Source organism: Zhongshania aliphaticivorans, from assembly GCF_902705875.1.
GTDB classification, from domain to species: Bacteria; Pseudomonadota; Gammaproteobacteria; order Pseudomonadales; family Spongiibacteraceae; genus Spongiibacter; species Spongiibacter aliphaticivorans_A.
Genome location: NZ_CACSIK010000001.1, coordinates 1,499,455 through 1,557,125, shown reverse-complemented (window position 1 = coordinate 1,557,125; position 57,671 = coordinate 1,499,455). Strand labels below are relative to the sequence as shown.

The window sequence follows — 57,671 nt, the reverse complement described above, 5'->3', positions numbered from 1 at the left end:
TAACGACCATCTATCGCAATTCGCTCATTGTATTTATTTAAATGGGGTGAGGTATATGCGCCAACTTGATAGCCTTCTGCGGCATATATAGCGGCCAATAAAGCCGTACAGGAGCCTTTACCATTGGTACCGGCAACGGTAACCACCGGCATACTTAGGTCTATATCTATGCGTCGAGCAACAGCCGAAATTCGTTCAAGCCCGAGTTCAATGTTGCGTGGATGCTGGCATTCCATCCAACGCAACCAATCATCGAGCTGTTCAAACCTCATAAACTAGGTTTAATGCTGATAGTGCATCAAACTGCCCAACACCCTTGAAAGCGTATCGCGCATATCGGCTCGCCTAACGATCATATCAATGGCGCCATGGGCCAATAAAAATTCGCTACGCTGAAAGCCAGGTGGTAATTTTTGACGTATGGTTTGCTCAATGATATTCGGACCTGCAAAGCCAGCGCGAGCACCAGGCTCTGCAACGTTGATATCACCGAGCAACGCCAAACTTGCTGATACACCACCGTAAATTGGATCGGTCATAACAGAAACATACGGCACACTATTTTGCTTTAAGCGTTCTAATACCGCGCTAGTTTTCGCCATTTGCATCAAAGAAATTAATGCTTCTTGCATGCGCGCACCACCGGAGGCGGAAAAACATATAAGCGGGCAGCGCTCTTTTAACGCAACATTAGCCGCCTGAGTAAATTTTTCACCCACCGCAGAGCCCATGGAACCGCCATGAAAATTAAATTCAAAGGCAACCACAACAACCGGTAGTTCTTTAACTGTGCCTTTATAAGCAATTAGCGCATCTTTCTCACCGGTGGATTTTTGCGCCGCGGTTAAACGATCGCGGTATTTTTTCTTATCCTTAAACTTCAGTCTATCAACTGGCTCGATATCGCTTAAAATTTCTTCGCGCCCCACTTCGTCCAAAAACAACGCCACACGACGACGGGCACCAATACGCATATGGTGGTCACATTTAGGACAAACGTCTTGATTACTCTCTAGCTCAGGGCGATAAAGCACCGCTTCACATTTAACACACTTCTTCCAAAGACCTTCGGGCACGACACCTTTTGCACCGCGACGTCCTTCAGAATCTACCCGTCGAACTCCCGAGGGAAGAATCTTATCTACCCAGCTCATAATCTATTCCTGTAGTCATTATTACTAAATTTATCGTATGCGCATCAATATAATAAGCGCACCACTTTACCTGATAATCTCACTAATGAGCAGTGGCGGTGTCAACATTGCAAGCGAATGCACCTTGGATATCAGGCGTCTAATGCCGACCTAATTTCACCGATTAAGTCAGCAGCTTCTGTTATCCGCTCAGCATTCGTCAATGAAGAACTCCCGCCAACGAGCCGTTCGATTAATGCACTACCCACTACGACCCCCTCGCAGAGCGGGGCCAATGCAGCGGCTGAAACGCCGTCTTTTATGCCAAAACCTACCGTTACAGGCAACTTAGTCTTAGCTTTAATACCCGCTAATTTTTCAGAAACGGCATCAATATCTAAATGACCCGCTCCGGTCACCCCATTAAGAGAAACACAGTACAAATAACCGCTAGCAACAGACACAATCTTCTTAATTCGTTCGTCACTACTTGTTGGTGCTAATAAGAAAATATTGTCGATGCCCGCAGCTCGCAATATCTCCGTGGGCCGCTCAGCCTCTTCCGGTGGCATATCGACTGTTAATAGACCATCAACACCTGCCGATGCCGCACGGTCTGCAAAAACTTGATAACCCATTCTTTCAATAGGATTGGCATAACCCATAAGCACGATCGGTGTAGACTGATCAGCCTCGCGAAACTCAGCAACCAATTCAAGCACCATAGACAAGGTCACTTTATTCGCTAATGCCCTCTCATGCGCCAGCTGAATCACCGGCCCCTCTGCCATTGGGTCTGAAAATGGGACACCAATTTCCAGAATATCAGCACCTTGACGCACCAACTCATGCATTAATGGTACCGTTATCGCCAGTTCTGGATCGCCACCAACAATGTACGGCACCAGAGCCTTGCGACCATCTTTCTCTAATTTTGCAAATACAGCAGCTAAACGACTCAAAGTACTTCCCCGTTATTCAATGCCAATACCGTCTATAGTAGCGACGGTATGAATGTCTTTATCACCACGGCCTGACAAGTTCACCACAATGCTCTGCTCAGGACTCATGGTTTTTGCCAGTTTCTCTGCGTATGCCACTGCATGCGCTGATTCCAGTGCCGGCATAATGCCCTCAACAAGGGTCAATTTGCGAAACGCCGTCAGCGCCTCATCGTCATTAATCGCAACATAATTGACACGACCAATGTCTTTCAACCATGAGTGCTCTGGGCCAACGCCAGGATAATCTAAACCTGCGGAGACAGAGTGAGTTTCAATAATCTGTCCACCTTCGTCCTGCATTAAATAAGTACGATTGCCATGTAGTATGCCAGGAATACCATCATTCAAGGGTGCAGCATGGCGGCCTGTTTCAACCCCATAGCCACCCGCTTCAACGCCATACATTGCCACCGACTCGTCTTCTAAAAAGGGATGGAATAGGCCTATCGCATTTGAGCCACCACCAACACAGGCTACAAGCGCATCAGGTAATCGCCCATTTTGGCTTAAGCATTGTTCACGCGCTTCACGTCCAATAACAGATTGAAAGTCGCGAACCAACATTGGGTAAGGATGCGGGCCCGCCGCCGTACCAATAATATAAAACGTATCATCTACGTGGGTTACCCAGTGTCGCATAGCCTCATTCATGGCGTCTTTAAGGGTTTTCGAGCCCGATTTAACCGAAACAACCTCTGCACCAAGTAACTTCATGCGGTAAACATTCAATGCTTGACGATGAATATCCTCTTCACCCATAAACACCTGACACGTCATACCCAGCCGCGCGGCAACTGTTGCAGATGCAACTCCGTGCTGACCAGCACCGGTTTCCGCAATCACGTGCTTTTTGCCCATGTACTTAGCGAGTAAGGCTTGGCCAACCGTGTTATTTACTTTGTGGGCACCGGTGTGATTAAGATCTTCACGTTTTAGGTAGATCTGTGCACCACCAACTTCATCAGACCATCGCTTTGCGTGATACAAAGGTGAGGGTCTCCCCACGTAATGAGCCAAATCGTGATCGAACTCGGCTTGGAATTCTGAGTCCGTTCTCAAGCGCTGATAGGCGGCTTCCAATTCATCAAGCGCAAAAATTAGCGTCTCGGAAACAAAACGGCCACCGTAGATATCAAAATGCCCTGAAGCATCTGGGAACTGGCTATAATCTACCTTTCCAACCTTACTACTCACTCACTCCTCCCGTCGATCAGCGTCACTGATCGCTGTAATAAATTCTGTCACTTTCTGAGGGCATTTAATGCCCGGAGCCATCTCAACACCACCACTCACATCTAGCGCATAGGGATGGCAGCTAGAAATAGCCGCTGCTACATTGTCAACACGTAAACCACCTGCCAAGACAATAGGTATATCTAAATCATTGGGAATACGGTGCCAATCAAAAGACTCTCCCGTCCCCCCCGGTACACCGGGCTTGTAACTATCTAATAACAAAGCTCTGGCCGTAGAGTATTCCTCTGCAGCCACATGTAAATCCATACCCTCACGCATCCGCAATGCTTTCATATACGGCATTGTAAAGGAGTGACAAAACTCTGGAGACTCGTCGCCATGAAACTGCAGTATATCGAGGGAACACAAACCAAGAAGCTTACGAATAAACGCAGCGTCTTCATTGACAAATAAACCCACTTTACTCACAAAGGGTGGCAGTGCTGCAATAATCGACTGAGCCTGCTCAACACTCACTGCACGCGGGCTTTTTGAATAGAAAACGAAGCCGAGCGCATCCGCTCCCGCATCGATAGCTGCAATTGCATCTTCAATTCGAGTGATACCACAAATTTTTACGCGAGTTCGAAGCACTTGGATGTACAGCCAGAAAATTAACTGAAACGAATACTAACAAATAAGTACATAATCTGTCTGTATAAGCCGCCGTTAAGGCAGAACAAAATCAGGGCCAATACGAGAAGCCGGTAATTGATAATGCTCAGGGTAAGTAACATCAACCAAATATAAGCCATGGGGTTTTGCAGTAACACCGCCTTGGCTTCTATCACGGCTTGCTAGGACACTTTCCGTCCAGCCCTGTGGCATTTGCCCACTACCCACAGCAATAAGAACGCCGGCAATATTTCTCACCATATGATGCAAGAAAGCATTACCGCCAATATCCAGTACCACATAACGCCCATGACGACTTACGTTTGCAAAGTGGATATTTCGCATTGCGGTTTTCGATTGGCAGGAAGCAGCACGAAACGCACTAAAATCTTGCTCGCCAAGAAGGACTTGCGCCTCGCGATGCATAAGTTCCGCATCGAGCGGCTGATCGACCAAGGTCAAGCCCGTGGCCAAGTGCGCTGAACGTCGAGCCTGATTCAATATAATGTAACGATAGCGGCGGGCCGTTGCAGAAAAGCGAGCATGAAAGTCATTGGGGACAAGTTTTGCCCATTGCACGGCTATATCTTTGGGGAGCTTTGCATTTACACCGGCAACCCAAGCCTTGAGCGAACGCGCAACGGGTGCATCAAAATGCACTAATTGATGGGTGGCATGGACACCTGCATCGGTGCGTCCAGCACAAATAACCGTTACAGCTGTAGCCGCAATTGATGAGATTGCTGCTTCAAGTTCATCTTGGACTGTTGCTACGCGGGGTTTATCTTGGCTTTGCCAACCGCGATAAGCACTGCCTTGATACTCTAAAGCAAGCGCAACCCTAGCGCCCGCCTGCAAGGGCTCATCGACAAACCGATCAAAATTGATTACATCATTGATCACTTATACTCTGCCAACAACCATCAAATATTATTTAGCAAGGTTTGCGCATCATCTTTTTGTTGCAGGTCGCCCTCTTCAAGGACCTCTTCAAGCATTTCACGAGCACCTTCACCATCCCCCATATCGATATAGGCACGGGCAAGATCAAGTTTTGTCGCTACAGATTCAGAATCCACCAGTAATTCAATGCCGTCAGCGTCGTCTTCATCGGCATCAAACTCATCAAATACTAAATCTTCCACCGATATTGCGTCACCGTCGACATCAATAGCTTCAACATCCAAGGCTGACTTGTCGATACTCGGCGCACTCACCACATCACTGGTAACAGCATCAAGGGGGACTTCCGCCTCTAGCGCTGGCACGTCTTCAAAGTCTTCAGCGAGTTCTTCAAGAGAGTCATCTAATTCAATATCTAAATCTAGCACATCGTCAGCTAAGGCCGCGTCTTCGTCGTCCATGCTAGCCATATCAAATTCAGACAAATCAAGATCGAGGTCGTCAGAGTCAGCAGCAACATCAGGTGCAGCAGTGCTTGTTGTAGAGGGCTCAGCAATGTCCATATCAAAATCAGACAAATCGAGTTCCACATCATCTTCACCCTCTTCTATCTCAAGGGGAGCTGATGGAGCAAGGTCGGATGTAGTAGCCTCAAGGCCCTCATCGGGAGTCGTGTTAAACGCCTCACTTTCACCAAGCTCTGATACAGATAAATCTACTTCATCAGCACTGTGCTCATCGAACACAAACTCATCTAAATCAAGCTTACTTTCGTCGACTCCACTTGCATCAATGTCAATTGTATTAATGTCACTTGTATCGACATCAGTGGATTCATCATTAAGCTCGGTTTCAGCAAAGCTCGAATCAGGGAGATCTAAGGCATCTTCGCCATTAAAATTATCTAAGCTTACGCTCTCATCAGAGTCTGAACTAAGTGCCAAGTCTACGTCTAGCTCAGCATCTGAATCACTAACAGAGTCAAGGCCATCAACAGAATCAATATCAGAAAGCGTGAGCTCACTACCTTCATCTACTAATTCGACAAGCTCAATATCTTCATCCTCATCTTCAAAAGTGGGGAGTTCACTGGCCGTCTCGTCAGAAATAAATGAATCAACAGTTGCTTCTTCAGTATTTGGTGTTAATTCCGAATCGCCAAGGCCACCAAAATCAATATCTAACTCATCGTTGGCAACACTATTAAGTTCAAGTCCGGCTTTAGTGTCATCTTGTTCAGCAGCAGGCTCGCCAGCCTCACTTCCAACATCAGTAGTTTGAGAGGTTAAATCTTCGTCCGTGCTACCAAAATCACCCTCAAAATCAAAGTCGAGATCAGCAAGGTCAACATCTAACGCAGCCAAAGTGTCAGATGCTAGGCTGGCATCGTCACTATCTTCATCAGTAAGAGCAATCGTCTCTTCCGAATCATTTATTACATTTTTCTCTGCTTCTACTTCACTAGCGGGTTCATCATCAAGCTCAAAGTCAATATCATCAAGGGTTAGCGCTTCAACATCATCTTCTTCATCAAAATCCAGCTCAATAACATCAGTGTCAACGTCCACTTCATCTTTGTTAAACGGTGTAAGGTTGACTGTATTATCAGCAGCTGGGAGGCTTGCCCCCTCACCTAACCAATGACTAACACCCTCGATAGCCGACATTGATTCTTTAACACGGGCTATTGCTGATTCATCACCTAATGATTGCAAATCCTGATAGGCCGACTCAAAATTCGCTTGATCCCTAGTATCAAGATAGATATCAATCAGTTTAAGACGGAGCTCTGTATCATCAGGAGATTGGGTAATTGCCGTTTTTAACAAGCTAGCGGCTTGATCATACCGGCCATACGCAACGTATATTTCAGCTTCGGCAACCACGTCGCCGGTCTGGGGTAGTACGTCGTCAACTACAGGCTCTTCGTCAGCTACCCCATCATCTAGCCCATCAAAGACAGGATCAACACCCAATACAACATCATCCTGAATCGATGTCTCATCAGGTGTTGTTTCGTCCGTCAAGCTATCAAAATCAAAGTCTTCCGCGCTAAATACGGCTTCGGCATCGCCTTCCTCAGGTATTGAACCACTAAGATGCTCTTCCTCAGAAAGATCCGAGTCACCACCACTCGCGAACATCACAGGGGATTCAAGCGAATCACCAGACATCAAATCTTCATCAAAACCGGCTAAATCGGCATCAGCATTCTCGCTGCGTCGACGAACAAACAACACCAGCAACGCTAATAATGCCAACACAAGACCAACAAGTAGCAAAAAGTTGCTAGCGATCCAGCTTTGTAATGCTTCCAATGGTGTTTTGTCGGCAACTGTATTTTGAGCAACCGCTTTTTTCTCTGGCGTGGCGGTTTTTATCAGATCAGCTGCACCTTCTTTTAGCTGCTCTTTATCAATAGCAGCTGGCGCAGGGTCGGAAGATGGATTTTCAACAAGCGACGTTGACGCTAATGCTTCAGCATCTGAGGCAGCAATCTCATCAGCGCTAAGAAGCTGGGAATCAGATACTGACTGTCCATTTTGAAGCGCAGCCAATTGACTGTTTTTCAGCGAAATCAAACTTTGCAATGTTTGAATTTGCTTTTCCATTTCTACAACGCGCTGCTGCATCGCGCTGTTTTCCAATTTTGCCTTTTCTAAATTTTCTTGCTCAGCACTGACTTGGTCACGCAAGGAGCCGGGTTCATTGTCGGAATCAGTACTACCCGCACTGCCAAGAGAAAATTTCACTGCTTGATCTGGATTGCTGGGCGCGGTATCTGTCTTTGTGGCGGTGGCATCTAACTGCGGTGCCATCGCACCACTAGTAGTATTCGCTGCAGTGCCACCAGTTTGACTTTTAGTTGGCCTGGCGACTTTCTCGCCTCGCCACTCCTTTGCCTGTAGTCTTATTTCCTCCACCGCAGCACTGTGATCTATGGCCCGAACCTCGGCATCTGAAGGTAGACGCAAAATATAACCAGACTTAATCTGGTTTACATTGCCATTCACAAAGGCTTTTGGATTTTTGTTCACCAATGCCAGCATCGTTTGCTGCGTGGTTACATAAGAGCTAGGTTTTAACTTACTTGCAATCCGCCACATTGTGTCATGATGCTGAATCCGGTACTCACTCGGCTTATTTGACGTTGGCAATGATTGCTGATGCTCAATATCTCGTGGGCTTGGCGCAACCCGATCCACAGCACCAATGGCACCGCCTGGTTCACGAAAAGAAGATGGACTAGGTGATGTAACAGAAGGCTTAGCTTGATTTACCGCCGGAATTGATCGACGTGAAGTCGACTGACTAAGTGTTACTTGCGGTGAAGATGTAGTATTGGCGTAATCAGGGAGATCTAATAATACGGTGTATTCACGAATCATTTTACCATTGGGCCAACGAGCCTCAACAATAAAATCAAGGTAGGGCTCAACCACTGAATCCGCGGTTGTGACAATAATCCGTCCACTACCCCCACCAAGTAATTCCACTTCGAACTGTAAGGTCGACAAAAACTGGCTTCGATCAACCCCCGCGTTTTCAAACGCGCCAGCATCCGCCAGTTTTACCCTTATCTGCTCGACACCCAGCTCACCCAAATCTCTAAGCGGTATTTCTGCACGAAAAGGCTGATTCAGTGATGAGTCAAGCGTAAGCTCACCAAGACCGAGCGCACTGACTAAACCGCTGTGCAGGGCACCAACTGTCAGTACCGCTATTGCCAGCCTATTCCGAATCATAATCTCACCGTTTTTGTAATACCGCACGCAGCCAACACCAAAAATTGACTGCGTTACAATAAAGAATCTTCACTGGGCAGAGGCTGCCCATGACAACATCGCGTCATTTCTCTAAACAACATCCATAGATATAAGCTAGATATTGATTTTTATCAAGATTTTAAGCATTGCAATCACGTTTATTACCACACCCTTGCGAAGATTATCACCGACAACCGTGCAGCGGAAGACTGTTTCGTCCTGCCTATCCACACTTAAGCTCGAAATGTCGATTGTTTCATGGTCTTGGAGACTAACCGGTGATGCCTCTTTAATCTCACCTTGCGGGAAAAGACGAAACGCATCATTCTCGATGATACGTTGCTGGAGTAGAGACAAATCCGCACGTTTATGACAGTGGACCTGCATCATGGCCGTGTGACCGTAAAAAACAGGTACAATCATTTCATTCGCAGTGACGGTCACCGCGTTGCTTGGTGAACTCAACGCAGCGGCTAGGCCATGCTCAATTGCAACCACGCTATTTACCGGCCTAGATAGCACATTAAAAGCCACTTGTTGACCAAAACCGGATGCCTCAAGGGACTGCCCATTTAACAAGCGAGCAGTCTCGGCTGCTAAGACCTCAACACCTTGCCGTCCTAAAACTGACACTGGCTGAGCAATGGCGAGATTAACCTTAGAGACTTCGCCCTGCGGTAACAAACGAAGAAATGCAGCCACATGGCTGCTCACCGCATCCGAAATCGCAAATAATCGTGAGTTTGTATCATTAACGAGTTCGCCATGACAAAACATTGCCACGTCACCACGCTGCGCTAGGGTGTCAGTGCAATCGAGAACAACAACACCGGCATCCTCCGCAGCATCAATCACGGCAAAATCATCAAAGCCTTCAGTCAAAAAAACTGCCACATCAATTGCGCTAAAATCTGCCGAGCTGGGCTCACTTACCGCTACAGGCCGCCCACGAAACATCACTGTTTCGCCGTCAGCTCCATTGGCAAACGCCTTAACACGCTCTACACCGAGCTCTGCCTCAGCCAGCGCCGTTAACAGCAGCTCGCCTTCAAGACCACTTGCACCAAAAACCGCAACACATGTGTATGCCATTATTTAATATCGCCTAGTAAAATTCGCAACATACGTCTAAGTGGCTCTGCGGCACCCCAAAGCAATTGATCACCAACGGTAAAGGCAGACAGATATTGACTGCCCATATTCAGTTTGCGCAAGCGCCCAACGGGTACTTGGAGCTTACCGGTGACAGCGGTGGGCGTTAGATTAGCTAGGGTGGCCTCTCGATCATTGGGCACAAGCTGAACCCAATCGTTGGCAGATGCTAGAATATTTTCAATCTCACCAAGATCTACATCTTTGGTAAGTTTGATTGTCAGCGCTTGGCTATGGCATCGCATCGCACCAATACGCACGCAATTTCCATCGATGGCAATTGGTGTTTCGGCTCGACCTAAAATCTTATTTGTCTCAGCCTGCCCTTTCCACTCTTCCCGGCTTTGACCATTTTCGAGCTGAGTGTCTATCCAAGGCAATAAACTCCCCGCCAAAGCATGACCAAAATTATCGGTTGGGAAAGTATCGCTGCGCATGGTCTCTGCCACTTTACGATCTATATCCAAAATATTAGACCGTGGATCCGCCAATTCACTGGCGACGCCATCACGAATGCTGCCCATTTGATTTATCAGCTCACGCATATTCTGCGCGCCAGCACCACTCGCCGCTTGGTAGGTTTGAGCACTAACCCATTCGACTAAACCTTCACGGAATAAACCACCAATGGCCATTAACATCAGGCTGACGGTGCAATTCCCACCGATAAAGTTTTTAACACCACGGCTCAAGCCGTCTTTGATAACATCAAGGTTTACTGGATCTAAAGTGATAATGGCATCATCATCCATACGCAGCGAAGATGCTGCATCTATCCAATATCCATCCCAACCACTGCTACGCAAATCGGGGAATACCGACTTTGTGTAATCTCCGCCCTGACAAGAAATAATAATATCCATTGCTGATAGCTCAGCAATATTATTGGCATCTTTTAGCAATTCGATTTCACGACCAATGGCCGGCCCCTGACCGCCAACATTGGAGGTTGTAAAGAAAATAGGCTCTATGCCATTAAAATCATTTTCTTCAAGCATGCGGCCCATTAATACTGAGCCAACCATTCCGCGCCAACCAACAAAACCTACTTTTTTCATATTCTCTCCCCGTTTCTGGTGAACTGAATTTACGCTGCGGCCAAGGCCGCAATCACGGCATCACCCATTTCTAGAGTTCCAACCAGTGTACTACCCTCAGAATAAATATCTGCAGTTCGGAAACCTTGGTCTAGAACGGTACTGACTGCATCTTCAATACTTTGTGCTGCAGCCGCTTCATCTAGGGAATAACGCAACATCATCGCCACTGACAAAATAGTCGCCAAAGGATTCGCTTTATTTTGACCGGCAATATCCGGAGCCGAACCATGACAAGGCTCGTACATTCCGCGACCATTAACATCCAAAGAGGCGGACGGCAGCATGCCGATGGACCCCGTCAACATTGCCGCCGCATCCGACAAGATATCGCCAAACATATTTCCGGTAACCACAACATCAAATTGCTTAGGTGCGCGAACCAACTGCATGGCCGCATTATCAACATACATATGACTCAATTCTACATCGGGATAATCTTTGGCCATTTCCTCAACCACTTCACGCCACAACATAGTCACTTCAAGCACGTTCGCTTTATCTACCGAACAAAGACGGCCGCCACGTTTCTGAGCTAGCTCAAAGGCCACCTTTGCGATCCGGCGAATTTGCGACTCATTGTAGACGTAGGTGTTGTAACCTTCGCGCTCGCCATTTTCTAACTCACGAATACCGCGAGGCTGTCCAAAGTAAATGCCGCCAGTCAACTCACGAACAATGAGAATATCCAAGCCCGCTACGATATCCGCCTTCAGCGAAGACGCATCGGCCAATTGCGGATATAAAATCGCTGGCCGCAAATTACCGAATAGATCTAAACGCTTACGAATTTCTAATAAGCCAGCTTTTTCAGGGCGTTCGGCCACGGGGAGCTTATCCCACTTAGGACCACCCACCGCACCAAGTAAGATCGCGTCAGCCTTTTCGCAAATAGCAAAAGTTTCATCTGGCAGCGCTGTACCGAACGCGTCGATAGCCGAACCACCAACTAAGGCATGCTGGAGTACTAGACCCAAGTTTTTAGATTGATTCACCCACTCTAGAACTTTGGCGGCTTCTGCCATAATTTCTAGCCCGATACCGTCTCCGGCTAGCACTGCAATATTTCGTTGTTGAGACTCTGTCACACTCATATCCTTTAAAATAACTATTCTTATTTACCACACCGCTATCACTAGACGTGCTCGCGAAATAACCAAGGCGTTTTTTTCTGCCACTGCCCTTCAAATGCACGAATATCATCGGCGTCTTGGAGGGTTAAACCAATGTCATCTAAGCCATTGAGCAAGCAATATTTACGAAAACTATCTACTTCAAAGCTTATTGACTCACCCTCTGGCGTAACGACCGTTTGCGCAGCCAAATCAACTTTCAGAGTATAACCTTCACAGGCATACATCGCCGTGAATATCTCGTCGACTTTGTCCGCGGCTAACACAATTGGCAATACACCATTCTTAAAGCAGTTATTAAAGAAGATATCGGCAAAACTCGGTGCAATCACACAGCAAAAACCATAATCCTCTAACGCCCAAGGCGCATGTTCACGGCTAGATCCACAGCCAAAATTTTCACGCGCAATAAGTACCGAGGCCCCACTGTAACGAGGAAAATTCAAGGGAAAATCGGGATTAACTGGACGACCAGCGCAATCTTGTCCTGGCTGACCTTCGTCAAGGTAGCGCAATTCGTCAAACAAATTTGGACCAAAGCCACTACGCTTTATCGATTTCAAAAACTGCTTAGGAATAATCATGTCGGTATCAACATTGGCGCGATCCATTGGCGCAACAATACCTTCTAATACTGTAAATGCTTTCATCATAAACTCCTTATATCCATTCTCGTACGTCGACGAAATGACCTGCTATCGCAGCTGCAGCTGCCATTGCTGGGCTGACGAGATGAGTACGGCCACCGAAGCCCTGACGGCCTTCAAAATTGCGATTAGATGTAGATGCGCAGTGCTCGCCAGAACCTAATTTATCGGCATTCATAGCTAGACACATTGAACAACCTGGCTCTCTCCACAATAGCCCTGCTTCTAAAAATATTTTATCCAATCCCTCAGCCTCAGCCTGCTTTTTGACTAATCCGGAACCGGGAACAACCAATGCTTCTTTAACATTGCTCGCCACCTTTTTACCGCGAACTACTGCGGCAGCATCACGTAAATCTTCTATTCTTGAGTTAGTACATGAGCCAATAAACACACGATCAAGTTTAATATCCGTTATCGCTTGCCCTGCTGTCAGCCCCATATACTGAAGCGCTCGCTCACAGCCACTACGTTTTGCTGCATCACTGTAATCATCTGGGCTTGGCACTCGGCTACTTACCGGCAACACCATCTCAGGACTTGTACCCCAAGTAACCTGAGGAATAATATCAGCACCATTTAAGACCACGGTTTTATCAAACACCGCGTCATCATCACTGTGCAAGGTATCCCAATACGCCAAGGCCAGCGGCCACTCGCTCTCATTCGGCGCAAATGGACGACCTTTCACATACTCAATAGTCAGCTCATCGACGGCCACCATACCTACCCGCGCACCGCCTTCGATCGCCATATTACAAACGGTCATACGGCCTTCCATGGACAATTTACGGATCGCATCACCACCAAATTCAATAGCGTATCCCGTACCACCGGCCGTACCAATTTTGCCAATGATCGCTAATACGACGTCTTTAGCAGTTACCCCAGCTCCCAGCTCACCATCTACTCGAACCAGCATGTTCTTACTTTTCTTTTGGATAAGGCACTGAGTGGCTAAAACATGCTCTACCTCAGAAGTACCAATACCATGCGCCAAAGCACCTAAAGCACCGTGAGTTGCGGTATGCGAATCACCACACACTACCGTCATACCCGGTAGCGTAGCGCCCTGTTCCGGCCCAACAACATGCACAATACCCTGACGCACATCATTTATTGGGAACTCTGTAATCCCAAACTCATCACAGTTATCATCCAAGGTTCGCACCTGTATCCGTGACACCTCATCGGCAATAGCTTCAACACCGCCACTACGTTCAAGCAATTCGGTAGGAACATTATGGTCAGGCGTGGCAATATTTGCCGTAATCCGCCAAGGTTCACGCCCAGCCAAACGCAAGCCCTCAAACGCCTGTGGCGACGTGACTTCGTGTACTAAATGACGGTCTATATACAGCAAAGCAGTTCCGTCATCGCGCTCCTTTACAAGGTGCGCATTCCAGAGTTTGTCGTAAAGCGTTTGTCCAGCCATAATCCTGCCCCGTTTTGTCCTACCCAAAGGTATTTAACGTATTACCCTATCAAGAATATCCGTTGACCTAGCAACAGATAGAATTCAGAGCCGCAATATTACTAAGCGGCAACAAATAAAACAAATTCATAATTTTCATTATTTGCATAACCACAAGGAATAGAAATACACTAGCAACATGGACACCGAATCTTTAAAAGCCTTTCTTGCCGTCGCCGAACTGCACTCTTTTTCGCTTGCGGCCGAGCAGTTATTTATCACCCAACCGGCGGTGAGCAAGCGTATCGCCACACTTGAAAGCCAGCTTAACTGTAAATTATTTGATCGCATTGGCCGCAACGTTCACTTAACTGAAGCAGGCCATGCCTTGCTGCCTCAAAGCCGGCGCATTCTCCAAGATATAAAAGAAGCGGTTCGCAGCATCCATGATTTACGTGGCCACGTCAGCGGTCGCTTATCAATGGGAATTAGCCATCATATTGGCCTACATCGCCTCCCTCCAATTTTACGCAAGTACAGCCAGCTATACCCAGATGTAAAATTAGATATCGATTTTATGGATTCCGAGCAGGCTCACCAACTTATCCTACACGGCGAAATGGACTTAGCCGTTATCACCCTCGCCCCAACCAGTGAACAGCAGCTACAGTCAATACCAATCTGGGAAGACCCACTGAAAGTTGCCGTCGCTCACAACCACGCCCTGGCACACAATCAATCAGTGACTACAGAAATGCTCAGCCAATACACCGCATTACCGCCAGGTTTAAACACCTATACGGGACAGATCATCAAGGACTTGTTTGACCAACGCGGCTTAAAAATGACCATTGGCATGTCTACCAATTACCTAGAAACCATCAAAGTAATGGTAAGCATTGGACTGGGCTGGAGCATATTACCGCTTACATTACTTGATGACAGTGTCACCGCATTGGAATGGGAAGAACAAACACTAAGTAGAACATTGGGCTGCGTGCATCACCGGAATCGCAGCCTGTCGAACGCCGCTGAAGCATTTATTGAATTACTCAAAGACGCTCGGGAAGATAAATTCCGTTAGTTTAAAACGGGGCGCAACTTCTGTAATAGCGATTGCATCTGCTCAGGAGTATCTGCGTCTAGAATTATACCTTCATCATCAAGGCCGACAATATCTAGGCCCGCCTCGTCAGCAGCAGCAATGATACTGCGAGCGCCTTCATCTTGTGACAACTGACTCAAATCACACCAAAAATGCCTGCCAAACGCAACAGGGTGCCCCCGCTGCTCGCCATAACGAGGAATGATAATTTTATCCGCCACCGCCCTAGCAGCAACACGCCGTAAAGAGGAAATACGAATAAGAGGAAGATCAGCCGGCATCAATAATAACGATGGCGCGGCAGATTGCGCCATAACCATAGCAACCGCATCCGCAATACTTGCCCCCATACCACGCTTAGCATTTGCCGCATAAAGGCAGGGAGCATCAATAAGCGCAGATACATCATCTTCTGGGTCTATCACCACATAGGCATCCAGCCCTGCTTTTCTCACTCGACGAATCAAGGCATTAATAAGTACGCCGCCATGGGGAAGTTTCGTAAACCGCTTATCCGCACTGCCAAACCGCCGACTTTTCCCAGCGGCAAGAATAAGCACAGGGAGGGCATCCCCGTTAAACACGAACACCACCTTTGCCGCTCTGAATAGATGCCCGTAACTGGGTCAACTGCGCCATGACTGCGACTGCAATTTCCATTGCGGACTTACTGCCAATAGCCAAACCCACCGGTGCATATAAACGGCCAATTTGTTTATCACTAAGATCAAGCTGCTTAAGGCGTTGACGCCTTTTTTGCGAGGTTCGCTCTGATCCCAGAGCGCCAACATAAAAGAGGGGTTCGGTAAGCGCCTGCATTAACGCCATATCGTCAATCCTAGGGTCGTGGGTTAAAGTAATCACCGCCGTAAAAGGGTCAGAAAACTGACTCACCGCCTCATCCGGCATTAATCCACATAATTCAGCACCACTTACGGACCAGTGCTCACGTCGGTCTTCACGAGGGTCGCAAACAACAACACGATAATCCATAGCTAGGGCAATTTCAGAAATACAACGCGCCAACTCATTAGCACCAACTAACAACAGACAATATCTTGGTCCAAAATCTTGAGTCAACGTATCATGAGTAAGCGCTAGAGGCTGACAACTTTCAACATGCTCTAATTGCCATTGACCACTTTGTAAATCTACCTGACGGCGCATGGCTCGACGATCAGCTAAAGCATCACACAAGGCCTGCAAGTTGTCACAACGGTCTGACGTAGCAAAGATTGGCTCAATTAAAATCTGCATTCGTCCACCGCAGGGCAAACCAAAGCGTTCATTTTCTTCCGCACTGACCCCGTATTCTAGTATCTCTGGTAATTGGCTTGCCAATGCGCCCTTATGCAGCTTGGCTAATAACTCATCTTCTATACAGCCACCAGACAAGGAGCCAACGACAGCACCTTCAGCATTCATCGCCATCATTGAGCCCAGCGGCCGAGGTGATGCGCCAAAGGTTTGAACAACCGTGCACAGCCAACCCGCCTCTCCTCTCTTCAAGAAATCTAGCGCCGCACCCAGAACGAACTGCTCAATACTTTTCACTGTTTATTCAACTACCCTACAAAACTCACAGACAAAAAAAACGCCGCAAACGCGGCGTTAACAAACTACCCCAAGGGCAATACTAGTACCAGCGGTATGTAGCCTGAAGCGCGTAAGTACGAGGCGCCTCGATAAAACCGTAGTGGCCCGTGCTACCAAAAATACTGCTAGATAACGGCGTATCATTAGAATAAGAAATAATCGTCTCATCCGTCAGATTTTTAACTAAAAATGCCGCTTCCCAGCCCTTAGCTACATCACTTAAAGACAGGCGAACATTGGTTTTAACGTAAGCGTCTTGCTCTTGTGAAGGATCAAGGTTCTGCGATGAGTTATAAGCACCCGTAAAGACAAAGTCAGCGCCACCACGGAATTCAAGATCCTTACTTACCATTGTAGTGTAAACAAACGTTATGTTGCCTGAGTAATCAGCAACGTACTGATTGGTTTTGCCTTTGTAATCACAGTACTCCGTACCACTCAAGCTAACCGCATCTGGCGTCTGCCCTTGATAACACTGACCATTTTCAAAGTCAGTAAACTCAAAGTCCAAGAACGCAAGCGCACCGGTCATCATTAATTTTTCTGTTAATGCCATCCGTCCGTCAAGCTCTAAGCCCATTGTGGTAGCTGCACCAGCGTTACCTACATTAAAACCCAATGTGCCATCAAAGATACTGACTTGCAGATCGTCGTATTTGGTATAGAACGCCGCAACATTAAGCTCAGCCGCACCGTCTAACAAGGTCGTTTTGGCACCCACCTCAAAACTAGTTGCCTTTTCTTCCTCATACTCAAAACTACCCACAATAACCGGAGCGCCACCTGGGTTTAGCGTATTTTGTATGGCACGAACTTCATTTTCTTCTGGCGAGGCGTTTGAGCGGGCATCATAACCACCTGATTTATAACCTATACTCGCCGTAGAATAGAGCATTACGTCATCGCTCCAGTCGTATTGAAGATTAACCGATGGCGCAAAATTACCCTCAGAACGAGAACCCTTTAAATCATGGCGTTCTGCGGAAAAATTCTTTGCAACAACGGTATCAACTTCGCCCTCTGGACGAATTTCTCCGGTTGATAAGTCACTTAATTCTAACTGGCGAGACCCATCTTTTTCTTCATAAGAATAACGACCACCAAAGGTAGCGCGGAACAAATCGGTAATATTCCATGTGGTTTGCAAAAAAACCGAAAACAATTCAGCGTCTGAACTAAAAGTACGTGGAGTACCCAAGTTTTCTACCTCAGTCCCCGCATCACCGACACCACCCAAGCCAAGCCCTAACAAACCGCCAGTCACATCAAACGGAGGTGCTTCACCACTCGCGCCCAGTGTTTGTAAATCTTGAGCATTTAACAACTGAGGTAAGATGTCACTTGTGACCTGAATACTATCGAAGAAATCGAGCTCACTTTTCTGGTAAAAACCGCCACCAATGAACTCAAAGGTTTCACCTACTGGTGATACCCAACGAATCTCTTGGCTAAATTGGCTGTATTCCTCTTCAGCTGCAACAGCAAAAACCTCTGCACCTGTGAAGTCACAATCACAGAGCTCTTCTGTGTCATAGCCTAAAATACCCGTAATAAAGGTAAACTGGTGCTCACCCCAAGCATAATCTACGTTTAACGTAACATTATAAGTATCGTTGTAGCTGTAATCACCATTTGAGGAGCGCTTAAAATCTTGGTAATTATTTAGAACGGAAGAATCAGCATCTACCGTAGCCAAAGGAATTCCAGCAATAGCAATTTCGGTATCATCAAGAATTTGACCGTAGGTTTTGCCTGTAAACTGCGTTGTAGATGATGTAGAGGGTTGGTCATTAATAATTTCAACCTGACGCCCATTAACATCAAACTGGCCCATTTCCATTTTTAATGACGCCGTTAAATCTGGATTCACATCCCAGTCCACAATCAAACGGATTGTCTGCTCATCACGCTGTGGCTCATCACGATTCAGCGTTAGGTTTTCCATATAACCATCTGTCTCACGCTTGCGAATGGCTAATCGCGCACCCAAATCGTCAGTCAATGGGCCAGAAACCATAAGATCTAAGACCTTCTCGTTGGTTTCTACCTCGTAAGTACCAGAAACCAATCCCTCAAACTCTTGACCGGGACGAGCAGAAATCAAACTCAACGCGCCGGCTATACTGTTTTTACCAAACAATATATTTTGCGGCCCACGCAATACCTCAACCCGTTGAAGATCCAAAAACGGTGCCCGAGTCAGCTGAGCTCGGCCGTAACTCACACCATCAAAATACATACCAACCGATTGCTCAAAACCGGGGTTAATACCTGAACCAATACCACGAATATAAATATTAGTACCAATGCCAGTTTCAGACATGGTTAAGTTGGGAACATAGGCTTGCAGGTCTTCAATCTTGCTAATACCCGCTTCCATCATTTTATCACCTGACACCGCATTCACGGAAACAGGCACATCTTGCAAACTCTCCGCCCGTATTGTGGCGGTGACGATAACTTCTTCTAAAACAGTGGCTGCCATAGAGTATGACGAGCACAACACAATAGCGGATGCTAAAGCGGAACGGCGAAAACAAAAAACAGGACTTTTCAAGGTCATGAGACCTCCAAGGGTGAAAGTTTTATATTTATAGTGCCGCAGTTGTAATGCCAGCGGCCTAATTTAAAAGCAACATTTATCACAAACATTAGTCGCCAATGTATTCGTTGAAAACATAGGCATTATACGGAATAGCCTATCAATTTTGTACTTTTTTTAATTACCCCTCCTTATTTAGCACAAAAAAAAGAGTGTGACACAGATCACACTCTTTATAAATCACACTAAGCAATTAGCTACCAACGATATGCGACTTGCACAGCAACACTACGTGGCCGCTCAACAAAGGCATAATGGCCTATACTCTGAAAGGTACTATTTGCCAGAGGCGTATCATTTGAATAAGAAATGACGTCTTCATCTGTCAAGTTTTTACCGATGAGCGCCACTTCCCAACCAGCATTAAGATCACTCACCGCCACTCGCATATTGACCTCTACGTAACCATCTTGCTCTTGGCTAGGGTCTAAGTTTTGCGACGAGTTGTAATCACCGGTAAATGTGAAGTCGGTGCCTGCACGAAATTCCATTGCATCACCAAATGCCTTGGTATAAACCAAACCAACATTACCGGAATAATCCGCCACATATTGATTCGACATCCCCTTGTAATCACAGTAATTAACGCCATTCACCGTAGAGTCTGGAGTTTGCCCTTGGTAACACTGGCCATTTTCAAAATCTGTGAATTCAAAATCGAGGAAGGCCAAGGCACCCGTCATTAACAAATTATCCGTTAACGCAAAACGGCCATCGAGCTCAATACCTTTAGTTTCTGCAGCACCCGCATTACCCACGTTGAAGCCAAGCGTGCCGTCAAAAATACTAACTTGCAGATCATCGTATTTGGTAAAGAAAACCGCGACGTTTAACTCACCACGTCCATCCATGAAGCTGGTTTTTGCGCCGGCCTCAAAGCTTGTCGCCTGTTCTTCGTCATACTCAAAGGAACCAACAATTGATGAACCTGCTGCATTTAAGTCTGCACTCGGAGAGGCATTTGAGCGTGCATCAAACCCGCCCGACTTATAACCCCGACTTACGGTTGCGTAAGCCATCACATCGTCATTCACATCAAACTGGACATTGATAGATGGAGCAAAATTACCGCCATCTTGACTGCCCTCAAGTTCATGTCTTTCAACCTTAAATACACCGGCCAAAACGCCATCGACTGTCCCAAGGGGGCGCTCATTGCCATCAAGATCAGCAACCGTCAGGGTTCTAGTACCATCTTTTTCTTCGTAGGAGTATCTAACCCCTAGAGTAGCCCGTAAACGATCAGATACATTCCATGTGGTTTGCCAAAAGGCCGACCACAGTTCAGCATCGCTCGTAAAATAACGAGGCGTGGTAGTATTTGAAATTGCCGCCATCGCACCACCGGCTGCTGCTGAGGAATTAGGCTCATTGGCTGCACCACCTGCCTGAGCATATACTCTTGAGTAAACGGCTTGGGGAATAATATCGCTATCGATTACTAGAGCGTCAAAAAAGTCCAATTCACTTTTCTGATAGTACATGCCACCGATATGCTCGAAAGTTCCGCCAGCTGCCGATACCCAGCGAACCTCTTGGCTATATTGCTCGTAATCTTCTTCCATTGGTAGACTGAAGACTGGCGCGCCCGTGAAGTCACAGTCACACAACTCTTCAAACTCATATTCCAACAACCCGGTGATAAATGTCAGCGTACCCTCACCGATGGCGTAGTCCACGTTCAACGTAATATTTTTGGTTCGGTTATTACTGTAATCACCATTCGAGGAACGTTTGTAATCTTGTGTTGTGTTTAACACTGAAGGATCAGCGCCAAAATTACCCACCAGAGCTTGTGCATAAGTTGCTCCACCCAGTAAGGCAGAAGGCTGATCATTGACTATTTCAACCTGTCGACCTAGGACATCAAACTTACCTAGTTCGAATTTCAACATTGCCGTAAGGTCTTCTGTTGCATCCCAGTCTAAAATAGCGCGAATCGTTGATTCATCTCGCTGTGGCTCATCGCGGTTCAGGGTTAAGTTTTCCATGTAGCCGCCAAACTCACGCTTGCGAACAGCAACCCGTGCACCTAGGTTATCGGTAATCGGGCCAGAGAGCATAAAATCAACAATTTTTTCGTCGTGATCAGGCTCATACAAGCCTGAAATCATACCTTCTTGCTCTTGCCCCGGACGTGCGGACACAAGACTAAGGGCACCGGCAATACTGTTTTTACCATAGAGAATATTTTGGGGGCCGCGTAGAACTTCGACTCGTGCTAAATCTAAAAATGGAGCTCGTGTTAACTGACTACGACCATAGGAAACACCGTCAAAATACATACCGACTGATTGCTCAAAGCCGGGGTTAATACCCGAACCAATACCGCGAATGTAAATATTGGTGCCAATGCCTGTTTCAGACATGGACAAGTTAGGTACATAGGCCTGAAGATCTTCTATTTTATCAATTCCGGCCTCCTGCATTTTTTCACCGGCCATTGCATTTACAGATACAGGCACATCTTGCAGGCTTTCAGTTCTAAGGGTTGCTGTAACCAACACTTCTTCTAAAGCCGGCGCAGCGTATAGAGCCGGATTTGCACACAAGCCAACAGCCAACACCATTGGCGCGACAGGATTTACTATGCGCTTTTTCGTCATTTAAGACACTCCAAATAAATTTATTTTAATTATCCACCCTCTTGATTAGCGATTTAACTCGCATCAACCATAGGGGTTATTAGAGAGTTTAGACGGTATTTCACAGAAGTAAAATGTGGAATACCACTATGCTCCAGCCTGAATGGCGCAACATATTTTACGAATAGTAGATGGGATTAGATCAAGATAGAAAACAAAAATGATAAGCTGACTTTTTAGGTATATGTGGCGCTAAAAAACCCCCATTTCTAGCCCCGTAGAAAACGCGGTAGATAGATCCCTCGCCTGCTGAAATACAACCTCATCAGGACGACCGGTCACTACGATAGGCTCACTTACAGAGCGCCACAAATAGCCCTTTGCGATACGATTAAATTGGCTTAAGGCGTTGCCACCATCATTTCCAGCACAAATAAAAACGGCGTAAGGTCTAATCAAATTACGCTCAAGCACTGGATAAAAGGTACGGTCTAAAAAGTCTTTCATACCGCCGGCGATAGCCCCAAAATTCTCAGGAAAAAACAGCAGCAAGCCATCACTCCACACCACATCCCGCGTCCCGGTTTCAGCAGCTCGACGCAAACGTACATCAACATTAGGTTCAGCAGCGATCGCCGCAGAATAAGCAGCGTAAGCTAATCGCTCGTTTCTGCCAGATTGACTGTGATATACAATAAGTAAATGCTTTTGTTCAAGCTCAGACACAAACCCTCCTCTAAAACTCTAGTAAACTAACAAGCACTCGGCCGGCAAATTATACTGCCACCGATAAATCATCAATATCATACACAAGGTAGGCCAATGAAATATCTTCACACCATGATTCGAGTTAAAGACTTAGAGGCATCTATGCACTTTTATTGCGATTTACTTGGTCTAATAGAGGTCAAACGCTATGACAGTGAGAAAGGCCGCTTTAGTCTTATATATCTTGCCGCCCCTGATGATCACGAAACAGCAAAAACCAGTCAATCGCCAACCATAGAACTTACGTATAACTGGGACACCGAAGACTATAGTGGTGGACGCAATTTCGGCCACCTAGCCTTTGCTGTCGACAATATCTACGCAAGCTGTCAAAAACTGATGGCGGCAGGCGTGACAATTAGCCGACCACCCCGCGATGGTCATATGGCATTTGTGCGCTCACCCGATTTGATCTCGATAGAGCTTTTGCAACGTGGCGACGCACTCGCGCCGGCGGAACCTTGGTTATCAATGACAAATACAGGTGAGTGGTAGTTAAAATATTCCGAAGAACCAGCCACCACTTTTTAAGTCTTTTTCACAGCGACTAAGCTGACCACCGTAAGTTGCTGCTCGTGCTGACACATTGCCGGCAACCCGCTTTAGCCAGGGTTTGCTGGCAAAACTGCGCTTTTTAAAACCACCATGGCCCTCATGGTAAGCCATATACAAGCTATAAGCATCGGTACTGCTAATACCGTTTATCTTGCCACTGGTATTGTTATACCAGCCGATAAAATCAATGGCGTCAGCAAAATTATCGCGATCAGCGCCCCAGTTACCCGACTTATCGATATACCAATCCCAGGTTCCATCTTTAGCCTGAGGGTAACCATAAGCATCAGACATACGCCCTGCCGGAATAAAACCTAACCAGTATTTTTTGGGTGGCTTGGCATTGGCAACAAAGCGCGACTCCTGATGCATTATTGCCATCATGATTGGAATGGGCGAATTCCACTTTTTTGAAGCATCTTTGGCATCGCCATACCAGCCTCCTTTTTCTCGAAAAATAGCACAGACATCACCTGGGTTTCGTGGTGGTGAGGTCGTACATGCAGACACTGACAATAATATTAATAGCAGACAAACTACTCTCATGCTGTACCGCCATCGCTAGCAAACAATTGGAGCAAACCTTGCTCATCAATCACTTTCACTCCTAAAGCCTCCGCTTTTGCTAACTTTGACCCCGCACTGGCACCCGCCGCAACACAGCTCGTTTTGGCAGACACACTACCCGCCACCTTTGCCCCAAGAGCCTGTAATTTTTCCTTGGCCTCGCCCCGTGTCATGCTATCTAAATTGCCTGTAAGCACCCAGGTTTGACCAGCCAAGGGCTGTTCGCCGCCCGTTTTTTTCTCACTAGGCCAATGCACGCCCCGCTCACATAATTGCTGAACAACCTCGCGATTTAGCTCTGCGGAAAAAAACGCATGAATATGACTAGCCACGATAGGACCAACATCATCCACTTGAATTAACTCATCTTCTGAGGCAGCCATTAATTCAGCTAAACCACCAAAATGGCGCGCCAAATTTAATGCTGTCGCCTCACCCACTTCACGAATACCTAGGGAATATAAAAAACGCGGCAAGGTCGTCGTCCGAGCTCGCTCGAGTGCGGCAATAATATTCTCTGCAGACTTTAAACCCATGCGCTCTAGGGCAGCCAACTGATCTACGGTTAGCAGGAATAAATCTGCCACAGTGTCTACTAAACCGGCATCAACAATCTGTTCTACTAGTTTATCGCCTAGCCCATCAATATCCATGGCCTTGCGGCTGGCAAAGTGTTTTATTCCTTCCTTGCGCTGTGCACCGCAAACCAATCCGCCACTACAGCGTAACGCCGCCTCACCTGGTGCCCGCTCTACCGGACTATCACAGACAGGGCATGTTGTTGGCGGGATTATTTCAACACTCTCTTCTGAACGACGCTCTAATACAACCTGAACAATTTGCGGGATGACGTCACCAGCACGGCGCACCACAACATGGTCTCCCACCATGACACCTAGGCGGGCTATCTCATCAAAATTATGAAGCGATGCATTACTCACGGTCACACCACCGACAAACACTGGCTCCAGTTTGGCCACAGGGGTAATCGCACCGGTACGTCCAACCTGAAACTCCACGTCTCTAAGTAGCGTCATTTCTTCCTGTGCGGGAAACTTGTGAGCAATGGCCCATCGCGGAGCGCGTGATACAAAACCCAGCTGATCCTGCAATACTAATGAATCAACCTTAAAAACAATTCCATCTATGTCATAAGGCAGGCTATCTCGTCGCGCTAAGAGATCTTGATAGTAATTTAGGCAGCCTTCAACAGAGTCAACCACCCTAAGCTCCGAACTTACTAGAAAGCCCCACTCACGAAGTTGTTGCAAACCCTGACTATGGGTTGAGGAAATTGCCTCGCCTTCTTGCTGCGCTATACCGTAGCAACTCATTTCTAAGGGACGCGTAGCGGTTATACGGCTATCCAATTGCCGCAAGCTACCCGCCGCGGCATTGCGTGGATTAACAAACACCTTGCCATCGGATTCTCTTGCCGCAGCATTAATACGCTCAAAGCCTTGTCGGGGCATATAAATTTCACCCCGCACTTCTAATTCTTCAGGCCAGGAATCCCCGCGCAATCGCAGGGGAATTGAGGGAATTGTTTTTACATTGAGCGTGATATCTTCGCCCACTCTTCCATCGCCACGGGTCGCGCCTCGAACAAGCACACCATCAACATAGAGCAGGCTCACCGCGATACCATCCAGCTTAGGCTCGCAGGCATAAGCAAACGTGGACGCGTCAACTAAGCGGCTTTTAACACGTCGGTCAAAGTCTATTAATTCTTGCTCTGAAAACACATTATCCAGCGATAGCATGGGTGTTTCATGGCGGACTTGCTTAAATGACGAGAGAGGAGCCGCACCCACTCGTTGCGTGGGGGAGTCCAAACTTGCCCACTCGGGATGGCTGGTTTCAATATCACGTAATTCTTTAAATAGACGATCGTACTCAGCGTCGGGAACTTGCGGCGCGTCGAGGACATAATATTGATAATTATGATGATGGAGCTGGTTGCGCAAGGCCTCAAGGCGCTCACGCAGGGAACGTTCAGACATTCAAGACGCCATTGTTATAATTCAGTTAATTACATTAGTGTTAGCTGACGGCGCTCAAAATCTCGAATGCGCTGTTTATAGTGCTCTAATGTTTGTTTTGTTGCCACGCTATGGGTTTGATCCCGTAATTCACCCTCGAGGTTATTCACCAAGCAGCGCGCGGTTTCAACCATTGCCTCGTAGGCCTTAATACTATCTTTGGGGCCAGGAAGATGCATAAAGAAAACCACACCGGGACTGGTAAACTCATCAATTTCATCAAGGTTGAAATTACCAGGCTCTACCAAGTTTGCGACACTAAACTGAATTTCACCAGTACCGTCAGCATTTTCATAGCGATGAAAAATACTCATTTTTCCATAACGAACATCGCAAGCCATTAAAATCTGTAGCAGATCATTGCCTTTAAAAGGCTTACCTTCCGGCGCCATCGCATTGATCACCAGTAACTCTTGGTGAGACGCCTCAGAATCACCGCCATTACTTGCTGTGGAGGGCTCGGGGGTGTCTGCATCAAGATGCTCAGAAATATCGCCGTGATCTACATGTGAAGACGCTTCACGGCCAGTATCAGCCGTATTGATCGACGACCAACCAGCCACAATTTCATCTTCATCATCGTCTTCTACATCAGCCGGCATTTTGGCGCGGTATTCGTCGGCAGGATCCGTGAACAAAATATCATCGCCAGACGGAGCCTCAGCATCAAACTCACTGTCGGTCTCTTGTTGCTTAACTTCACCACCTTCGGGCTCAGCCTTCCACTCGGGTTCTCGTCGAGTTGAAGCCGCTGTTTGGCCCCGCTTGACATGCAAGCTGGGCGTTTCTCTGACAGCAACAACTCGTGCCGTTCCTGAAGGGAGCTCAGGGTTTGTTAAGTCGTCGTCATCATGCCGCTGTTTAGCACTTAATCGAATAGTATCGCGACGATCTTTACGCATCCGTCGGAACCCATCAAGCAACACTGCTGTCGCCAGCAATGCACCTATTACAATTAACCAATCTCTTACATTGAGATCCATTACCTAGCCCTTAATTCGTCGTAGCCGCCGCATTCTCAAAATTTGTTATGGCCTTGGATAAAATCTTCTCACTATTGTTCCACGCGATCTAGGAAATATCCAGATTCTAGCCTTATTCGGTACTTACATTGCTGCCATTTCTGCTGCTTTCTCTAGGTCCACCGAAACCAAACGAGATACCCCTGGCTCATGCATGGTCACACCCATAAGTTGATGCGCCATTTCCATCGCAATTTTATTGTGACTGATATAAATAAACTGTACTTCTGAAGACATTTCTTTAACCAAACGCGCATAGCGCCCCACATTGGCATCATCAAGGGGGGCATCCACCTCGTCGAGCATACAAAATGGAGCGGGATTAAGGCGGAAGATCGAAAACACCAAGGCGATAGCGGTAAGCGCTTTTTCACCACCAGATAACAGGTGGATAGTACTGTTACGTTTACCCGGCGGACGGGCCATGATTGAAATCCCAGTATTGAGTAAATCATCTCCGGTCATTTCAAGTGAGGCACTACCTCCCCCAAACACTTTGGGGAATAAATCCTGTAAACCGCCGTTAACCTTATCAAAGGTTTCTTTAAATCGATTTCGGGTCTCTTTATCAATACGACGAATTGCGCCTTCAAGGGTCTCTAGGGCCTCAACCAAATCATCATTTTGCGCATCTAAATAGTTTTTGCGCTCAGATTGCTGCTTATATTCTTCAATAGCCGCTAAGTTAATAGGCCCGAGTCGCGTAATACGCCGCCCAGTTTGCTCTAGAGATTCGACCCATTCAGATTCGTTTGCGCTGTCGGGAAGCGTCTCAAGCACTGACTGTAAATCAAACTGAGCTTCCTGCAATTGATCTTGAAGACCTTTTCTTCGTACCTGCAAACCCTGATTCTCTACCCTAGCCTGTTCTAGACTATTGCGAACAGTTTGCAAGCGCTGCTCTATACCATGACGCTTCTGCTCGTTTTCACGCACTTGATTATCGACCACTTCCAGTGTCCGCCGCGACTCGGCCAGCTCTTCTTCTACCGCTAAACGCTGTTCAAGACGAGCCTCCAGCTCCATTTTTAAGTCTTCAACTGGCGCATCATTTTCATCCAAATTTGCGGCAAGTTGCTCACGGCGCTCTTGTAATTGCGCCAATTGCTCCTCAGTACGTGAAATATTTTGTAATACCGAGTCACGCTGCGTACTCAAAGACTGATGCCGCATGGCCAGTTGGTGGGCGTGATCTTTACTTTGACGGGCTGTTTGTCTTGCTGCATCGAGTACTGAACGATTATTGTCACGCTCGCTCAACAGGGCCTCACGCTTATCAGAATCTTGCTCCATCGACTCTATCGCTTCCTGCAACGTCATTCTTGCCTCTGCAATTGACTCTTGCTCTAATTGGAATTGATTACGTAATTCTTTGCCATCACCATCTAGTTGTTGGCTTCGTGCCAAAACCTGTTCAACCCGGGCTTGCTGAGCACTTAACTTTGCCTTTAACTCACTGTGCTGACGGTTATATTGCTGAACTTCACGATTTAAATTCTCTCGCTCTTGCTCTTGGCTTTTGAGTAATTGCCTATCACTTTCTAAGGCATCAACAATGGCTTGAATGCGAATTTCTGCAGCGTCAATATCCTCTCGCAATTGCTGTAAATCTTGCTGACGCTGGATCACCCCACCTTGCTCAGTATCTCCGCGACTCACCCTCAGCCAGTTACGCCCCAGCCACAACCCCTCAGGCGTAACTATCGACTCATGGGGTGCTAGACGTGAACGCATTGATAACGCAGAGAGTAGATCGTCTGCGACTCGAACACTCTCGAGCAAGCCTTGCAGCGCAGAATTCCCGGTCACTTTATCCGCCAGTGACGAGCCTTCGGGAGCATTGCTAGTCGCGCCTTCTACAAAACACACCCTACCTTCTTCCAAACCATCGAGAATACCGGCAACACCATCGAGGGAATCTATGCATAGTGCCTGCAACTGATCACCCAACACCGTTTCTACTGCTTGCTGCCAGCCCTCCGCCACCTGCAACTGCTCCGCTAGTCGGGGGGTATTGTGCAACCCTTTTTCTTCTAACCAAGTTGCAGTAGTTTTGTCACCCTGACCCAAGGCTGCCTGCTGAAGTGCTTCCAGCGATGCCATACGGCCGCGCTTACGCTGCAAATCACTGCGGCAGGTATCCAGCTCATCACTGGCTTGTTTAATACGTTCCCGGCAGTCACTAATCGCCGGAATTAATTGATCATGCTGCTCTTGAACGGAAGAGGCCTCTAGCTCAACTTCTGCCGTTTCTTGTTGAAGCATTTCTATATCGCCGTCGGTATCGTCTATATGCAAACCCCGACGCTCTTGGTCCAGCTTTTCGATACGTTCCTGCAAGCGCTGCAGGCTTAATTCCAAATGTTGAATACGAGACTGCTCAACTTCTGCACGCTGACGCGGCCCAGCCGCTAATTGATTAAATTCATCCCAGCGCTGCTGCCAAGATTGCATGGAATCTTCAGCATTCGCCAAGGTCTCCGCTGCGCTTTCTTCAGAGGCTTCGGTAATTTCAAGTTCCGGTTCAATTTCCTTTATTTCCGCTTCCCACAAGGCAATTTTTTCACGATCGTTGTCGAGGTGACGGCTTGTTTCTTGGACATTCACACTTAGCTGCTGCAAATCAGTATCTAATTGCTGACGTCGTTGCTGCTGATGCTGAATACTCTGTTCTGTCCGCGCTATTTCAGCGCCAATGCTATAGAACCGGCCCTGCACTTCATTAAAGGCATCATTGAGCTGGCTATGCTGATCTCTAGCCTGCTCTATACCGGTATTCAAACCGACTTGCTCGGTAACAATCGCTTCGCGCTCTAGCTCCAAGCGATTGATATCTTGTTCTTTTAAACCCGCTTGATCATCTAGGGCCTTCCACTGTAAAACGTGAAGCTGAGCCTTCAATAATCGCTCTTCTTTTTTATACTCTGTGTACTTCTCGGCCGCTGCAGCCTGACGTTGTAAGTGCTGCAATTGACGTTCTAGTTCATCGCGAAGGTCGGTCAAACGCTCTAAATTTTCTTGGGTGCGACGCATTCGGTTTTCAGTTTCCCGACGGCGCTCTTTATACTTTGAAATCCCTGCGGCTTCTTCAATAAAGACCCGTAACTCTTCTGGCTTAGACTCAATTAGCCTGGATATCATACCCTGCTCAATGATGGCATAACTTCTCGGACCTAAACCCGTGCCGAGAAAAATATCAGTGATATCGCGACGCCGGCACTTTGTTCCATTGAGGTAGTATTCCGACACCCCTTCTCGAGTCACTTTTCGACGAATAGCGATTTCATTATAAGCGGCGTATTCTCCGCCGAGTTTTTTATCCGTATTGTCGAATACCAACTCAATACTTGCCTGACCAACGGGCTTTCGGTTGACCGAGCCGTTAAAAATAACATCGGTCATCGACTCACCGCGTAGATTTTTAGCCGAACTCTCCCCCATCACCCAACGCACCGCGTCAATGATATTTGATTTTCCACAGCCGTTCGGGCCAACCACCGCCGAAAGATTTGTCGGAAAATGGGCGGTTGTTGGGTCTACAAACGATTTAAAACCCGCTAATTTAATACTTTTAAGACGCATAAACCAATAACCAACACTTTTATGGTGCTACCACACGGAATGTTATTATGTTCTGAGGCAACAACAGGATAAATTTGCGCAATGCGCGATTATAGCGATAGCTGCAGGGACTAACAGTAGAAATTGTTAAATTTATACGCACAAGGAAATTATTTCACTAATCACCTTGCACAGAGGTAATCGCGATATTCAGCGGCCCTGCCACCTCATTTAACTCCACAAGGAGAGGTTGTCCTACCCAATCACCATCGCGCCGAATAGCGGTCCCCGCTCGGCTAATATGAGCAGACAGTACAAACTCTGAGAAGTCTTCTAAACGCATTCCCTGCCGAATCACGTCTGCATCCGTCAACTGAAGAGTTATTGGCCACGCCTGATCGGTCAACAAGGGACTCCGCAGCGCAGCAATAGGCATCGGATTACCATCGTTACTTTTGGCGACGACAAACAACACTCCCTCCGGCGTCTCACCCAAATCAGGCGCTAAGGATACACTGACATCCACAGCCTGTAACTCACCCGCGGCAGCCATTCTCCGCTTCGTTTCAGCAATACCACCACTGATAACCCCTACTTCAACAGATCCCGGAGGCAATTGCAGAAGTAACTTTTGCCAATACATCAAAGCATCATTGTAATTCCCCTGGGCAAAAGCATCGATGCCTAACACGCCTAAGGCGGTTGCCTGTGTTGGGTCAATTGCAACAACTCGGTTTAACAAACTTCGAGTCTGCTCATCTACTATTCGGCCAGCCACCAGGTAACGAGCTTGAGCCAATTGCGCCAACACATCGGCATCTTGCGGGTACAATTGTTCAAGCCGTTGGTAATAAGGCAAGGCGCCCGCAAAATCCCCTTGCTGACGATACAGGGTCGCCATCATAACCAAATGTTCACCGCTATGCGGTCGCTTTGCCAAAATGCGTTCGACAATATCCTGATAACGCTGCCACCGAGCATCGTTAATGCCATCGCTTACTATTTCCTTTTGCAAGGTTTGCAAAGCGATATCGTGTCGATAGCCTAAATGGTCATATAGGGCAAAACAAAGCACTGGAATAACGATCAGCATGATAAGTATATAGCTGCGCTTTGACGCAGAAATAGCAGTTTGTTCTACCTCTGCCGACTCAGTAACAAGCTGCCGATCTAAGTCCTGTGAAAGCTCATTGAGTTGAGATTCATCAATCAAGCCAGATTCAAAATCACTTCGTAACTCCGATTGCCGTTGACGATAAAAATCTCGTTGAGAACGGCGATGAAGTTCAAGATTACTCTGGTTGGACTGCCCACTGCGTAAAGACAATAAAATTAGAATAGCAGCAAGCAGAATTAAAACACCTAAGCCAATATACAAACTGATCATTCGCGACCTCTCGAATCGGCGACATCATCAGCAATCAGCAGCTCTTGCAAACGTGCTTGCTCCGCCTCTGTCAGGCTATCATGTTGCGAAGATAATGAATTTTTACGGCTCGCAGCCATTCGCCACCACACCAACAAACCCAATGCCAGCAATACTAACGGCGCAAACCACAACACAGCGGTTTGGCCATTAAAGCGAGGTCGATACAGAATAAAATCGCCATAGCGGGCAACCATATACTGGGTTATTTCGATATCTGCTTTGCCATCCATAATCATCCGATGAATTTGTCGGCGCAAATCCTTGGATATCTCAGAGTCAGAACCTGATAAATTTTGATTCTGACATTTAGGACAACGCAACTCTTCAATGAATGCATGGTAACGCTGCTGCTGCAGTGGCGTATCAAACTGATAGGTTTCAATCACCGCACCGGCATTTAGGCAGCATAGCAATAAAGCACAGGTCAATAAAAACGACTTCATTGTGATTTACCCTGCCCATTTATCTCTGCCAACAGCGGCACAAACTCGGTATTCCAAACCCGCTCATCCAGTGCGCCTTGATAGCGAAATCTAACAATACCCTCAGCATCAATTAGATACGTTTCAGGTGCGCCGGTTACGCCCAGGTCCAAACCAAAAGATCCGTCTTGATCAAACAACGTCACGGTATAAGGGTTACCTTTTTCATTTAACCAACGTTTAGCCGCAGTGATTTCATCCTTGTAATCAACACTGACAATGCGCATACCCTCCTCTGCGAGCTTCACTAAAAACGGATGCTCGTAATGGCAACTAGGGCACCATGTAGCCCAAACGTTGAGCAAAAATACCTCACCAACAATATCCGCTTTAGTTACAATACGGCCATCACTCAAAGCAGGCTTAGAAAACGCGGGCAGAGGTTTGTTAATTAACGCCGACGGCAAATCTGTTGGCGCATAATCACCAGTAAGCACCCGACGCTCAACGCCAAAGAAAATCACCGCTAGCAGTGTAAAAATAAGGACTGGCAAAAATAACTTAAGTCGCTGCACTGCGTGCTCCTTTTGATTCAGCAACGCTAGGCTTCCGAGGACGATAACGCTTATCACACACCGCCAGCAAACCACCTACTGCCATTAATATAGCCCCTAACCAAATCCAACGAATAAATGGTTTTACGTGGATTCGCACTGCCCACGCGTCTTTACTAATAGGCTCGCCAAGCGCCACAAAAACATCTCGCATTAAGCCAGCATCAATAGCAGCTTCAGTCATCACCTGACCGCTGCGGGCATGATAACGACGCTTTTCAGGGTGCATTTCTGCAATTACGTTGCCATTTTGCCACAGCGAGAAAGTGCCGCGCTGGCCTTGATAATTAGGCCCTTGAATATTGTCAATGGCATCAAAACTAACTTCGTAAGAAAATGCCGTGCTCACACGCTCACCAACCTCCATACGAATGTCTTGCTCATTATTAAAGCTCGTCACCATGGCAACCCCAAGAATACTGGCAGCAAAACCAAGATGCGCAACCAGCATGCCATAGTACGATGGTGTCAGCCTCCGCAAACCTTGATAAAACGTCGCTGCATTACGGGTTTTGTTTCGCAAATTAACCGCGCTACTCAGAACTATCCATGCCGTAAGCAAGACGCCTATCATGGCGCCAATATGCCAACCATCAGTGAATAACTGCGGTAGTAACACCGCCAATATTACACTGCTAACAAACGCAACCAGCATCGGTTTTAGCCATGAGGCGGGGTTACTCCGCTTCCACTGCGATGAGGGGCCAAGGCCAAGAACCAAGGCCAGCAAGCACATCAGCGGTACAAATATGGCATTAAAATAAGGCGGCCCCACCGAGTATTTACCCAAACCGGCAAAATCCATTATCAAGGGAAATAATGTTCCCAAAAGCACCGTCATCGCCGCGACCAACAACAGAATATTATTGACCAGCAACAAGGCTTCTCTGGATAGCAGTTTGTAAGATGGTGCAGACGCATTAGCCGGCGCTCTGAACGCGTATAACGTTAATGAACCACCCACGACAATTACCAAGAACCCGAGAATATACATACCTCGCGTAGGGTCTGCCGCAAAGGCGTGAACCGAGGTTAAAACCCCAGACCTAACTAAAAAAGTTCCCAGCAAACTTAACGAAAATGCAAAAATGGCTAACAACAAAGTCCAACTTTTAAAGACACCACGTTTTTCAGTTACCGCCAATGAATGAATTAAGGCAGTGCCAACCAACCAGGGCATAAATGACGCATTCTCTACTGGATCCCAAAACCACCAGCCGCCCCAGCCCAATTCGTAATACGCCCACCAACTGCCAAGCGCAATGCCAACGGTTAAAAACAGCCATGCAATATTGGTCCACGGCCGAGACCAGCGCGCCCAACTTGCATCCATTCGGCCACTCATCAATGCGGCTATCGCAAATGCAAATGCGACTGAAAAACCCACATACCCGATATAAAGCATAGGTGGGTGAATAACCATCCCAGGGTCTTGTAATAAGGGGTTTAAATCTTGACCATCCAAAGGGGTGTTAAGTAAATGACGTGTAAAGGGGTTTGATGTGAACAAAGAAAAACCGAAAAAACCAAGCGATATCATCCCCATTACTGAGAGCACTCTGGCCAGAATATCCAAAGGAAGCTGACGTGAGAAAAGCGCCACGGCCACAGTCCACAGCGTTAACACCTCTAACCAAAGTAATAATGAACCTTCGTGGCCGCCCCATAAGGCACTGAATTTATAGGCAGAGGGCAATAATGAATTCGATTGAGCGGCAACAATATCAACAGAAAAGTCATCGTTTAAGAAGGCATAAAACAAGCTGCCAATGGCAATTGAGGTAAATAAGCATTGCGCAAAGCTTAGGTAGCGCCCTGAGCGCATTGCCAAATCATCACCGCGAAACACGCCCCACAAAGGGAGGATCGCCAAAGCGAGAGCAAAGCAAAAGCCCAGTATTAAAGCCACATGCCCAAATTCTACAATCACAACGTACCCTTCTCTTCGGTCTCGGCGCGGCTGGCCGCAGATTTCTCTAAGGCTTCGCTAACCTCTGGCGGCATATACGTTTCATCGTGCTTGGCCAAGACTTCGGTGGCATAAAAAACTCCATCTTCAGCCAATTTTCCCGAAACCACGACACCCTCACCCTCTGCAAATAAATCCGGCAATATACCTTCATACTCAACGGTGACATTGGCACTAAAGTCGGTTACTACAAATTGTGTCTTTAAGCTGTCACTGGCCCTGGTCACGCTACCCTCTTTTACCATCCCGCCAGCGCGCATGGCTTTCCCAACTGGTGCATTACCAGCAGCAATCTCTGCTGGTGGGTAAAATAAGTTGATATTTTCTTTAAGAGCGTAACCCAAGAGTCCAGCGGCAAGCCCGGCAACGGCCAATATAAATAGAACAATTAATAAACGCTGTTTGCGTTGAGGGTGCATTGCCATAAGTATCTCTTAACTATTTACTTAGCTGCTAAACTAGCAGCGCCACTTATTTGCTATCGAATGACGACGTTTTTTTACGTCGAACTATTGATCGAATTTGACGTTCTGCCTGCTTTCGACGCTGCCCAGCCACTATCACCAGAATACCAAGTATCGTCACAGTTGCCCCGTAGCTAAACCAAACATAGCCACCATGACCATCCATAGCGATTAATGCTGCGAAATTGTCAAAATACATTTAGCGTTACTCCCCACAAACTATATTTTGCACCCAGCGCGTATTTCTTTCTCTATCTAGAATTTCTGCCCGAGTAAACAACAGCAACATCCAGCCAAAGAACAAATACATCCCAGCTAAAGTCGCCATCAAAGGTCGTAACATACTAGAGTGAATGGTTGACTGACCGGTAAAGCTGATACTGGCGGGCTGATGCAAGCTATACCACCAATCTACAGACCAGTAGATGATAGGAATGTTCACTGCACCCACAATAGCAAGGACCGCGCAAGCTTTGGCAGCCGCGTCACGATTCTCAAATGCTTGATGTAAGGCAATAACGCCGAGATACAAAAAAAACAATATCAATACTGACGTAATACGGGCATCCCAAACCCACCATGTTCCCCATGTTGGTTTTCCCCACACAGCACCGGTTAATAATGCTAAAAAAGTGAGGGCCGCACCGATTGGGGCGATCGACTTCATTACCACCGCAGCCAATTTCATTCGCCAAATCAAATGAATCGCGCCAGCAATCGCCATTGTCATATAAGCGCCCATCGCTACTGCAGAGGCTGGAACATGAATATAAATGATACGAAAGCTATTACCTTGCTTGTAGTCAGGTGGCACAAATGCCAAGCCCCAAATGGCACCACCAACAAGGAGCAACATGGAGAGAAACGCTAACCATGGCAACAAGCGACCGCTAAACTGATAAAACCAGCGCGGTGATCCCCATTTATGGAAAGTTGAGCTAATAGACAAAACTGTAATCTCTGTGAAATAGCTAGCTTGGTATCATCGCCAGCACAAAAGCTGGATATTATACCTTAGCCCAGCACGAATTAAGCCTGATAACCACAAGATCAACACCAAAGAAGGTTCAAATACCACACTATTGATCTAGGCTGATGCGCAAAGCCCCGCTAATTGCCAATGGCGCTAGGGCCGTTGCCACCAAAAAAAACACGCCTAACATGGCCAGCTGCGGTAAATAGACGCCACCTTCAATCGCTGTTTTCACTGCACTACTACCAAAAATAAGCACCGGCACATACAAGGGCAACACGATAAGCGACAACAGCAAACCACCTTTACGTAGCCCAACCGTTAATGCAGCACCAATAGCACCAACAAAGCTCAAAGCACAGGTACCCAAAATCAAACTTGCCATTAACGGCAGCATTCCTTCTACGGGCAAATGTAAAAGCCCACCTAATAACGGTGACAATAAACTCAGCGGCAAACCCGTCATTAACCAATGCGCCAAGGTTTTTGCTAATACTTGAGGGTAAAGCGGCTGGGGAGACAGCAGCATTTGCTCTAAGGAGGCGTCATCAAAATCTCCTCGGAATACGCTATCACTTGCCAATAAAGACGCCAGTAAAGCAACAACCCATAATATACCTGGTGCCAACTCTGCCAAACGATCTGCTTGTGGGCCAATACCTAGCGGAAATAAAGAACACACCATGACGAAAAAAACCAGCGGATTAGACCACTCATTACCCCGTCGCAAAGACGCAACGACGTCGCGCCGCAATACCGCATACACCAAGCTAATCAATCCAGGATCAGCCATAATGCATTGCTCCAAGATCAACCACCGAGAAATCTTGTGAAAAACTAAGTCGGTGATGTGTCGTCAACAATACCGCGCCACCCTCACTGACAAAATCACTCAACCATTGCTCAATCTCGGCAACACCAGCTAGATCAATCGCAGTAAAAGGCTCATCAAGAATCCATAATTTAGAGGGGATACAAAACAGACGCGCTAAATTTACTCTGCGCTGCTGACCGGCAGATAAAGAAAAACACGGTTGCTCTTCAAACCCTAGCAATCCCACTTTCTCTAATGCCGAGAAAATATTTGCGTCATTTTTCCTTATACCTCTCACCGCACACGACCAACGCAAATTTTCAAGCGGACTCAACACCGCTTTAATACCGGCTCCGTGGCCAATATAAAGTAATTGCTGCAAATAATCATGGCGCTGACGACGAAGAGACTTACCCTGCCATAGTACTTCGCCTTGATAGTAACTCGATAGCCCAGCCAAGATACGTAGCAAGGTCGTTTTGCCACTGCCGTTAGGGCCGGCAACTTGTATAAGCTCACCCGCATTAAGCTGAAAGCTCAATTCTGAAAACAGTACGCGATCATCTCGATCACTGAATAACTGCTTAATTTCCAAACCCGTAGTCGCCAAAACTGCTCCCGCTCAAACACCCGCACAGAGATTCACAGTGCGCGCAAAATCGCCGCCAAGTATATACGAAATATAAGAAATTGAGAGCAGAAAAAGGTAGTTCAGGATACCAACAAGGATGGTAAGGAGGGATTTATCAGTCTAAGTGGATGATTGCTACGTCTAAGAACCTTGTTCATCACGCCAATTCTCGAAATCTTGTGTTACCAAGTCTAGATACGTTAAGGCTTTATCGAGTTCAGTAGATTGGCCCTTTGAATGAAACTTCATCAATCGCTGTTTTACCCAGCTAAGTTCACTCACTAGATGCCCCACATTATTCAACCTTGTCTCCGAGCCCAGCTGCTCAGAACTTAAGGTTCGCGACTCGTCTCCACGTGACGATGAAACATTCACATTCGTCGACTCTACTATACTTACGCCCTCCCGCAGCCGCGCTGTATGACTAGCGTTCAGGCTAGATTCCACGCTGCCTGCACCTGCAGACGACTCAGTGACAAACGGCTCATAACTGGCACTTTCATATTGCAAGACAGAAGGTACCATACTCGCAATGGTATCTTCTCTGGGCCGTAAACGACCATCAAAAAACAACCCCATCGACTCAGCAGGTATCTCCACCATATTATTAGCCGAAAATGGATTATGGTTGCGATCCGCGGCACGTAGTAATCGAGATTTCAATTCGCCATCAATAAAACTCGGTGATTGATGGTTAATTCTGCGCGCCAGCATGAGTTCTAAAGCGCCAATCACGGCAACAAGCAATGACACCAAACTTGGCGTCATTGATACTCGGCGGCTACGAACACGCTCCATGGCTCGTTCTGCTAGCCGGGAACACTCTGCCAACTCAGCCATTTCTAAAACCGTTGCACCACCATACAGAGTATGAAATCCCCGATGAATATCATCGAGAATCCGCTGGCCATCATAGCCATATCGAAGCTCTGCAAGCTGCTCTGACAAACGCTGAACAATCTCCTCTGCCTCTGCAAGGAAAATCGCTAAAATGCCTTCATGCTCCTGTTCGTTCACGACTTACCCGCTGCTAACCAACTAGACCTTTGATGGTACTGATAACGATGCACCTATTGTCAAAGAGAAATGACCCAATATTATCTACTATCACCACCCCTGCAACTGTAGGTTTGATCACACTATTGCAAACTAATTGAGCAATGGCAGCTTCAACGCCCATCGTTTAAATGACCAACAATAGATAGCATTTTATTTTCTAGGATTGCCGCCGTAAAAGGTCTTACTACATAAGCGCTAACTCCCGCCTGCGCAGCCTCTATTATTTGCTCACGTTTCGCATCAGCCGTAATCATTAGCACAGGAATATGAGCTAGTTTATTATCTGCCCGTATGGCGCGAAGCAGTTCCAAGCCAGACATTCTTGGCATTTGTAAATCGGTGATCACCAGATCAAAACGTTGGTTGTGGAGCATGGGTAGAGCAGATAAACCGTCTTCTGCCTCACTAATATAACGATAACCCAACTCTACAAGTAAATTACCAATAATACGCCGCATAGTTGAGAAACTCTCAACAACAAGAATATGCATATCAGCTGGGGTACAGGCCCTAGAAACAACTGGATCAACTTGATCGTTATTGTCACTAAAGGGATTCGGCGATAACTCTGGCTGCTTCTTATCAGTCATTGGCTCGCTCTACCGCTTCGTCGCCCATAACTTGCGCTGCCAACAATTGCTCAACAAAAAACACCAAGTGGCCCTGTGCCTTAGCCGGTAAAGGCCACTGATTCACTTGCTGTGCTAATTCACTCAGCGCTCGCGCAGATGGGCTGCTTGGCGCCGCCAATAACACCGGCACCTGTTGTTTCACCGACTCTCTCAACTTCACGTCAAAAGGTATCGTGCCGGCATAAATCAAAGCGACATTTAAAAACTGGCCACACACTTGATTTAAGGTATCAAACAATTGTCGACCCTCCGCTTCATCCGCGACCATATTTGCAACAATCCTAAATCGGCGCCGAGCAAAATCTCGGTTCAATATTTTAATCAAGGCATAAACATCTGTAATCGAACTTGGTTCATTACACACCACCATTAACACCTCATTGGCAGCCGTAAGAAAATTGATGACCGAATCAGATATTCCCGCAGCCGTATCAATAACAAGAACATCTAATTGGTTTGCAATATCACTAAAATCACGAATTAAACCCGCATGCTCTAAAGCGCTGAGCATGCTCAAATGCCGAGTACCAGAAGACGCAGGAAGAATTTTTACTCCCGCTGGCCCTGGCAGCAAAATATCCTGAAGCGAGCAACTGCCGTCCAGTACATGTTCAATTGTTTTATCGGTTTTTAACCCCAAAAGCACATCGACATTGGCGAGACCAAAATCAGCATCTAGCAAGACTACCCGCTTGCCACTATCAGCCAGCGCCACACCAAGATTAATGGCAATATTGCTTTTACCTACACCACCCTTACCTCCGCTAACAGCAACGACTTGAATGGGACGAGTCATATCGCTGCCGCCTCCGCATCAGGTTGATGAAAGATATTTTCTCGCCACGGAAACCCCCACATTCGGCGAGTATGCTCACCAATTTGCTCAGCGTTACACATCGCCATAATTTTCTTTAACAATCGCTGATCAACCGCTTGAACATCTACCAGCAATACATACAAATTATTTTCTGCATAGCCGCGGTAATCATCCATAGCTGGGTTACCCTGCATTAAGCCTCTTAACCCCCCAAGCCAAGCACCAAAAAATAACAGCGTAAGCGGTAGTGAATACATAATAATAGTCCACGCCACGCCTGATTCGATATTAAATAGTGGCTGAACAATTATCGTCAGCATTACGCCCAAGCAAACACCCCAAAAGCCGCCACGCCAAGCCCCTCCTAGCAGGTTTGTTAGAAGCAAGGATGATGCTAGAGGTAACCCAAGACGCTGAACAGACGCCGCCGCATGAGTAAATACACGCCAGCGCCAACCTTGTAAATGCGGCTGCTTTAACATCTCAACAATCTCGCAAAGCCCCGTGATATCACGGCTTAAAAAAACCAGCCTTCGCTTCATAACATCCCCTATCGGCGCAGCGCCATTACACTTATCCGGCGCGCTACCACCCGTATTTTATGCACCCAATCAAGACAGTGATTGTAAACGATCCGCCTGACTTACCACCTCAGTCAACCGTATCCCAAGCTTATCCTCAATCACAACAACCTCTCCACGCGCAATCAACGTCCCGTTAACCAACACATCCAAGGGTTCTCCCGCTTGCCGATCTAGCTCAACAATGGCGCCTTGATGAAGTTGCAGCAAATCCCGAATTGGCATATCGCTGCCGCCAACCTCCAAGGTTAGACGGACCGGAATATCCATCACCATGGATAGATCCGGACCACTTGGCAAACGTTCACTAAGCCGATTCTCAGCACCGCCAACCGGAGACCGCGCACTAAAAGCCGCGCTACCGGATCGCTCTAAATCTTTGTGATCACCCGCCTCCATTTCTTCCTTTAAGGCCTGTCGCTGGCGACGAAGCTCATCTTGTTTATCCATGATTTACACCTAATGTCGTTAAATTACTCGCAATACTTTCTTAGGAAATCTTCAGTAGTGGGCCTCACTCAAGGATTTCGAGTGTTAAATATCCGTTTCTAATACCCAGCTGCGCCCTCGCCATAGCCATCCCTGAAGCCGTTAATATCGAAGGTTCACTAGCACGCAATGGAATAACATCCCCTGCTTTCAAAGAGGCAACTTGGGATAAACTCATTACCGGCTCTGCGATCGTACATGCGGTACTCACCTTGGTATCCAGTAAAGACTGACCCAATTCTCTGCGCCACTGAGTCGTATTCCCCGACTGCTCTACCGACTCATTTTTGCTAAGTACATCAATAACCGGTTCTAACATCGTTAAGGGCAGCGTTATATGAAACTCACCACCGCCACCGCTATCAAGCTCTATTTGAAAGCGGCACACCACAACGTTATCGGCCTGGCCGGTAATTGACGCCAACGCGGGATTTACCTCCATTACCATAGGCTCACACACAACCGTCTCGACTAAACGCCAAGCCTTTTCATAATCTGTATGTGCTCGCTCAGTGACACGACGAATAACACGGCGCTCCACCTTGCTGAAATCCCGCCCATCAGCATGCCCTTGGGTGCCATTGCCACCAAAGAACATATCTACTAATCGATAAACCAAGCGGGCATCAAAAACAACCATACCAACACCACTTAACGGCTGCAGTCGCATTAAATTTAATGACGTAGGTACATACAGGGAATGCAGGTATTGACCATAAGGCTGGAGTTGCACATCAATAGCAGCAACCTCAACATTTTGGCCAAGCACATCGGAAATACTTTCACGAAAATATTCTGCAAATCGCTTATTGATGTGTTCCAAGCCGGGAAGACGTCGTTTCTTTAACCGGCGCCGGCTTGCTAAATCAAATGAGCGTGCAGTAACAGGATGGGAATTATTGGGATCTGATTGCAATGCTGGCGACTGCACATTCGCCAGTAGGGCATCAATTTCTGCTTGAGAAAGTAGCTCCTTCACCATTAAGTCCGCACCAGTAAGCCAAAAACAACAATTAAGGTACTAAGAGCAAAACTCGAGCCACATTATTTATAATAAAATCAACAGCTTAAAATAAATTCTTGCTGTCAAAAAAATGACAACCTTATAAAGGCTGCGCCAACCACCCCCTTATTTGCCTCATCGCCTCCGCAAAGCAACGCTTTGCATTACTGAAGTCTTGCTCAATTTCCTGAAAGCTTGCATCCCGGCCACGCAATTCCAGACCTCGAAAATGTTGCGAAAGGTTTTCTGCTCCCAAAGCCGCAGCGCCGCCCTTCATGGTATGAGCGATTGTTCTAAGCGTTTCAGCGTCTTTATTTTCAATCGCTTTTTCAAGGCAATCTAAACGGGCTTGTGTATCAAGCTCGAATTCATCAACTAAAATAAAGACGTCCTCTTCCATAAACTCCCTAAGCTCTTGTAGCAAAGCCAAATTCAATGCAGACATCAATAAATCATCCTTGGGTAAACCGGTATAAATGGTACTTTGATTATATAAACTAAATGTAGTTAGCATGAGCGACAATGATCCCCCAAGCGAGAGATTTTATCTATATGCCAACCAACCGATCGCTAAAACACATCAATTTTACGCGCGTCCAAGATAATTTCCCCGACTGCCGCCATTTGTTTTGCTATTCTCACAATTTCAGATTGCGCTGCATGCACTTCGGCCTGAGTGAAACGCTTAGATAACGCAACTACAGCCTGCTTCTTCTGCTGTCCTAACGCCTCAATAAACTTGCGACGCAGCTGTGCCGTTGTTTCAGATAAAGCAGGCGCCAGTACTTCTGCTGCTAATTGCCGCACTAAAACCTCAATATCGTGCTCAGCCATATGACTAAATTGAGCAAAACCAAACATCAACTCTTCCACTCGTGCGGCTTGCTCTGGCTGATTCTCCCTCAACGCATTAAGCAAACTACTTTCAGCCCCAACATCCATTTCGTTGAGCAATGCCGCAGCCACTGAATCCCCAGTCATTGTTCGACCTAATGGCCGGCCAATATTAGAAAAATATTGTTCAAGCAACCAATCTAACTCTTCAAGCGCTATTGGGGTGATATGTTTTAACGCAGATAAGCGGCTTAACAAATCCAGCCGTCGCTCTTCTTCAAAAGCCAGCAAAACGTCACTACCCTGCGCAGCATCTAGACACGCTATAACCACTGCTTGGATCTGCGGGTGTTCACGGCGAATAATATCGACAATGGTTTGTGGTTCTAGCCACTTCAATTTAGCAATATGTTTTGACTGGCCATGCAGAGCCAAGCGGTCACTAAGTAGTTTGGCATGCTCTTCACCTAAGGCCTCTTGTAATAGATTAAGGACCCTATCACCAGCGCTTGCCTTAACACCCGAGTAACTTTTTACATCACGATGAAAGCGCCCAAGAACTTGAGTAAATTCACTTCGGCTTGGCGCATCCATACTACTCATCACCGCAGCTAGCCGGTGCACATCAGCAGGTGGCATATTCTTTAAGATCGCGGCTGCATCACTTTTATCGAGTGACATTAGCAACGCAGCGGCTTGCTCAGCATCAGAAAGATGTATCGCCTCCGTCACCGGTCTTTCACCCCGTTCAGCCAGTCACTCATCACACTGGCGACCCGAGCCGGCTCGTCAGATGCGATCAACTTAAACCGCTGTAATTGGTCTTGGTAAGCATTTCTTGCATGCTCAACCTTTAAAAGTTGATTTTTATAGCGAAAGCTGGCCCAAGCAAACCCACAAACACCAATAAACAACACGATCAGACCAAGATAGGTCCGCTGAATAAGCGACAACCCCAGCACGTTCTCTTTACGAGCCGCTATATGAGAAAATTCATGAAATTGCAGCGCCAAGCTATCACCCCGTGAAGCATCCATTGCCAATCCCGTACTCACAATGGCGGTAATTGCCTGCGCCAACGTCCCACTGCGCTTAGTCTCATTAACCAAAATCAATACAGTCTTAATCTCACTACTCTCGGTAGACGATGAATCTAATTGACCCGTTATCTGTACCATCACATTAATATCGCGTACATCAGCCACTGAGCTCACCAATTTCAAGGCTTTAGCTTCAAGATAAGCTTCTCGCTGACTGCGGGGATCATTGGCAGGTTTGTCGTCAATCTCAACGCTACTGAATCGCCACTGCACCCACCCCGCCTGCAGCAAAATAGTAACCGCGATAACAATCAAAGCAGTCATTAAAAAAATCATAGCTAAGCTTGGCGTCGATAAAGGATTTGCTTCAGCTGTATTTTCTGACACCAACACCCCCACTTACCGTCAATATAATGACAAGAGAATCAATTCGTCACGGCCCGCAACCCCTAAGCCGTCAATAAATTGACAAAACTAATTTTAATTCATTCGATAAAGACATAAAAACACCCATTACTGCCAATGAAGCAGTATTCAGGCCACCACAACAAATACAGTCGCAATAGGAAGGTAGAAAAGCTATGATAAAAGGTGCCTAACAATCACTAAAAGTCAGTCATTAGAGCCTTTGCAAGAAACACACAAGCTAGAGTTAATTAATTTGTACCAGCTCAATCTTGTCATTATGCGCGCTTGGTACACCGCCCACGTCCACAGTCTGAGTAGAATCAAAACCATACTCTTTACGGTCGCCGCTACGATCAATTGTCAGAGAAGCAAAATCAAACAAGCTAGCATCAGCCATCTGTGAGGGAGCGATATTTTGCATGGATGAAAAAATCTTCTCAATGCGACTACCATCGGCTTTCTCCCAATCCATCAACATCTTGCGGATATTTTGGCGCTGGAGATTTTCTTGCGAGCCACAGAGGTTACAGGGAATGATGGGAAACCCCTTATGTGCAGAGAATGCTTCGATATCACTCTCACGACAATACGCTAAAGGCCTAATCACAATATTGCGTTTGTCGTCTGACAACAATTTTGGGGGCATTCCAGATAAGCGAGAACCATAAAACATATTAAGAAAGAGGGTTTGGACGATATCGTCCTTATGATGACCCAAGGCGATTTTTGTCGCGCCAATTTCTTCAGCAAAAGCGTAAAGGGTGCCGCGGCGAAGTCGCGAGCACAGCCCGCATGTCGTTTTGCCCTCCGGAATTTTTTGCTTAACAATCGAGTAGGTGTCTTTATTGACGATATAGTACTCAATACCCAAGGTATCGAGATAATTGGGAAGCACTTCTTCGGGATAACCTGGCTGCTTCTGATCCATATTCACCGCTACTAACTCAAACTTTACCGGCGCGCTCTTTTGCAGGTTCATCAAAATATCGAGCATGGTATAACTGTCTTTGCCCCCAGACAGACAAACCATGATCCTGTCACCCTCTTCTATCATTTTATAATCTTCTATCGCCTGCCCAGTAAAGCGGCGCAGACGCTTTTGAAGTTTATTGAATTCAAGTTTTGGCAAGCTGGACATAATGCGCAAATCTAATAAAGGAGTGGGCTGCGCATTATATAGAAAGGCGTACTCAGCGGCCACAAACTCGTAGCAATCCACATAACAGCGGCCATAATTTGGCCTTTACCGACTCAAGCACTGGCAATCAGCCGCAGAGATGACTATCATTAGGCCGCCAAAATCTGCTGGCATGAGGTGTCTTGTACACGGCCAGACCCCGGCACGGGTGCATGTCGGTTTGTGTAATCCACATCCGATCGCACCCGCTCAAAAATCCGACAATTAACAGAAAGGGAATCGCCCAATGAAACAACCCGTTCGCGTCACCGTTACCGGTGCAGCCGGCCAAATTGGCTACGCACTTCTTTTCCGTATCGCTTCCGGCGCCATGCTGGGCGACGACCAACCCGTTATACTGCACCTTTTAGATATCACTCCTGCAATGGACGCTCTACAAGGTGTGCGCATGGAGTTAGAAGACTGTGCATTCCCTTTACTAGCTGGCGTTGTATGTACTGATGATCCAAACGTTGGCTTTAAAGATACTGACTACGCCCTTCTTGTTGGTGCCCGTCCTCGTGGCCCCGGCATGGAACGTAAAGACCTTCTAGAAGCTAATGCGGCTATCTTCTCTGTTCAAGGCAAAGCCATTGACGAGAATGCTAGCAAGAACATTAAAGTATTGGTTGTTGGTAACCCTGCAAATACCAATGCATTGATCACTCAGCGCAATGCGCCATCAATTAGCCCACGCAATTTCACAGCCATGACTCGCCTGGACCACAATCGCGCCATGACTCAAATTGCTATCAAAACCGGTAAAACGGTAAATGACGTCACCAATATGACCATCTGGGGCAACCACTCAGCCACTCAATACCCAGATTTATTTAACGCTAAAGTAGCAGGCCAAACCGCGACCGAACTCGTTGATCAAGCATGGCTTGAAGCTGACTTTATCCCAACAGTACAGCAACGCGGTGCAGCGATCATCAAAGCTCGTGGCGCTTCTTCTGCGGCTTCTGCAGCTAACGCGGCCATTGGCCATATGCGTAGCTGGGCACTAGGTACAACAGGCGATGACTGGGTATCTATGGGCGTTTACAGTGATGGAAGCTACGGCATTGCCGAAGGCCTTGTCTATTCTTTCCCATGCCGCTGCAAAGACGGCGAATGGGAAATCGTTCAGGGTGTTGAAGTGAATGACTTCAGCCGCGGCAAAATGCTTGCTACAGAGCAAGAGCTTGCCGAAGAACGCGACGGTGTTAAGCACCTACTACCCTAAGCGCTTAACAGCTAGGTGGTAAGAAAAGGCGGCCATTGGCCGCCTTTTTTATTGGCGAGTAACACGCATAGGCGCCACTCATTAATAATTTAATGTCATGAACAATGACTAAACAATAAAAATCAATTACCGTTAAAAATGTAGAAACAAAAATGAGGAATGACACTAATGAACGTCTCCGACGCTCTAAAAACCCGTCGCTCAATACGGGGATACAAACCTGACCCCGTTGCACCAGAGCTCCTTGAAAAAATATTTGATCAGGCGCGACTAGCCCCATCAAACTGCAATACTCAACCGTGGCATACCGTGGTTGTCTCAGGCCAAGCACGTAAAGATCTACAAGCGGCAATATTTGAAGAGATAATGTCTGGCAAGACACCCTCACCCGTATTCACTCCCGGTGATAGCGGCCTCTCAGGTGTATACAAAGAAAGGCAATACCAATGCGCATTTACCTACTACGGTGTAATGGGTATTGAGCGACACGAGAAAGAAAAACGACAGCAACTCGCCCTTAAAAACTGGGAATTTTTCGATGCGCCTCACGTTGCGTTTATCTCCATGCCGGCAAGCATGGGCCCCATTAACGCCATAGATATTGGGCTTTATTTGCAAACACTCATGCTTTTGCTCGTCGAAAATGGCCTAGCAAGTTGCCCACAAGGTGCCTTAGCATTCTACCCAGATCCCGTATTCAAAATTGCTAACATTCCAGAAGGTAACGCGATTGTATGTGGGATATCTTTTGGTTATGAAGACGTAGGGGCTCGAATTAACGACGTGATTATGGACCGCGACCCATTGACTGACCTAGTGCAATTTATCGACTAAGCAACACCTCAACAGCCATTAGCGTTGCGCGCTATTAGCACGCAACGCTTAAAAAGCCTTACCACTAATCAATAAACGATGAGATTAAGTATTTATAAAATACTACGACTGCGTTGTGGCTTATCAAATTTGCTGATTATTTCAGCAATTTATTAAAAAGTACTGCTCGCCTGACTTAACGATGAATACCCAGCAACAAATCTCCTACCTTACCCTTCGCTTTGTAACTCGCATAAAGCACATAAGGAAACGTAAACATGCCGCCCATAACAACACTTAAAAAACCAAAAACATACGCCTTTCCATCAGCGCCTTCACGCCATACAACCCAAGCTGCCAGTAAAAATAAATGAATTAAAAAATCAATATCAAATTGGCTCCGCCAACCCAGTTCCATAATGTCAGAAATAGCCAATGCCGGCCAATTAATACCTTGCGACAAAGACGCAACAATCGTAATTGCATATATCCCGATGGTCGAAACAAACAAAGAAACCCTTAAAACATTCATATTATTTTACCGTTTAAGTGGAAGTGGTTTTTGAAATAAACATCTTCAGATAGTCATTATTATCATTTAAAACGCCGAGGATCATATCACTCGCTCATACCCAACTACACCACCATTTTTTGTTGCCATACTAGGTTTAAAACACATTAGTATTAACAGTATAAACGCCATAGAGGCATTCAGATTTTCACCCTCATCATTACAGACTATTTGAACGGGTACCCCCCTACGCTTTATTATCAAAATTTATTTGTAACGATTCAAAACAAGTTGATTCAAGATAGTTAATTCTCGGCTTGTTCGAACGCCCTTTAAAGAGGTTCCATTGTCTTTTTCACGTTTAGCAACAAGGAAGCCCATTACGGCGCCACCTCAAATCATTCAATCCTGCCTTATATGAATTAATATCTGCTTCGATACAGATCTAAATGGAGTGACTAGAAGCTCTTAAAGCATGAAATGGCTTGTCGCGGGGCGACTTACCCCAAGATCTTCGCTAAACTTACCAACTTTGTTGATATTGTTAGGAATATCCAAAAAAAACACATGACACCAGATATAATCACTGTCAACATTACGGCAGTATGACAAACAAAAAGCAATGACTATGAACATGATTAACACGAACACAAGCTACCATCACGGCAACCTCCGTCAAGAGCTGATGGCACTTGCTGAGCAACATCTGGTAAATGATGGTATTGGTGAGCTTAGCTTGCGCGCTCTGGCACGGGAAATTGGTGTCTCTCAAACCGCTCCCTACCGCCATTTCAAAGATAAAAATGCCTTACTGGCAGCCTTGGCTACCGAGGGGTTCAAGCGTTTTTTTGATTACTGCATCCCCAGTGAGCAAGAGGCCCGTGCTGATATTAGTCTTTTGTACTTTGGCCTTGGTTATGTGAAATTTGCCAAAGCTCATACCGAAATGTTCCATTTGATGTTTGGCCCAGTATTACAACCCAGAAACGAATACCCCGAACTTTTTTCGGCTGGACGAGAGGCTATTTATAAAGTTCGTGCAGGTGTAGAGCGTGGATTTAAAACCGGCGAACTCAGAGAGCTAGATGATGCTGCATCAATAGCTCACACAGTTTGGGGGGCAGTACATGGTGTGGCAACATTGATGCTAGATCACGCTGACACCTATGGCTATCACCGTGATGTAGACCTGCAGGCAGAAAAATCACTGCGCATGATGATAGCCGGCTTGTGCACAGATCCGACAGAGATCTCTCAGCTACCCACAACATTGACACCCTACCCTCCTGAAGAGTAATCATTAATCCGTCAAATTTTTAGCGTGTTTGACGCAATACGACCAGAGGTGGGCGGGTAATTAATTGCCGGCACGCTATCCAGGCCAACACACACATGGTGACAGCACCAAGCAACGGCGTCATAAAAAACACCTTGCCATGCAATACCACCTCCATGTCTAACAACCAATATTGCACAGCCGCGAGCACAATATTACTTCCCACCGCCGCTAATAACCCCGATAGCAAGCCCATCGCAGAAAACTCCAACAACAAGCCGCTCACAATCAATTTTTTACTTGCGCCTAAAGTTCTTAAGATCGCATTTTCTTGTAAACGACTATCTAAACTTGCCAACACATTTGCCACGGCAACAAGTAATGCACAAACCACCACCAGCATAAGCACCAAGCCAATAGCGGTAGATACTTGGCTCACCACGGTTTTCATTTGCTGAATAACCGTATCTATTTCAATCAATGTTAGCGTCGGGAATTGCCTCATTAGATCGCCAAGCAAGGCTTTTAAGGAGCTAGGTAGATAAAAACTGGTGATATAACTACCGGTATAACTCTCTAAACTGTTAGGTGGAAACATAAAGTAAAAATTGGGACGCATACTCGTCCAATCTAAACTGCGAATGCTACTCACCTCTGCACTAAGCAACTGACCGCCAATATTAAATTGCAGCGCACTACCGATGGTTAACTTCAAATTCGTTGCCAGCTCTGCTTCCACTGATACCGGAACCATATCGGGATTATTCAATGAGACTTCAGGCCACCAGAGGCCAGATAGCACTTTATTGTCATCCGGCAAATCCTTTGCCCAGCTTAGATTAAGTTCTCTATCAATACTTCCATCGCTGGCATCTACACCGTCAATCTCCGTTATTTTCTGTTGATCAATATGGGTTAGACGGCCTCGCACCATAGGAAATAAACCGGCATGTTTCAGCCCATTCTGCTCAAAAAAAGTCTGTAATGGCGTTATTTCTGCTGGCTGAATATTAATCAAAAAATGGTTGGGAGCATCCTCTGGAAGCTGTAACTGCCACTCTTCTAATAGTGACGAGCGCAACACACCAAGACTAGTCAACACCATTAACGCCAAGGAAAAACTAGCAACTTGAAAAGCATTTGTAATACGCCGGCGATAAATAGCGGCAAGCGCAATTCTTAACGCCCCTCCAGCCCGAGCAAGCATTAAACGACGAGCAAATGAAATAAGAGACAAAACCAATATGCTAGACAGTACACCAGTGACTAGGGCGGCAACCAAAACTGCAGCGCTCAACATGACGTCACCGCTGTACCACCACATTAACAATGCGAGACCTGCAACACCGATGATAGAAGCACCAAGCAAACCCGTGGAGTTATTATCTTTATCACGCCGCAAAACTAGCAATGGTGAAACTTTGCTTAAAGCCAACACTGGCGGCATGGCAAATACCGCAGTACAACCCAGGGCGGTTATCCCTCCGATCATTAAAGGCCGCCAAGTTGCTGCGGGAATCTCAATTGAGATTAATGACGCTAAGCTGGTAAATAACGCCCATTGCAGTCCGTGGCCACCCAGACCACCAACAAGAATGGCAAACAGGCAAAGTAGACCTAGCTGAGTACCATAATGCAACAACACTTGCCGCCGACTTGCACCAAGAGCCTTCATAATAGCGACACTATCAGTATTGCGCTCTCCATAGCGGCGTGCTGCAAGCGCAATTGCCGCGCCTGCTAGCGCAACCCCCAAGCTCGCCGCTAACAATAAATAGCCTTCTGCACGCTTCAATGTTGTCGCCATCGCCGGTTGGCCATCGCGTACATCCTGCCAGCGTTGGCCATCAGCCAATTTGGGGGCTAGCCATTGCGCATAGGCCTCTAGCACTTCTTCTGAGCCCGCAAATAAATAACGGTAACGCACTAGGCTGCCAGGCTGTACAACGCCGGTCTCGGCTAAATCTGCAAAGTTAATCAACGCCCGAGGTGCGAGCATCTCATTCATATTGCCTTGGTCAGGTTCACTAATCAGCGCATGACTGGCAAGGAATTGCTTATCCCCTACATCAGCTGATTCACCAACCTCCAAATTTAATAAGGCAAACAACCTAGAGTCCATCCACAATTCGCCAGCCTTAGGGCCAGCTGCCTGCATTATCGCTTCACCAAATAAGGTGTTACTGGTTCCTACGTTTCCAAGTAAAGGGTAATCATCAGAAACGGCACGTATCGACGCTAGCCGCATGCCATCACCGGCATAAATCATCGATCTAAAACTCGCGACTGTCGCCGTTTCCAACCCGCGGCTACGGGCCTCAACAAGCCACCCATCAGGAATGGTACGCGCGGTTTTCAATACTCGGTCAGCAGCTAAAAAATGATGGCTCTGCTGCTCCATACTGAGACTTAAACGGTCTGAAAACCCCGCAATACCACTCACTATCGCCACAGCCAAGGCTAATGAAAAACCCAGCAAACCCAGCTCACCACCACGCCAAGCACGCGTTAAATGACGCAAACCCCGCATTATCATAGCGATGAATCCGAGTCAGACGGCGTTTCGGTTAATAGCCCGTCGTGCATTAACAAAGTACGCTCACAACGCCGCGCCAAACCAAGTTCATGGGTTACGAGGACTAAGGTCGTTTTACTTTGCTTATTTAATTCAAACAATAAATCAATAATACGCTGACCCGTTTGCTCATCTAAGTTACCGGTGGGCTCGTCAGCAAACAGTATATTTGGTTCAACGGCAAACGCTCTGGCCAAAGCCACTCGTTGCTGCTCTCCGCCAGACAAGACCCTAGGATAATGCCCTGCACGGTCAGCAAGGCCGACCTTATCGAGAAATTTCTTTGCTGTACTTGCCGGCGAGCGATGGCCAGCCAGCTCAAGAGGTAGCATTACATTCTCTAAAGCCGTCATCCCCGCCAATAACTGAAAGGACTGAAACACAAATCCAACGTGCTTTGCCCTCAATGCTGCGCGCTCATCCTCATTCATCAAACTTAGATTTTCTTCGTGTAGAATAATATCGCCGCTACTCGCATCATCTAAGCCCGCAAGAAGACCCAACAAGGTAGACTTACCCGCACCCGATGCACCAACGATGGCGACACTTTCACCCGCCTTGATTTTAAAGTTAATCCCTTTCAGTATGTCTAATTCTTGGCCGCCGGTGACAACCGTTTTACAGAGATTATTAACGCGAATCATGATGAAAAAAAATTCCCTAAGTTGGTCGCAAGGTTTACATCTTTTACGAAATAAGCTTGTTGCTTACAGCGTATTTAGCCTGATCATCCTAGCCAGCACACCCTTTTCGTACGGCTCTACTGACCCTAAAATATTGGTTCTTGGCGACAGCCTAAGTGCTGCCTATGGTATAGCCCAAAAAGAGGGCTGGGTGAATCTCCTGAAAAGCCAAGTAAGCAGTGATACCACCATTATCAACGCAAGCATTAGCGGTGAAACCACCGCGGGTGGATTACAACGTCTGCCAACACTACTGAAAGAACATCAGCCGGACATCGTTGTCATTGAGCTTGGCGGCAATGACGGTCTTCGCGGCTACCCTATTTTAAGCATACGTAATAACTTAAAGCAGATGATCACCACGAGTACCCAAACCGGCGCCCAAGTCCTGTTACTTGGAATGAAAATACCGCCAAATTATGGAAAACGATATACACAGGCTTTTGAGCAAAACTATACGGTTTTAGCCGACGAGCTTGACCTACCCTTGATACCTTTTTTACTGGAATCAATTGCCGGCAACACCTCGCTTATGCAAAAAGACGGCATCCACCCTACAGCTGAAGCCCAGCCTATAATAGTACAGAACGTATTACCCATGCTGCGAGAGATGTTGGATTAAGTTTTTGTAAGCCAGCCTATGATTGTCAAAACTTGAGAGATTTAATGGCTACACAAGACGATTTTTTTGAACTAGAGACAGTCAATAACGTCATTTTGTTTGACGGTGTCTGTAAACTTTGTCATGCATGGGCACGCTTTATTATTGCATTCGACAAAGCCAACACCTTTAAATTGGCCTCAGTACAATCACCCGAAGGCACCGCAATTACCGACCACTATCAGTTGCTACCCAGTAATACCGTGAATATTCAGTACGACACCCTGTATTTTCTTGCCAAAGGTCGAGTGTATAAAAAAAGTACCGCCGTTTTGCACATTTTAGCCGCTATGCCCTACCCATGGAGAATAGCCAGTATATTCCGCTTAATACCCCTAGCCATTCGCGATTTTCTCTATGACCAGCTTGCAAAATATCGCTACACCTTATTCGGCAAATACAAACAATGTAGATTACCTAGCACCAATGACAAACAACGATTTTTAACGTTTAAAAAATCAGCCGGCTAAACGGCCCATTTATACCAGCTTCAGAGGGTCTAAAAGTTCAGACAAGCGTTCACGACTCAAGTCAGTCATTTCTTCTGCAACATCAATAATAGGACGCTGCTCTGCATAAGCCTTTTTCGCGATATCAGCCGCCGCCAAATACCCGATGACTGGGTTTAATGCGGTTACCAGTATCGGGTTTCTAGCAAGGTTTTCACTTAATACACGCTCATTTACCACAATGTCTGAAATGCATTGATCCGCCAATGCCCGACAAGCATTGGTCATTAAATCGATACTTTGCAATAAATTATAAGCAATGAGCGGGAGCATAACATTGAGCTGGAAATTACCTGACTGACCAGCCACGGTAATACAGCTATCATTACCGATAACCTGAGCTGATGCCATCGCCACTGCCTCAGGGATAACTGGGTTTACTTTACCAGGCATAATACTGCTGCCCGGTTGCAGTGCCGGCAAGCTTATCTCGGCCAAGCCGCTAAGCGGACCACTATTCATCCAGCGTAAATCATTGCTTATTTTAAGCAGACTTACCGCCAGCGTTTTTAGCTGTCCCGACACGGCTACCGCCGTATCTTGGGACGATAATGCTTCAAATAAAGAAGGGTTAGGCACAAAAGATAAACCAGTATCCAAGCTGATGGCGGCACAAAACTTCTCAGCAAATAAATCAGGTGCATTCACCCCCGTACCTACAGCAGTACCACCTTGCGCCAGCTGACATAAACTTTTTTTCGATTCATGTAATCGTTTTCCTGATTTATGGACCTGCTCCGCCCAAGCCCCTAATTCTTGAGCTACAGTCAACGGCATGGCGTCCATGAGATGAGTTCGGCCGGTTTTAATCATGCTCCCTGTATCACGAGATTTGGCTCTTATTGCCACTTCTAGATGGTCAATAGCGGGTATTAAATTCTCATGGATCGCCATTGCTGCACTAATATGAATAGCGGTTGGAATCACATCATTGCTACTCTGGCTCATATTAATGTGATCATTTGGGCTGACCACTAAATCACCGTGCTCGCTAGCAAGGTTAGCGATTACCTCATTAACATTCATATTGGTACTGGTGCCACTTCCGGTCTGAAAAACATCAACGGGAAACTGATCGTCATAATCTCCGGTAAGAAGTTTATCGGCAGCACTGGTTATTGCGATAAACAAAGGCTCAGACATCAGCTCTTCCTCGCGGTTAACCATTGCCACACAGCGCTTTATACGCACAATAGCGTGTATAAATTGGCGAGGCAGAGTGAGACCACTAATGGAAAAATTATTAATTGCGCGCTGTGTTTGCGCACCGTAATTAACGCTTTGAGGCACCTGCACCTCCCCCATGCTATCGTGCTCTATTCGATAGTCAGTCATAGCTTTCCCCTGTTGTCACAAAAATATATCGTTCAGCCACACAGCTATTCTCTGTTATGAATAGTGACATCTTTATATCAGCCCTGTTACCAATAAAAACCACGATAAAGCACCGCAGCCCAACAGCTCATCACACCATTTATTGTTTCAACCGGGCATCACGCTCGTGTTATCGACACTAAATGCTTAAAATGGCGCCAATTCAAAGGGAGATATTAATGTCTGATTACCAAAATGCCAGCACAGAAGAATGGCTTCAGTGGGACAAAGATCACATCTGGCACCCCTACTCATCAATGCTAAACCCAGCCAAAATGGTCCCTATTGTTTCTGCAAAAGGCGTTAGACTCACTCTAGCTGATGGCACAGAGCTTATCGATGGCATGTCTTCTTGGTGGTCCGCCATTCATGGATACAATCATCCCAAACTCAATGCTGCTGCAACTAAACAGCTGCAAGCCATGTCACACGTCATGTTTGGTGGCATCACTCATCCGGCAGCCGCTGAGCTTGGTAAACGCTTGGTAGACCTAACACCCCCCCCGCTCAGCAAAGTGTTCATCTCTGATTCTGGGTCTGTTGCCGTTGAGGTTGCCATCAAAATGGCACTGCAGTACTGGTACTCCATCGGTAATCAAAACAAAACTCGCTTAATCGCCCTACGCAACGGCTACCATGGTGACACATTTGGTGCGATGGCGACCTGCGACCCTGTTACAGGTATGCACCATTTATTTAATAAAGTATTACCCTCTCATATTTTTGTTGAATCGCCACCCACCGCATTTGGTGAAGCAGCCAGCGATGACGACCTATCAGCGATGACTGCTGCCTTGCAAGAGCATCATCATGAACTAGCCGCCGTCATTGTTGAGCCAGTTGTTCAAGGCGCTGGTGGAATGCGCTTTTACAGTGGCGACTACCTTCGCCGACTTCGATCATTATGCGATGAATACAATGTACTGCTAATTTTTGACGAGATTGCCACTGGGTTTGGCCGCACAGGGAAACTATTTGCCTGTGAGCATGCCGGAATTAGTCCTGACATTATGTGCCTCGGTAAAGCATTAACAGGAGGGTATTTATCTCTGGCAGCAACACTGTGTAACGACCGCATCGCAGAGGGAATTTGTCATGGTGAAGCGGGTGTATTCATGCATGGACCAACCTTTATGGGTAATCCACTAGCCTGCAGCATTGCCAATGCAAGCATTGAGCTACTGTTAAGCAGTGACTGGGAATCTAACATTCGACGAATTGAAAAAATACTTAGTCGAGAACTTAGTAAAGCAGTAAATTTACCCTCAGTGGCTGATGTTCGTTGTTTGGGGGCAATTGGGGTTATTGAGTTAAAAGACAGTGTCGACATGGCAAGCATCCAAGCCCGCTTCATTGATAAAGGAATATGGATTAGGCCTTTCGGAAAGTTAGTTTATACCATGCCGCCATATATTATTAACGACACTGACTTGATCCAGCTCTGTCAGCACCTTGTAGCCGCGGTAGCCGAAGAGGAATAACACATGGCAACAGCGAGTATTAAAATGCGGCTGCACCGCATCATTTTCGGCACTGAACCTGGTGCTGGCAGAAATTTTGACATATTGCTTATTGTCATCATTTTAAGCAGTGTGGGTGCATTATTTGTTGATTCCGTAGAAAATATTCACCAGAAATATGGCGATTTCTTATTTGCTGCTGAAGTCTTTTTTACCATTCTGTTTACGCTAGAATACGCCGCACGTATTTATTGCTCACCGGATCGCCGCGCCTATATATTTAGCTTTTATGGCATCGTAGACCTACTTGCCACCATTCCAACCTACTTATCGATTTTTTTACCCGGCGCTCAACATTTACTCGTCATTCGTATATTTCGTGTGCTGCGAGTATTCCGCGTTTTTAAACTCTTTAACTATATGAGTGAGGCTAATGTCCTCATCCGCTCACTGATTTCTTCACGCAGAAAAATATCCGTATTCCTTATCTCTGTACTGACATTAATCGTGGTTTTCGGGGCGCTGATGTATCTTATCGAAGGCCCCAAAAGCGGTTTCACTAGCCTACCCCGCAGTATGTATTGGGCCATAGTTACCGTCACTACCGTTGGTTATGGCGACATAGCCCCACGGACACCTTTAGGACAACTGGTCGCCGCCATGGCAATGATTACCAGTTACGCAATCATCGCCATACCGACGGGTATTCTCAGTGCCGAGT

At 46.7% G+C, this 57,671-nt stretch carries 53 protein-coding genes (2 of these 53 only partly in view); 9 read left to right on the top strand and 44 right to left on the bottom strand.

Annotated features, from left to right (window positions below; all coding sequences use genetic code 11):
* The 12 genes from folC to leuC all read right to left on the bottom strand — a co-directional run.
* On the bottom strand, positions 1–272 hold the beginning of the coding sequence (gene folC / locus AELLOGFF_RS07095) for a bifunctional tetrahydrofolate synthase/dihydrofolate synthase (protein WP_159268029.1). Its footprint begins 1,033 nt before the window's first position; 272 of the gene's 1,305 nt are visible here — the first part of the coding sequence; the start codon lies at positions 270–272; its stop codon lies beyond the left edge, outside the window.
* 9 nt (positions 273–281) lie between these two features.
* On the bottom strand, positions 282–1,154 hold the full coding sequence (gene accD / locus AELLOGFF_RS07090) for an acetyl-CoA carboxylase, carboxyltransferase subunit beta (protein ID WP_159268027.1): 873 nt from the start codon (positions 1,152–1,154) through the stop codon (positions 282–284).
* Between the two features lie 131 nt (positions 1,155–1,285).
* Positions 1,286–2,095 carry a tryptophan synthase subunit alpha gene (trpA, locus tag AELLOGFF_RS07085; RefSeq protein WP_159268026.1) on the bottom strand — a complete coding sequence of 270 codons (810 nt, stop codon included), beginning with the start codon at positions 2,093–2,095 and terminating at the stop codon, positions 1,286–1,288.
* A 12-nt stretch (positions 2,096–2,107) separates the two neighbouring features.
* On the bottom strand, positions 2,108–3,331 hold the full coding sequence (gene trpB, locus AELLOGFF_RS07080; protein ID WP_159268024.1) for a tryptophan synthase subunit beta: 1,224 nt from the start codon (positions 3,329–3,331) through the stop codon (positions 2,108–2,110).
* Positions 3,332–3,967 carry a phosphoribosylanthranilate isomerase gene (locus tag AELLOGFF_RS07075; RefSeq protein ID WP_159268022.1) on the bottom strand — a complete coding sequence of 212 codons (636 nt, stop codon included), beginning with the start codon at positions 3,965–3,967 and terminating at the stop codon, positions 3,332–3,334.
* Positions 3,968–4,042: 75 nt separating this feature from the next.
* Positions 4,043–4,891 carry a tRNA pseudouridine(38-40) synthase TruA gene (gene truA / locus AELLOGFF_RS07070; protein ID WP_327785476.1) on the bottom strand — a complete coding sequence of 283 codons (849 nt, stop codon included), beginning with the start codon at positions 4,889–4,891 and terminating at the stop codon, positions 4,043–4,045.
* Positions 4,892–4,911: 20 nt separating this feature from the next.
* Positions 4,912–8,637, bottom strand: a complete 3,726-nt coding sequence (locus AELLOGFF_RS07065) for a FimV/HubP family polar landmark protein (protein WP_159268020.1) — start codon at positions 8,635–8,637, stop codon at positions 4,912–4,914.
* A 135-nt stretch (positions 8,638–8,772) separates the two neighbouring features.
* Complete coding sequence (locus AELLOGFF_RS07060) at positions 8,773–9,750, bottom strand: Asd/ArgC dimerization domain-containing protein (RefSeq protein ID WP_159268017.1); 978 nt, start codon at positions 9,748–9,750, stop codon at positions 8,773–8,775.
* Entirely contained in the window at positions 9,750–10,868 is a 1,119-nt protein-coding gene (asd, locus tag AELLOGFF_RS07055; RefSeq protein ID WP_159268016.1) for an aspartate-semialdehyde dehydrogenase, read from the bottom strand. Before asd ends, AELLOGFF_RS07060 begins: the two co-directional genes overlap by 1 nt.
* A 29-nt stretch (positions 10,869–10,897) precedes the next feature.
* Positions 10,898–11,995 (bottom strand): 3-isopropylmalate dehydrogenase, encoded by a 1,098-nt coding sequence (gene leuB, locus AELLOGFF_RS07050; RefSeq protein WP_268818548.1) that lies wholly within the window; start codon positions 11,993–11,995, stop codon positions 10,898–10,900.
* 47 nt (positions 11,996–12,042) lie between these two features.
* On the bottom strand, positions 12,043–12,690 hold the full coding sequence (gene leuD / locus AELLOGFF_RS07045; protein WP_159269312.1) for a 3-isopropylmalate dehydratase small subunit: 648 nt from the start codon (positions 12,688–12,690) through the stop codon (positions 12,043–12,045).
* A gap of 10 nt (positions 12,691–12,700) precedes the next feature.
* On the bottom strand, positions 12,701–14,122 hold the full coding sequence (leuC, locus tag AELLOGFF_RS07040) for a 3-isopropylmalate dehydratase large subunit (protein WP_159268012.1): 1,422 nt from the start codon (positions 14,120–14,122) through the stop codon (positions 12,701–12,703).
* Positions 14,123–14,300: 178 nt separating this feature from the next.
* On the opposite strand from leuC, the gene AELLOGFF_RS07035 reads away from it, so the two are divergent.
* The gene (locus tag AELLOGFF_RS07035; RefSeq protein ID WP_159268010.1) at positions 14,301–15,185 is read left to right on the top strand and encodes a LysR family transcriptional regulator; all 885 of its coding nucleotides are present in this window, start codon (positions 14,301–14,303) and stop codon (positions 15,183–15,185) included.
* Here AELLOGFF_RS07035 and AELLOGFF_RS07030 read toward each other — a convergent pair.
* From AELLOGFF_RS07030 to AELLOGFF_RS07010, 5 genes are all read right to left on the bottom strand, one after another.
* On the bottom strand, positions 15,182–15,790 hold the full coding sequence (locus AELLOGFF_RS07030; RefSeq protein ID WP_159268008.1) for a nucleotidyltransferase family protein: 609 nt from the start codon (positions 15,788–15,790) through the stop codon (positions 15,182–15,184). The genes AELLOGFF_RS07035 and AELLOGFF_RS07030 overlap by 4 nt on opposite strands.
* Positions 15,783–16,760 (bottom strand): XdhC family protein, encoded by a 978-nt coding sequence (locus AELLOGFF_RS07025; RefSeq protein WP_159268007.1) that lies wholly within the window; start codon positions 16,758–16,760, stop codon positions 15,783–15,785. Before AELLOGFF_RS07025 ends, AELLOGFF_RS07030 begins: the two co-directional genes overlap by 8 nt.
* A gap of 82 nt (positions 16,761–16,842) precedes the next feature.
* Entirely contained in the window at positions 16,843–19,365 is a 2,523-nt protein-coding gene (locus tag AELLOGFF_RS07020; protein WP_159268006.1) for a TonB-dependent receptor, read from the bottom strand.
* Between the two features lie 236 nt (positions 19,366–19,601).
* Entirely contained in the window at positions 19,602–22,010 is a 2,409-nt protein-coding gene (locus AELLOGFF_RS07015) for a TonB-dependent receptor (protein ID WP_159268005.1), read from the bottom strand.
* Positions 22,011–22,241: 231 nt separating this feature from the next.
* A complete protein-coding gene (locus AELLOGFF_RS07010; protein WP_159268004.1) occupies positions 22,242–22,715 on the bottom strand; it encodes a flavodoxin family protein in 474 nt (157 codons plus the stop codon).
* A 96-nt stretch (positions 22,716–22,811) separates the two neighbouring features.
* On the opposite strand from AELLOGFF_RS07010, the gene AELLOGFF_RS07005 reads away from it, so the two are divergent.
* Positions 22,812–23,252, top strand: a complete 441-nt coding sequence (locus AELLOGFF_RS07005) for a VOC family protein (protein ID WP_159268003.1) — start codon at positions 22,812–22,814, stop codon at positions 23,250–23,252.
* On the opposite strand, the gene AELLOGFF_RS07000 is transcribed toward AELLOGFF_RS07005, so the two are convergent.
* The 23 genes from AELLOGFF_RS07000 to ttcA form a co-directional block, all read right to left on the bottom strand.
* Positions 23,253–23,858, bottom strand: coding sequence for a transglycosylase SLT domain-containing protein (locus AELLOGFF_RS07000; RefSeq protein ID WP_159268002.1), 606 nt, complete (start codon positions 23,856–23,858; stop codon positions 23,253–23,255).
* Entirely contained in the window at positions 23,855–25,882 is a 2,028-nt protein-coding gene (ligA, locus tag AELLOGFF_RS06995; RefSeq protein WP_159268001.1) for an NAD-dependent DNA ligase LigA, read from the bottom strand. The genes AELLOGFF_RS07000 and ligA overlap by 4 nt, the downstream gene beginning before the upstream one ends.
* Positions 25,883–25,911: 29 nt before the next feature.
* Positions 25,912–26,904 carry a cell division protein ZipA gene (zipA, locus tag AELLOGFF_RS06990; protein WP_159268000.1) on the bottom strand — a complete coding sequence of 331 codons (993 nt, stop codon included), beginning with the start codon at positions 26,902–26,904 and terminating at the stop codon, positions 25,912–25,914.
* 123 nt (positions 26,905–27,027) lie between these two features.
* The gene (gene smc, locus AELLOGFF_RS06985; RefSeq protein WP_159267999.1) at positions 27,028–30,525 is read right to left on the bottom strand and encodes a chromosome segregation protein SMC; all 3,498 of its coding nucleotides are present in this window, start codon (positions 30,523–30,525) and stop codon (positions 27,028–27,030) included.
* 157 nt (positions 30,526–30,682) lie between these two features.
* The gene (gene ccmI / locus AELLOGFF_RS06980) at positions 30,683–31,891 is read right to left on the bottom strand and encodes a c-type cytochrome biogenesis protein CcmI (RefSeq protein WP_159267998.1); all 1,209 of its coding nucleotides are present in this window, start codon (positions 31,889–31,891) and stop codon (positions 30,683–30,685) included.
* Positions 31,888–32,376 (bottom strand): cytochrome c-type biogenesis protein, encoded by a 489-nt coding sequence (locus tag AELLOGFF_RS06975; protein ID WP_159267997.1) that lies wholly within the window; start codon positions 32,374–32,376, stop codon positions 31,888–31,890. The genes ccmI and AELLOGFF_RS06975 overlap by 4 nt, the downstream gene beginning before the upstream one ends.
* Positions 32,373–32,930 (bottom strand): DsbE family thiol:disulfide interchange protein, encoded by a 558-nt coding sequence (locus tag AELLOGFF_RS06970; RefSeq protein WP_159267996.1) that lies wholly within the window; start codon positions 32,928–32,930, stop codon positions 32,373–32,375. Before AELLOGFF_RS06970 ends, AELLOGFF_RS06975 begins: the two co-directional genes overlap by 4 nt.
* A complete protein-coding gene (locus AELLOGFF_RS06965) occupies positions 32,917–34,899 on the bottom strand; it encodes a heme lyase CcmF/NrfE family subunit (RefSeq protein WP_159267995.1) in 1,983 nt (660 codons plus the stop codon). Before AELLOGFF_RS06965 ends, AELLOGFF_RS06970 begins: the two co-directional genes overlap by 14 nt.
* A complete protein-coding gene (gene ccmE, locus AELLOGFF_RS06960; RefSeq protein ID WP_159269311.1) occupies positions 34,896–35,357 on the bottom strand; it encodes a cytochrome c maturation protein CcmE in 462 nt (153 codons plus the stop codon). The genes AELLOGFF_RS06965 and ccmE overlap by 4 nt, the downstream gene beginning before the upstream one ends.
* A gap of 52 nt (positions 35,358–35,409) precedes the next feature.
* Positions 35,410–35,601 carry a heme exporter protein CcmD gene (gene ccmD / locus AELLOGFF_RS06955; protein ID WP_159267994.1) on the bottom strand — a complete coding sequence of 64 codons (192 nt, stop codon included), beginning with the start codon at positions 35,599–35,601 and terminating at the stop codon, positions 35,410–35,412.
* 6 nt (positions 35,602–35,607) lie between these two features.
* Positions 35,608–36,345 (bottom strand): heme ABC transporter permease, encoded by a 738-nt coding sequence (locus AELLOGFF_RS06950; protein WP_200842707.1) that lies wholly within the window; start codon positions 36,343–36,345, stop codon positions 35,608–35,610.
* Positions 36,346–36,481: 136 nt separating this feature from the next.
* The gene (ccmB, locus tag AELLOGFF_RS06945) at positions 36,482–37,168 is read right to left on the bottom strand and encodes a heme exporter protein CcmB (protein WP_159267992.1); all 687 of its coding nucleotides are present in this window, start codon (positions 37,166–37,168) and stop codon (positions 36,482–36,484) included.
* Positions 37,161–37,799, bottom strand: coding sequence for a cytochrome c biogenesis heme-transporting ATPase CcmA (gene ccmA, locus AELLOGFF_RS06940; protein ID WP_159267991.1), 639 nt, complete (start codon positions 37,797–37,799; stop codon positions 37,161–37,163). Before ccmA ends, ccmB begins: the two co-directional genes overlap by 8 nt.
* A gap of 162 nt (positions 37,800–37,961) precedes the next feature.
* Positions 37,962–38,837 (bottom strand): Hpt domain-containing protein, encoded by an 876-nt coding sequence (locus AELLOGFF_RS06935; RefSeq protein ID WP_159267990.1) that lies wholly within the window; start codon positions 38,835–38,837, stop codon positions 37,962–37,964.
* Positions 38,838–38,989: 152 nt separating this feature from the next.
* The gene (locus tag AELLOGFF_RS06930; RefSeq protein WP_159269310.1) at positions 38,990–39,370 is read right to left on the bottom strand and encodes a response regulator; all 381 of its coding nucleotides are present in this window, start codon (positions 39,368–39,370) and stop codon (positions 38,990–38,992) included.
* A 91-nt stretch (positions 39,371–39,461) separates the two neighbouring features.
* Positions 39,462–40,307, bottom strand: a complete 846-nt coding sequence (locus tag AELLOGFF_RS06925; RefSeq protein ID WP_159267989.1) for a MinD/ParA family ATP-binding protein — start codon at positions 40,305–40,307, stop codon at positions 39,462–39,464.
* Positions 40,304–40,870 (bottom strand): hypothetical protein, encoded by a 567-nt coding sequence (locus tag AELLOGFF_RS06920; protein WP_159267988.1) that lies wholly within the window; start codon positions 40,868–40,870, stop codon positions 40,304–40,306. Before AELLOGFF_RS06920 ends, AELLOGFF_RS06925 begins: the two co-directional genes overlap by 4 nt.
* Before the next feature lie 69 nt (positions 40,871–40,939).
* Positions 40,940–41,359: a flagellar motor switch protein FliN gene (gene fliN / locus AELLOGFF_RS06915; RefSeq protein ID WP_159267987.1), complete on the bottom strand. Its 420-nt coding sequence runs from the start codon at positions 41,357–41,359 to the stop codon at positions 40,940–40,942.
* 64 nt (positions 41,360–41,423) lie between these two features.
* Positions 41,424–42,380 (bottom strand): flagellar motor switch protein FliM, encoded by a 957-nt coding sequence (fliM, locus tag AELLOGFF_RS06910; RefSeq protein WP_159267986.1) that lies wholly within the window; start codon positions 42,378–42,380, stop codon positions 41,424–41,426.
* 121 nt (positions 42,381–42,501) lie between these two features.
* Positions 42,502–42,915: an Hpt domain-containing protein gene (locus AELLOGFF_RS06905; RefSeq protein WP_159267985.1), complete on the bottom strand. Its 414-nt coding sequence runs from the start codon at positions 42,913–42,915 to the stop codon at positions 42,502–42,504.
* A 56-nt stretch (positions 42,916–42,971) separates the two neighbouring features.
* Positions 42,972–43,967, bottom strand: coding sequence for a flagellar motor switch protein FliG (locus AELLOGFF_RS06900; protein WP_159267984.1), 996 nt, complete (start codon positions 43,965–43,967; stop codon positions 42,972–42,974).
* Positions 43,964–44,662, bottom strand: coding sequence for a hypothetical protein (locus tag AELLOGFF_RS06895; RefSeq protein WP_159267983.1), 699 nt, complete (start codon positions 44,660–44,662; stop codon positions 43,964–43,966). The genes AELLOGFF_RS06900 and AELLOGFF_RS06895 overlap by 4 nt, the downstream gene beginning before the upstream one ends.
* Before the next feature lie 265 nt (positions 44,663–44,927).
* Complete coding sequence (ttcA, locus tag AELLOGFF_RS06890; protein ID WP_159269309.1) at positions 44,928–45,821, bottom strand: tRNA 2-thiocytidine(32) synthetase TtcA; 894 nt, start codon at positions 45,819–45,821, stop codon at positions 44,928–44,930.
* A gap of 286 nt (positions 45,822–46,107) precedes the next feature.
* On the opposite strand from ttcA, the gene AELLOGFF_RS06885 reads away from it, so the two are divergent.
* Positions 46,108–47,088 (top strand): malate dehydrogenase, encoded by a 981-nt coding sequence (locus AELLOGFF_RS06885; protein WP_159267982.1) that lies wholly within the window; start codon positions 46,108–46,110, stop codon positions 47,086–47,088.
* A 168-nt stretch (positions 47,089–47,256) separates the two neighbouring features.
* Positions 47,257–47,922, top strand: a complete 666-nt coding sequence (locus AELLOGFF_RS06880; RefSeq protein ID WP_159267981.1) for a nitroreductase — start codon at positions 47,257–47,259, stop codon at positions 47,920–47,922.
* A 175-nt stretch (positions 47,923–48,097) separates the two neighbouring features.
* On the opposite strand, the gene AELLOGFF_RS06875 is transcribed toward AELLOGFF_RS06880, so the two are convergent.
* Entirely contained in the window at positions 48,098–48,433 is a 336-nt protein-coding gene (locus AELLOGFF_RS06875) for a hypothetical protein (RefSeq protein ID WP_159267980.1), read from the bottom strand.
* Positions 48,434–49,046: 613 nt separating this feature from the next.
* Between AELLOGFF_RS06875 and AELLOGFF_RS06870 the strand changes: the two genes are divergently transcribed.
* Positions 49,047–49,709 (top strand): TetR/AcrR family transcriptional regulator, encoded by a 663-nt coding sequence (locus AELLOGFF_RS06870; RefSeq protein WP_159267979.1) that lies wholly within the window; start codon positions 49,047–49,049, stop codon positions 49,707–49,709.
* 19 nt (positions 49,710–49,728) lie between these two features.
* Here the strand turns inward: AELLOGFF_RS06870 and AELLOGFF_RS06865 are convergent, their stop codons facing one another.
* Together AELLOGFF_RS06865 and AELLOGFF_RS06860 are read right to left on the bottom strand one after the other, a co-directional pair.
* Positions 49,729–52,224, bottom strand: coding sequence for an ABC transporter permease (locus AELLOGFF_RS06865; RefSeq protein ID WP_159267978.1), 2,496 nt, complete (start codon positions 52,222–52,224; stop codon positions 49,729–49,731).
* Positions 52,221–52,907, bottom strand: coding sequence for an ABC transporter ATP-binding protein (locus AELLOGFF_RS06860; protein WP_159267977.1), 687 nt, complete (start codon positions 52,905–52,907; stop codon positions 52,221–52,223). Before AELLOGFF_RS06860 ends, AELLOGFF_RS06865 begins: the two co-directional genes overlap by 4 nt.
* On the opposite strand from AELLOGFF_RS06860, the gene AELLOGFF_RS06855 reads away from it, so the two are divergent.
* Together AELLOGFF_RS06855 and AELLOGFF_RS06850 are read left to right on the top strand one after the other, a co-directional pair.
* Complete coding sequence (locus AELLOGFF_RS06855) at positions 52,906–53,568, top strand: arylesterase (protein WP_235035739.1); 663 nt, start codon at positions 52,906–52,908, stop codon at positions 53,566–53,568. The genes AELLOGFF_RS06860 and AELLOGFF_RS06855 overlap by 2 nt on opposite strands.
* 44 nt (positions 53,569–53,612) lie before the next feature.
* Entirely contained in the window at positions 53,613–54,077 is a 465-nt protein-coding gene (locus AELLOGFF_RS06850) for a thiol-disulfide oxidoreductase DCC family protein (protein ID WP_159267976.1), read from the top strand.
* Positions 54,078–54,086: 9 nt separating this feature from the next.
* On the opposite strand, the gene AELLOGFF_RS06845 is transcribed toward AELLOGFF_RS06850, so the two are convergent.
* Positions 54,087–55,451: a class II fumarate hydratase gene (locus AELLOGFF_RS06845; protein ID WP_159267975.1), complete on the bottom strand. Its 1,365-nt coding sequence runs from the start codon at positions 55,449–55,451 to the stop codon at positions 54,087–54,089.
* A 218-nt stretch (positions 55,452–55,669) separates the two neighbouring features.
* On the opposite strand from AELLOGFF_RS06845, the gene bioA reads away from it, so the two are divergent.
* Positions 55,670–56,971, top strand: a complete 1,302-nt coding sequence (bioA, locus tag AELLOGFF_RS06840; protein WP_200842618.1) for an adenosylmethionine--8-amino-7-oxononanoate transaminase — start codon at positions 55,670–55,672, stop codon at positions 56,969–56,971.
* 3 nt (positions 56,972–56,974) lie between these two features.
* Positions 56,975–57,671, top strand: partial view of an ion transporter gene (locus AELLOGFF_RS06835; RefSeq protein WP_159267973.1) — the 5' portion only. It continues 122 nt past the right edge of the window; only the first 697 of its 819 coding nucleotides appear in the window; its start codon is at positions 56,975–56,977; its stop codon lies off the right edge, out of view.

Excerpts from the sequence above, each read along its gene's own strand:
- accD (WP_159268027.1), bottom strand. The coding sequence starts at position 1,154 with ATGAGCTGGGTAGATAAGATTCTTCCCTCGGGAGTTCGACGGGTAGAT.
- AELLOGFF_RS07065 (WP_159268020.1), bottom strand. The coding sequence starts at position 8,637 with ATGATTCGGAATAGGCTGGCAATAGCGGTACTGACAGTTGGTGCCCTG.
- AELLOGFF_RS07060 (WP_159268017.1), bottom strand. The coding sequence starts at position 9,750 with ATGGCATACACATGTGTTGCGGTTTTTGGTGCAAGTGGTCTTGAAGGC.
- asd (WP_159268016.1), bottom strand. The coding sequence starts at position 10,868 with ATGAAAAAAGTAGGTTTTGTTGGTTGGCGCGGAATGGTTGGCTCAGTA.
- leuD (WP_159269312.1), bottom strand. The coding sequence starts at position 12,690 with ATGAAAGCATTTACAGTATTAGAAGGTATTGTTGCGCCAATGGATCGC.
- leuC (WP_159268012.1), bottom strand. The coding sequence starts at position 14,122 with ATGGCTGGACAAACGCTTTACGACAAACTCTGGAATGCGCACCTTGTA.
- AELLOGFF_RS07035 (WP_159268010.1), top strand. The coding sequence starts at position 14,301 with ATGGACACCGAATCTTTAAAAGCCTTTCTTGCCGTCGCCGAACTGCAC.
- AELLOGFF_RS07020 (WP_159268006.1), bottom strand. The coding sequence starts at position 19,365 with ATGACCTTGAAAAGTCCTGTTTTTTGTTTTCGCCGTTCCGCTTTAGCA.
- AELLOGFF_RS07015 (WP_159268005.1), bottom strand. The coding sequence starts at position 22,010 with ATGACGAAAAAGCGCATAGTAAATCCTGTCGCGCCAATGGTGTTGGCT.
- AELLOGFF_RS07005 (WP_159268003.1), top strand. The coding sequence starts at position 22,812 with ATGAAATATCTTCACACCATGATTCGAGTTAAAGACTTAGAGGCATCT.
- AELLOGFF_RS07000 (WP_159268002.1), bottom strand. The coding sequence starts at position 23,858 with ATGAGAGTAGTTTGTCTGCTATTAATATTATTGTCAGTGTCTGCATGT.
- ligA (WP_159268001.1), bottom strand. The coding sequence starts at position 25,882 with ATGTCTGAACGTTCCCTGCGTGAGCGCCTTGAGGCCTTGCGCAACCAG.
- zipA (WP_159268000.1), bottom strand. The coding sequence starts at position 26,904 with ATGGATCTCAATGTAAGAGATTGGTTAATTGTAATAGGTGCATTGCTG.
- smc (WP_159267999.1), bottom strand. The coding sequence starts at position 30,525 with ATGCGTCTTAAAAGTATTAAATTAGCGGGTTTTAAATCGTTTGTAGAC.
- ccmI (WP_159267998.1), bottom strand. The coding sequence starts at position 31,891 with ATGATCAGTTTGTATATTGGCTTAGGTGTTTTAATTCTGCTTGCTGCT.
- AELLOGFF_RS06975 (WP_159267997.1), bottom strand. The coding sequence starts at position 32,376 with ATGAAGTCGTTTTTATTGACCTGTGCTTTATTGCTATGCTGCCTAAAT.
- ccmE (WP_159269311.1), bottom strand. The coding sequence starts at position 35,357 with ATGCACCCTCAACGCAAACAGCGTTTATTAATTGTTCTATTTATATTG.
- ccmD (WP_159267994.1), bottom strand. The coding sequence starts at position 35,601 with ATGTATTTTGACAATTTCGCAGCATTAATCGCTATGGATGGTCATGGT.
- ccmB (WP_159267992.1), bottom strand. The coding sequence starts at position 37,168 with ATGGCTGATCCTGGATTGATTAGCTTGGTGTATGCGGTATTGCGGCGC.
- AELLOGFF_RS06930 (WP_159269310.1), bottom strand. The coding sequence starts at position 39,370 with ATGCATATTCTTGTTGTTGAGAGTTTCTCAACTATGCGGCGTATTATT.
- AELLOGFF_RS06925 (WP_159267989.1), bottom strand. The coding sequence starts at position 40,307 with ATGACTCGTCCCATTCAAGTCGTTGCTGTTAGCGGAGGTAAGGGTGGT.
- AELLOGFF_RS06920 (WP_159267988.1), bottom strand. The coding sequence starts at position 40,870 with ATGAAGCGAAGGCTGGTTTTTTTAAGCCGTGATATCACGGGGCTTTGC.
- fliN (WP_159267987.1), bottom strand. The coding sequence starts at position 41,359 with ATGGATAAACAAGATGAGCTTCGTCGCCAGCGACAGGCCTTAAAGGAA.
- fliM (WP_159267986.1), bottom strand. The coding sequence starts at position 42,380 with ATGGTGAAGGAGCTACTTTCTCAAGCAGAAATTGATGCCCTACTGGCG.
- AELLOGFF_RS06905 (WP_159267985.1), bottom strand. The coding sequence starts at position 42,915 with ATGCTAACTACATTTAGTTTATATAATCAAAGTACCATTTATACCGGT.
- ttcA (WP_159269309.1), bottom strand. The coding sequence starts at position 45,821 with ATGTCCAGCTTGCCAAAACTTGAATTCAATAAACTTCAAAAGCGTCTG.
- AELLOGFF_RS06885 (WP_159267982.1), top strand. The coding sequence starts at position 46,108 with ATGAAACAACCCGTTCGCGTCACCGTTACCGGTGCAGCCGGCCAAATT.
- AELLOGFF_RS06880 (WP_159267981.1), top strand. The coding sequence starts at position 47,257 with ATGAACGTCTCCGACGCTCTAAAAACCCGTCGCTCAATACGGGGATAC.
- AELLOGFF_RS06875 (WP_159267980.1), bottom strand. The coding sequence starts at position 48,433 with ATGAATGTTTTAAGGGTTTCTTTGTTTGTTTCGACCATCGGGATATAT.
- AELLOGFF_RS06870 (WP_159267979.1), top strand. The coding sequence starts at position 49,047 with ATGATTAACACGAACACAAGCTACCATCACGGCAACCTCCGTCAAGAG.
- AELLOGFF_RS06865 (WP_159267978.1), bottom strand. The coding sequence starts at position 52,224 with ATGATAATGCGGGGTTTGCGTCATTTAACGCGTGCTTGGCGTGGTGGT.
- AELLOGFF_RS06855 (WP_235035739.1), top strand. The coding sequence starts at position 52,906 with ATGATGAAAAAAAATTCCCTAAGTTGGTCGCAAGGTTTACATCTTTTA.
- AELLOGFF_RS06860 (WP_159267977.1), bottom strand. The coding sequence starts at position 52,907 with ATGATTCGCGTTAATAATCTCTGTAAAACGGTTGTCACCGGCGGCCAA.
- AELLOGFF_RS06850 (WP_159267976.1), top strand. The coding sequence starts at position 53,613 with ATGGCTACACAAGACGATTTTTTTGAACTAGAGACAGTCAATAACGTC.
- AELLOGFF_RS06845 (WP_159267975.1), bottom strand. The coding sequence starts at position 55,451 with ATGACTGACTATCGAATAGAGCACGATAGCATGGGGGAGGTGCAGGTG.
- bioA (WP_200842618.1), top strand. The coding sequence starts at position 55,670 with ATGTCTGATTACCAAAATGCCAGCACAGAAGAATGGCTTCAGTGGGAC.